Source organism: Pseudomonas sp. JH-2 (genome assembly GCF_036231725.1).
Classification (GTDB): Bacteria; Pseudomonadota; Gammaproteobacteria; order Pseudomonadales; family Pseudomonadaceae; genus Pseudomonas; species Pseudomonas delhiensis.
On sequence record NZ_JAZAQP010000014.1, the window covers coordinates 47553 to 100906 of the forward strand.

Below are 53354 nucleotides of genomic sequence, written 5' to 3' on the forward strand. Positions count from 1 at the left end.
CCGCGATAGCCGGATGTCCCGGCGCGGTTCGCGGATGAGATCCGCTCCTACGCAACCCCACCCACGCCATTCCCATGTAGGAGCGCGCCCTGCGCGCGAATCGCGGGCAGGGCCCGCTCCTACAGGTTTGGGGCATGTTATTTCGCCTGTAGGAGCGGACTTTGTCCGCGATAGCCGGGTGTCCCGGCGCGGTTCGCGGATGAGATCCGTTCAGGTTGCCGCACAGCGCGCCCCTCAGATCTCCACCTGCGTCCCCAGCTCGATCACCCGGTTCAGCGGCAGGTTGAAGTAGCGCAGGTTGCCGTTGGCGTTCTTCAGCAGGAAGGCGAACAAGCCTTCGCGCCAGCGCGCCATGCCGATGCGCCTGGACGGGATCACCGTCTCGCGGCTGAGGAAATAGGTGGTGCGCATCGGGCTGAAGTCCAGCTCGTTGAGGTGGCAGTACTTCAGCGCCGCCGGGATGTCCGGGTCCTCCATGAAGCCGAAGTGCAGCAGCACGCGGAAGAAGCCCTCGCCGTAGGCATCCACCTCGAAGCGGCGGTCGGTGGCGACCCGCGGGCTGTCTTCGTTGACCACCGTGAGCAGCACCACCTGCTCGTGCAGCACCTGGTTGTGCAGCAGGTTGTGCAACAGCGCGTGCGGCACGGCGTCGGAACGCGCGGTGAGGAACACCGCGGTGCCCTGTACCCGGTGCGGCGGCTGCGAGCGGATGCTGGCGATGAACAGCGGCAGCGGCAGCGAGCCTTCGTCGAGGCGCTCCACCAGCAACTGGCGGCCGCGCTTCCAGGTGGTCATCAGGATGAACAGGGCGATACCGGCGATCACCGGGAAGGCGCCGCCCTGCACCACCTTCGGCAGATTGGCGGAGAAGAACAGCACGTCCACCAGCAGCATCATGCAGAAGAACGGAATGGCCAGCCACAGCGGCCACTTCCAGTGCAGCCAGAGCACCACGCCCATCAGCAGGGTGGTCACCAGCATGGTCCCGGTCACCGCCACGCCATAGGCCGAGGCCAGCGCCGCGGAGGACTCGAAGCCCAGCACCAGCAGCACCACACCGACCATCAGCGCCCAGTTCACCCCGGCGATGTAGACCTGCCCCTGCTCCTGGCTGGAGGTGTGCTGCACGAACATGCGCGGCACGAAGCCCAGCTGGATGGCCTGGCGGGTCAGCGAGAAGGCCCCGGAAATCACCGCCTGGGAGGCGATCACCGTGGCCACGGTGGACAACGCCACCATCGGCAGCAGCGCCCAGGACGGCGCCAGCAGGTAGAAGGGGTTGCGCGCGGCTTCCGGGTTGTAGAGGATCATCGCGCCCTGGCCGAAGTAGTTCAGCACCAGGCCCGGCAGCACCAGGGCGAACCAGGCGCGGGAAATCGGCTTGCGGCCGAAGTGGCCCATGTCCGCGTACAGCGCCTCGGCGCCGGTCAGCGCCAGCACGGTGGCGCCGAGGATGGCCACGCCGATGCCCGGATGGACCACGAAGAAATTCACCGCCCAGTACGGGTTCATGGCGTTGAGCACCACCGGGTGCTGGTAGATGCCGTACAGGCCCAGCGCGCCGAGCACCACGAACCAGATCACCATCACCGGGCCGAACAGGATGCCGATGCGCGCCGTGCCATGGCGCTGGATGAGGAACAGGCCGACCAGCACCACCAGCGCCAGCGGCACCACCCAGTGCTCCAGGCCGTCGAAGGCGATCTCCAGGCCCTCGATCGCCGAGAGCACCGAGATCGCCGGGGTAATCATGCTGTCGCCGTAGAACAGCGAGGCGCCGAACAGGCCCAGCACCACCAGCACCGCGCTCAACCTGGGGTAGTCGTGGGCGGCGCGGCGCGCCAGCGCGGTCAGCGCCATCACCCCGCCCTCGCCCTGGTTGTCGGCGCGCAGGACGAAGATCACGTACTTGATCGAGACCACCCACACCAGCGACCAGAAGATCAGCGAAAGGATGCCGAGGATGGCGTCGTGCCCCACCTGCACGCCATAGCCGCCGACGAAGACTTCCTTGAGCGTATACAGCGGGCTGGTACCGATGTCGCCGTAGCAGACGCCCACCGCGGCCACCATCATGCCCAGGGCGGAGCTTGAATGGTTTTCCTGCTGCTCCGCGGTTCCAGCGCTGGCGTTGGACATGTAACAAAATTCCTCTAGGAAAAATTCGGCGCATCCTGCGCCGACGGACTCGGCGATGCAAGCGCCGCGAAAGCTCGATCTGAATGACTATAGAGGGTGTTCGGCGGCCTTACCCTGTGCCTGGCGGCGCTTTCGCGGGGCGCTGCGGCAGCTTGTCTCACGGAGGCTGGTCAAGCGCGCGGGCTGCCGCTAGAATTGCGCACTTTTTGATCAGAGGCGCCGCCAGCGCGCCCTTAGAGGTTAGCCGCCCATGTCCACCGCAACGCCCAAAGTCGGATTTGTCAGCCTCGGATGCCCATAGGATGGTCAAAATAAACTTTTGAGGCGGACACAAAAAAAGGCCCGTCGCTACCGGGAAACCCAGCAGCGACGGGCCGTTCAGCACTACTTGTCGGCGGCGACCAGCCGATCCACTTCGCGTTGCACCAGTGCCTGATACTCCGGCGGGCTAAGCGCGTCGATCTCGTCCTTCACCCAATCGCCCCACCGCCCCTTCCGCTTCGAGCGTTCACCGAACAGCTTTCCAGCCTCGACTTTCGCACGCTCCAGGTTCTGCTGCCAAAACTCGAACAGCCGGGATTTCTCGTCCTCCTGCGCCTGGCGCTCATCGGCCGGTCGGTTCGCTAGATTCCAGCTCATTGGGTGCCTCCTGAATTCAAAGGCACGCATTCTACTTCGATAGGACCGCGCTTTCGCACCGCTTGTCTCCATCACAAAATACTGTATATAAATACAGCTATCATCCAATCCCATGGATCACCATTTACTTATGGAGAGCGAGATGGAAACCAACATTGTGGAAATTGAGAAGGCCCTTTTTGAAAGACGCCGCGCGATCTTCAATGCCATTTGGCATCCAGACGTCACGCTGACATTCACGCCCGAGCACTGCAAGAAGGCAAGGGATATGCTCGACTGGAGCGTCGAAGCACTGGCTTTCAGATCAGGCGTATCCACCAGGGCAATACGGGAGCTGGAGTCTTCGGGCCAGCCAATGCGTCGAATCACCATGCAGGCGCTGGCATACGCCTTTGAGAGCGAAGCACTTGTTTTCCTTCCCGGCCACCCTCCCTTGATCGGAGACAACTGCCGCGGCGCGACTGCTGATCCGCGCCTAAGCCCTGACTACCATCTCATCGAGTGAAACGGTGGAACCATGACGGTACGGATAGTTGTCTGTGGCGGCCGCGACTATGCGGACCACAACCATGTCAGGGTTGTGCTAGAGCACGTACAGGACCGCCGGGGCATCGACGCTATCATTCAGACAGGGGGCTGGGGTGCTGAGCACTGGGCGAGGTATTGGGCGAAAGGAAGACGCTGCGAGGTGATCACGGCCCAGAATGTTCTGGATATGTTCGACCTGCAGCCCGACGGCGTCGTGGCCTGGCCAGGGAAGACAAGGACTGCGGCCGTGCTGGCCGCCGCGAGAAAGGCCGGCGTCCCGGTCTACCAAGCACCACCACCTGGCACCCTCCCAGATAGATACCGGATCCTGCCCGTGGGCCGTTGACCGTCTACCCTTCCAAAAACTGGAGGGCGATCTGGCCGCACCGGGCGATTGCCCCGATCAACGGCTGGTTCGAGTGGGTGCCCGCGCGCGACATGCGCGGCGCCCCGGGCGCTAGAACAGCCCTCCCAGCGCCGCCGGCTCCCAGTTCATGATCACCAACTCCCCCGTCACCTCGGCCAGGCTCTGCCGCTGGTTCGTGTTGCTGTAGCGAATGTCCAGCCGCTCGACGTGGAACCCCTCGAACACGCGCCGGATGTCGGGGTGGTCGTTGATGCTGACCATCACCCGCCCCTTGCACCGCCGCATGAAGCTGGCCATCCGCTCGTACTCCTCGAAGGGGAAGGCGACGCCATAGCCCTCGGTCTGCCAGTACGGCGGATCCATGTAGAAGAACGTGTGCGGCCGGTCGTAGCGCTCGGCGCATTCCAGCCAGGGCAGGTTCTCGACGTAGGTGCCGGCCAGGCGCTGCCAGGCCGCCGACAGGCTTTCCTCGATGCGCAGCAGGTTGATGGCCGGGCCGGTGGTGGCCGTACCGAACGTCTGCCCGCTGACCTTCCCGCCGAAGGCGTGGTGCTGCAGGTAATAGAAGCGGGCGGCGCGCTGGATGTCGGTCAGCGTCTCCGGCCTGGTCAGCTTCTGCCACTCGAACACCTGGCGGCTGGAGATCGCCCATTTGAACTGGCGGATGAACTCCTCCAGGTGGTGCTTCACCACCCGATAGAGACAGACGATGTCGCCGTTGAGGTCGTTGAGCACCTCGGTCGGGGCCGGGACCGGCCGGAGAAAGTACAGCGCCGCGCCGCCGGCGAACACCTCAACGTAGCACTCGTGCGGCGGGAACAGGGGGATCAGGCGGTCGGCCAGGCGGCGCTTGCCGCCCATCCAGGGGAAAATCGGGTTGCTCATGGTGCAAGCCTTTACTGTATGGATAAACAGGTGATAGGCTCGCCGCGCTTCGTGCACGAGGCGGGAGCCATGGCTGGGCTTGCAGGGATAGTCTGCGGGCTTGGCGGCCGGCGGGGTGTTCCAGCACCCCGCCGGCCGCTCCTTCACTTCGGACGCTGGGCGTCCTGGCGCTGTATGCACTCCAGCACCTGGTTGGCGCAGTTCAGCAGCGCGGCCTCGGTGTCATCCAGGGCCTGCCGCCACTGGTCGTTCACCAGCACCGCCGGCCGCGCCGGCAGGACGCACGCCACCAGCGGGCAGAACTGCCGGGCTACGGTAGGCGGCGGGATCGGTTGTTTCGGGGCGAGCGTACAGCCGGCCAAGGCCAGCAGGCACAAGCCCGCGCAGATACTCATCGACAGCTTGATCATTGCGACGTAACTCCTCGAGGGCCGCACCCTGGGCCCTGGCGTTGCTGGAAACGGTCTGAGCCAGCGCGCGCATACGCTGGTCAATTTCGGTGATCTGGCCGATCTGGCGTTGCTGCTCGGCCAGCACGCCGGCCTGCAGGCTGACCAGCTGCTGTGCGTCACCGGCGGCCTTCTCCGCGGCATCAGCGCGCTGGGCCTGGAGATCGATGCGCGGGGCCAACCCCCACCAGACTAGGCCTGCACCGAGCGCAACCAGCAGGGCCACGCCCAGCGCCCAGGCGCCAACCCGCCACGCCACACCGCTCATGTCAGCACCGCCCTTGCCGTCGCCCACAGATCGAGGCGCTCTGCCTGGCCATTCAATCCGCCGTTAATGCGGCGGGTGATGTCGTTGAAACGACCGGCGTCTGCCAACTCGTTGAGCCCATGACTGGCCCACCACCACGCTGCCGAAAGGGCAGCGAACTCCGGCTGCTCCAACAGTTCGGGCTCGCTTTCCAGGGGCTGGCCGATGCCGCTGCCGGCGGCCCGGTAGTTCGCGCGGCCGGTAACCTGCAGCAGGCCGCGGCCGCGATAGGCCCAACCGTCGCCACTGGCCTCGTCGCCATTCCCGTTCCGGCCGGCGTAGGTGTTGTTGGCAATCGCCTGCGGATGTCGCGCTAGTTTCATCGCCAGGGCGTTTGGCTTCCCGTCGACGCCGGCATAGCGTTTCGGCCAAACCCTGGCCAGGCCGGCGGCATCGTAGTTCAGGTTCTCGACCAGGCGGGTGAGTTGGCTGCTTTCATGGCCGACCTGCGCCAGGAACGCGCTCATGCGCACGCTCGATGTGATGCCGTAACGGATCATCGCCCGGTTCAGTGCAGGAACAAAAACGCCGGCTCTTGGGCCGGCGTTCGGGAGGATGCGCAGCAGCTGCGCGTCGGTGATAGGCATTGGACCTCCTTAGGCTTCTGCCGGCGGCTCTACGGCACCGGACAGCGATTGCTGCTTGATCTGCATGGCCACCACTGCCAGCACCACGAGGACGGCATATGCGACCTGGTAGGCATTGCCGGGCAGCACCCCTTGCAGGGCGGGAAGGTTCTGCCGCAACAGCTCGATCACCGGAATCATGGTGATGATCCAGGTGCTGAAACGGCGGTACCACAATTTCCATTGCGGAATCAGTTGCATTTCATTTTCTCCGGGCATGAAAAAGCCCGCCGAAGCGGGCTTGTTGGTTGGCAAAAGCTGGTTACTCGTAGTCGAGATCCGCTGCTCGGCAGACAATGACGGTAGCCATCTCACCATCGAGCAACACGCGAATCCGCGGCTCATTCCCCATAAACGAATCGATTTCAATGACGGTCCCGTAAGGCTCCTTCCACGGGTAGGTGTCATGCACCATCCGCAGCGGAACCTAGACACGCAGACCGACCCGTACGTCCTTGAGCTCCATATCCCCTCCTCACGCGAAAAGGGGATGCTATTCGGCCAAGTCGAGCGGGCCAAGCATCATTGCGAAACGTCTACGACCTTCAGTTGCTTCGGCTGCTTCTTCCGTTTGCCAGCAGCCTTGGCCTTCCCTTTCCTTCCTCCGTTGCACTCGACCGTTGTAGTCCACCCGCCAGCGGTGAAGACCTGCTCGACGGAGTCGACCAGGTAGCTACCATCCAGCCCCTCCTTGAAGCCCGAGGCATTGATCGTGATTTCAGCGAACAGTCCAGTACGACCAGGCATCTCCAAGCGCACACCGGCGGTGGAGCGATTGAATGCTGCCAGCCTAGCCTTGGCCGCTTGCTCCGCGGCGCTCTTGTTCGGGTGGATATGACGGTCGGTATGGATCGGCGGCAGGCCCGAGGGAGCGTCATCGTTGCCCAGCTCGACGACGACCAACGAACCGCTCGCAGCGTCTTGGTACTTCGACTTGACCGAGGAATGGACAGCCCGGTCATCAAGCCTGAACTGGAAACGCGATACGTCCGAACGACTGATCGTGACCGGCGGAAACGACTTGCCACTGGCACTTTCTCCCCCCTCACGAGGCAGCACCAACAGCTTGCCGTCGGCTACCTTCGCCGTGCAGTCGAACTGCCGGGCCAGGCGCGTGACGAAGTGGTAGTCAGACTCTTTGATCTGATCCGCCCTTGGCACGACCGTGATCACCGGGCATTCCGCCTTCCAGCCATTCCGGGCGGCGACGTCACTGACGATTCGCGACAAGCTGACGTTTTCCCAGCTGCCACTCCGAACACTCTTACCACTGCCGCGCATATCACTGGCCCGGCCACGGACAACGATGACGTCCGGGGGACCGGCGAACTCCACCGCATCGACCATGTAAACGCCCTGCTTGGCGAGGGCCTGGCCATAGCCCAGGTGCACCTCGATCTTCGCCCCACGGCGCGGCAGCGAAACCGAGCTGTCGCGGTCGTCAATTCGCAACTCGAACTCGTCGGACTCCAGCCCGACCTTGTCCAAGGTACGCAGCATCAGCAGGCGGTCATTAATCAGCGCCGTGATATCCGCCCCATCGGCCACGATACGAAATGCAGGATTCATGCACTTGCTCCAGAAATGAAAAACCCGCACAGGGCGGGTTCAATACGCGTAGCGAGTATTGCTATTTGCGGATGTCGATCAGCTCCAGGCGATCAGGCTGCACCTGAATAACGCTTTGGCAAACCGGACAGGCTATAACATCGTCTTTCTTGGGATCGATGTGCAGCCCTTTGGTGCAGGCAGGACAATCGCCCTCGGTTACTACCTCGCGGAAGCCAAATACCTTCCACAGCATCAACCCGACGATACCCACCGACATAAACCAGCCAATGAGCGGAACGAACGCCACAGCCACTGCCGCCACCCCTCCCCAAAACAGCCAGTCCAAGCGATACATAGCCTCGCTCCACCAGCTCCGCTTAACCTTCCTCAATGCTGTTGCTGCCATAGCACTTCCGACCTGTGCGTTATCGACAAGAACAATAGTATCGGCCACATCCAGCAAGGGCAACGTGCCATTAGGCCCACAGTTGTACCTCCTCGCTGGACGCCGCTGGCAGGTCCGGCATCAGGATCTGCACGCCGGCAGGCAGAGGCTGGGGCCGGTCTGCAAGCCCCGGATTAGCCTCCAGCACTGACTCGACGGTGCCGTTGAGGTGGCCGTAGACCTGGTAGCACAAGGTATCGAGCAGATCACCGTCAGACGTTCTGTAGATCTTCGCCATATCGGACGAACTCCAAGGTGAAGGATTGCTTGCGCGGGATGCCGCCATGCAGGAGAGCGGCCTGCTCTTCCTCGATGCGCGTCAGGCACCACACGCCAAGATCCCGGCCATACCCGGTGACCATGTTCAGCGCCTCTCGGCGCGCACCGATCTCGCGTAAGGTGTCGAGCTGCCCAAGACCACCTCGCCAATGCGGGAAGATCGCACCGCGCAAGGTGATGCGCTCGTCGCCCAGCCCGGGCGACTGCTGCGCCGGCCTGCGCGTAAGGCGCTCTTGCGACGCCCAGCGGAACTCACTCTGCCGGGTCAGCTGATCGAACGCCGAGGTGTCCAGATTGAAGCAATACTGCGGACTGCCCGGCGTCAGGGGCTGAAGGATCAGCAGGTGGGGAAACGGCTTAACCGCACCTGGCGATGTGCTCAGCGGATCTCGTTGCTGCTCGGTCGGCAAGATATCGGCCAAGGCAGGGCTGACAGAGCCTCCCAGCTTGTTCACGGCGACCATCGCCCTACTCGTCTGCTGCTTCAACTCGGCCATGCGGTCATCGATGCCACTCACCACTCGCGTGGCGGTGCTGTAGACCGACACCACACGACCGACCTTCGCCTGCGCCATACCGATTCCACGCATGGCACGCCGCAGCTTGTCGCCAACGCCGGCAGGCACACCGGGCAGCCCCTCCAACTCTGAGGCTGCGCCGGTGATCTCGCTGATGGCCCCGTTCACCGGCCCCATCACCCCGTCCAGACTCTTACGGCCGGCCTCGCCTGCCTGGGCCAGATAGCGCAGGCCGCCCTGTAGTTGCTCCATGTAGGCCACTATCGCTCACCCTCCTAAACATTAGGGATATCGAAGAGACCAGAGCGCTGCTGGCTCACCCGGTAGTCGTCGAACAGTTGTCGCAGGTGCGGGAACAGGTCGTCGGCAAGGCGGCGCGGATCCTTCACGTCGCCCTGGACGGTGATCGAGAGCCGCGGGGCGAAGGTCATCGACTGGCTGACCGGCGCCTTCTGCTCGGGCTCCGCCGGCGGCGCCGGCTTCGGTGCCGCATCGGCGGCCGTCCGCTCCGGCTTATCTTCGCCGAACAGCGCCAAGCCCAGGGTGCCCCCCAAGCTGCTGCCGCCCATCCCACCCAGGATCCCGCCGATCAGACCACCGGCGGCCGTTCCGATGATGGGGATGACCGAGCCCAGCGCTGCACCGGCGGCGGCGCCCGCCAGCGTCCCGGCAAGGGTGCCCGCTGCCGAGCCATAACCCTCGGCCTTCTCGTCCCGCGTTTCCGCGTTCTGGTAGGTGTCGTAGGCCTGCAGGCCAGAGGCCAGGACGGCCATCGGCAGCGTGCCCTTGACCGCGCCCGCCATACCGGCCAGCCGCCCGATGCGCCCACCACCTCGGCGGCCACCTGCGCCAGGCCCAACATCCAGCCCACCACCACCCAGCGGCCAGTTGGTGACGAACACCCGCTGCACGCCAGCGCCGCCGGCTCCACCGGCCAGAACATCGCCGAGCGCTCCACCGATGCCACCAGCACCACCACGCGCCCCCCGACCAGGCAGGCCGCTGCGCGCCAGGTCCAGCAAGCCGCGGCCGACACTGAACGTGGCCACCGCCGACTTGATGGCGACAAGCGCACCGGCGACCGAGACCAGGCCGACCACAACGCCCTTGGCGGAATCACTGAGCCGTGTAACCCCCTGGCCAATAGCCTTGGCCTTGTCCGCCACCCAGTCGGTGAACGGTGCGATGGCATCCCCGATGCTACGTAGGGCATCGTCCCAGGCCTGGCCGACCTCGGCCCAGCGCTGCCGGGATGCTTCCCTGCGCTCTCGCAGGTTCTTTTCCAGGATGCCGGTGGCGTTCCTCGATTCCGTTTTCAGCTGCTGGTAGAGGTCGCGGTTCTGCATGTAGGCTGTCAACGCAGCCTTCACCTGCATGTCGCTGAACAGATCGCCGGTCTTCAGCGACTCTTCCAGCGCATTGGTCATGGCCTTGACCTTCTGCGGATCCGACTCCTTGCTGATCGACTGCAGCCCCTTGGCCATCTCCTGGGCCTTCGACGGATCCACGGCCTCGATGTACTTGCGCGCAAGCTCGAAGCTGGCCTCGACGGGCGACAGGCCATTGGCGATGGCCTTGTTCATCGAGCCCTGATAGTCGATCCCAGCCTTGGAGTATGCCTTGACTGTATCGCCCGAGCTGATCTTGCCGAACCAGTTCTTCAGGTTGTTCGCCGCCTCGTCGGACGAGCCGGCCGTCTTCATCTGCACCTGGAGCATGGCGCCCAATTGGGTGACCGCATCCAGGCCATACACCCCCTGCTTGGCCATTTCGGCCAGCAGCGAGGGGAACCATTTCGCCATGTCGCTGGCCTCGAACGAGCCAGCCTGGCCTTGGTAGGCAATGGCTTCCAGCGCCCGCTGCATCTCGGCCGGGTCGCTGATCCGTGCGTTCTGCTGCAGGGCATTGATCATGCGTCCGGTATCGTCCGCGCCGGCGCCCTGCCCCACCACGAACCTGCTGGCCACCGGCGCGTAGTTCACCGCGGCACCCAGGTCCATGCCCGCACCGACCAGCTGGTTGATCAGCCCGGCCACGTCGTTACGTCCCAGCCCCGTATCGCGCGACGTACTGATGATCTGCCGCGACATGTCGCGCTCTTCCGGGGCACCGGCGACACCCGCCTTGATCGCGATGTCACGGACGATGGCGTTGTAGTTCGCCGACACCGCCGCCGGCACCACCATGGCTGCGCCGAGTTTCGCGGCATCCCCCGCCGCCGACTTGCCCAGGGCCACGCCAGCATTGATGCGATTCATGCCGCTGGCCCGCAACTCCAGACTGCGCGTGGTCGCCCCCATGCGACGATAGGCAGCATCGAGGTTGCGCACCTCGACGCCCTGCTTGCGCAGGGCATCCAGGTTGCCATTGAGCTTACGCAGCACGCCATCAGCCGCGGCATCGCCCACCCGGTGCAACTGCTGGTACTCACGCTGCAGGCGCTGGGTTTCGCCGATCAGGCCCTGCAACGCACGGGCTTGCTGGCCTTTCTTCTGCAAGGCATCGATGCGCGACGACACGTTGCCGAAGGCCTTGCCGACCGTCGCGCTGACTGCGCCGCCTAGCACCAGGCCAATCGCCAGGTTCTTGCTCATGATGTGTTCCTCAGCCGACGCCACACCGCAACGCAGCGTCGGCCCTTATCAGTCGCAGCCCAGCCACCAAAGCAGATCCGCACAGGTCATGCGATCTATCTCCGATGGTTGGAAGCCGTACCGGGCCGCCAGCGCCCGGGCCAGGTCACGCATCCGCCCCGGCGCTGCTCCCATCGTCCTCGACCAGACGAAAGTAGGCGGTCTGCAGACGCTGGTAGTCCACCAGCTTCAGGGCCTCCAGGTCCTTCTGGCCGATCTCCACCAGCGAGGCGAACAGTTGCAGTTCCCGGTCGGTCTCGTCGCCACCGGCCGCTCGATGGGCGATGCGAATGTCGCGCACGGTAGGGGCACGCATGCGCAGGCGGTCGACTTGGATGCCGTTGCACTCCACCGGACGGCTCAGTTGGATCACCGCCGCATCGGCGTCGACGGTCAGCCAGGCGGGCATTTTCTGAACATTGCTCATCGTCTATCTCCTCACAGGCCCAGGTCAGCGCGCACCGAGGCGAGCTGGTCCACCCCATCGATGACGCGCACGCCGTTGACGGGATCGATCTCGTAGATGACTCGCCCGCCGACTTCCAGCTTGTAGTAGCTGACGCCAACGGAGAATTTGAAGGCAGCCTTCTCCCCGGGCTGCCAATCGCCGGGGTCAACCTCCTTGAGCATGCCGCGCAAGGTGGCCACCACCGCGGTGGTAGCCCCCTTCTGGCCCTTGAACGAACCACGGAAGCTGCCGCTGAACGCGGTCTGGTCGGCCAGGCCGAAGTAGACCAGCGCCTCGCGGCGAACGCCGTTGGTGCTGAAGGAGGCCTCCAGCTTCTCCAGGCCCATGTCCATGTCGATGGGGGCATCCATACCGCCGGCGCGGTAGTCGTCGGTCTTCACGGTCAGCTTGGGCAGCGTCAGCGTCGGCACGTCACCGGCGAAGCTGATGCCGTCGACGAACAGGTTGGTGTTGAACAGGATCTGCGGAACCATGCGGGCTACTCCTTACGCGTCCAGAACTTCGGTCAACCACTGGTCGGTCACCTCGACCTGGAAGATCGGGTTCTCGGCCGGGATGACGTCGGTGAAGCGGATGTTCCAGTACACCTTGCCTTGGGCCAGTTGACTGGTGGTGTTGAGGGTGGGATCGGCGTAGACCTCGAAGTCGATCACGGCACCTTGGTTCTTCAGGTCGCGCATGAAAGCCTGCAGGCCCTCGGTGACGTCCTTGACGTAGGTCTTGGTGATGCCGCGATCCACCGCCCACTTGTGCCCGACCAGGATGGCGTCCATCACCATGTCCAGCGTCCGCACGCGCGTCACGAAGGTCCATTTCGCATCACTCGACAGCGTGCGGTTGCCCCACAGGCGGTAGCCGCCATCGCGAATGATGGTGGTGATGAACGCGTTGTTGAGCAGGTTCGCGCGGCAGGTCTCGTCGCCGTCCAGGAACTCCACCGGCCGCGAGGTGCCGGTGATGCCGACGAACTCCTTGTTCGACGGCGAACTCCAGAAGCCGTACTGGCTGTCGGTCCAGGCGAACAGGCCGGCCACCCAGGCGGAGGCCGGGGCATCCACCGTGGCGCTGGTCTCGGTGTCCCACATCTGCACGCCGGGATCGACCAGGAAGATACGCTTGCTGCCGAAATTACCGGCGTAGGCGATGGCGTCCTCGTCGGTGGTATTCGGGCCATCGACGATGGCGATGGCGCGCAGCTTGGCCGCCAGGGCGTCCATGGCGGTGGCCACCGCCTCGGTCGCCGAGTGCTTCGGCGCAACCAGCAGGCGCGGCTGGGCGTTGAACCTGGGCTTGCCATCGAGCAACGCCTGCAGGCCGGTGCGCGCACCGTCTACAGTGACACCGCCGATGATTGCGGACACCTGCTCGGCAGGCGTCCCGGCAAGAGCCACCCCCACGGCAACGATCACCGCGCTGGTGCGGGTGTAGATCGCCTTGCAGGCCTTGTAGATCGCCGAGTCGATTCCGAAGGCTGCAGCAGCTTCGCGTTCGTTGGTGATCAGCGTGGCGGCGTTCGGCTGAGCTGTCGCCGTACCCCCTGGGGTGAAGGTATCCACCAGGCCGATGATCGAGGAAGACGGCAACGAAATCGTCCGGGCGCCGACATCGACGCTGGTGACCGTAACGCCGTGAAAGAAACTCATGGGCATTTCTCCTGACATGAAAAAGCCCGCACAGGGCGGGCTAGTGGCTGAACTACGGGGCGGCGCCAGTCTCGGCACCGGATCTAGAGGAACGTAATCACTGCACCAAGGTGTTGTCCGAAGTGCCGAGCAGCGCGGCGACGTCCGGGTTCTGAGCGAGGAACTCGGTCAGCTTGGCCACGGGATCGGGCGCGACGGTCGGTTCCGGGCGGTTCACCAGATCCCAGTCGGCGCCGTTGAAGCGTGGCCAGCGGTCCTCGGGCACCTCGGCCGGCGGCGCCACCAGGGTGCAACGCGCCGGCAGCAGGTAGACGCCCGGCTCGAGCGGGGACTCGTCCGCCTCGGTGGTGCCGACCAGTAGGCCGGCGGTGTCGAACTGGTACGCGAGCATGGGCCCTCCTAGTACTTGATGCAGACCAGCAGCGCCACGTTGCGCGGCCGGGTCTCCGCGCTGCCGGTGCTGCCGACGGTGATGCTGTGGCTGTGGGTGCCGCTGGAGGCGATGGACAGGTTGTGGCTGTGGGCGCCCCCGCTGCCTACGGACACGCCGTGGGTGTGATCCCCTGCTGCCGAGACGCTGACGTTGTGCGTGTGCTGACCGGCGGTCGAGGTGGTGTTCGTCGATCCCGACTGCATGACGGAGTTGGGGCCCGATGCACCCTGGCCAATACCTGGCGAACCCATCGCGGCATGGCTGTGGTTCCCCTGGGCGTCGGTCGACGCAGCATGCGAATGGTTGCCAGCGGTGGCGGTACTCGCCGAGTGGTTGTGTGCGCCATCGGTGGTAGCCGTACCCGTGTGGGTGTGGCTGCCGCCATCGGCCGCAGTTGCGGTGTGGTTGTGGCTCTGCACCGCACCGGCCTGCGAGCTGCCCAGCGCGCGGCCGCCGTCGACGCCGCGGCCATCGTCCCAGCCGCGGATGAACTCGCCGCGCAGGTCCGGCAGGTTGAAGGTGTTGAAGCCATCGCCGGCGCCGTAGGTGGTGCCAATGGCTGCGAACAGATCGGCATAGGCGGTGCGGCTGACGGCGGCGCCGTTGGCCTTGAGCCAGCCAGTGGGCGCCGCGCTGCGCGCGAAGGATGCCACCAGGCCGGCGGGCGCCATGGTCCGCGTTTCCGACTTGCTGAAGACGTCGAGGTTCGTCCGGCCCGCGGCCTTGTCGATCACGTCCGCCAGGTTGTTCCCACGCTCCAGCGGAGCCGGCGCGCTGCCGGCCGGCTCGTTGTTCACCAGGGTGATTCGGGTGTTCGCGGCGTAGCTCTTCCCCAGCTTGAGCCGGGTGGGGATATTCGCGTCAGGCTGCCACTCGTCGGCGCCGGTCCCCTTATCCAGGCGCAGGCCGGCCACGTAGACCGCCAGGCCGTAGGTGGTGGTGACGGTGAGGTCGACGGTGGTCTGGCTCGCCGCCAGCAGCTGCTTCTCGGCCACGGTATCGACCGTGACGTTGATGCCTGCCATGTCCTTCCATTCGTAGTCGCCGTCGGCGTTGCTCGCCTTGCCCAGGAACTGGGTAACGGTGCCTCCCGGGATGATCTGCGCGGCCTTCACATTGGTCAGCACCCACTGCTGGGAGGCCAGAGCGATGGCCGGGTCGACCTGCAAGGTGATGATCTGGGCATTGCTGACCAGGAAGTCGACGCGCACCACGACGTCGGAGAAGGCACCCTCGTCGGCGGTTGGCTTGTATGTGTCCGGCAGGGTGCCAACCACGAACATGGCGCCGTGGCTGTCGAAGACGGCGACCTCGCGCATGGTGAAGCCGCCGACGTTCGCGGGGACCACCAGCTCGGCGGTGAAGCGCTTCGGGTCGGTGGGCGACTGGTAGACGCGGTTGACCGCCGCCCGGTAGCGCTCCCGCACCAGCTGGGTGTCGGTCTCCTGCGGGTCAGTCGGGTTGCCGTTGCCATCGCCGACGGCCATGGTGGGCAGGTTGATCAGCGCCCCAGCGGCTTCTGCCTGAGCCATGGCCGTCAGGCCGTAGAGGGTGTGGATCGTCTTGAACAGCATGGGGAATCCCTCGTTAGTCTTCGGTCAGGCCCAGACGCGCCAGGGCGTGACGGGCTCGGCTTCGATGACGCCCTCGGGCCAGTCGATAAGAGCCTCGGATCGGACGTTGGCGTAGTAGCCGGTGCGCGGCTGTGGGGCTTCGCCTTCGGCCGCTGGTGGGTCGTACCAGGTGCCGATGATGTCGATGGCCACCCCATCTGCGGGGGTCAGGTGGCCGTCCGTGTCCTGGGCGGCGCCGGAGGCGATGAGGGTGGTGCGCATGGCGGCCTCGTCGGCCACCCGGATGAAGTAGTCGATCATGCGGTCATGGCCTGTAGTTCGGCGTTGGAGAGGCGGCGGGGAACGTAGCGGATGCGACGCAAATGGCCGTTGAAATAGGCGGAAGTCACGGACGCGCGCCCCATCGCCAGTTGGCTTACCACTGGCACCTGGCTGGTCACGTCCTCCGTCCCCAGTAGGCCATCTACCGCCGCTTGTACGCTGTCCGTAGCCCATGCACCGGCCGCTTTACGCACCACTCCAGCAACAACTGGAGCGCCAACGGCAATCGACGCCTGCTGGGTGGCCGCGACGAAGATGTCGAAAAGTGGCTTGCTTGAGTCCGATCGTTGCCTGATGAGGTTGGTACCGCTGCCTTGGAGCACCCAGACTGGCGCGTTGTAGGTGGTCCCAATGACGGACCATTCGACGAACATTGTGCCTGCTGTTGCATTGAGCCATGGGCTAAGCATATTCACGCTCGCCAAGTCCGCTGCTCGGGTTACCTGCGAGCCAGTGGTGGGGATGTAGCTGGTGGGAAAACTACCAACTTCAATCTGAGGCTGCCCATAGGTCAATGTTCCAGTGGTGGCATTATTACGCGTAATGCTCCCATCAGTATTCCATGCAGGGTAACAGCGCATACCGGCATAAGTAGTATCACCGTCCATCTGGACAGCCATCCAGACACGCCAAGAAGTTCCATGATCGAATACTCCAGCAGCAATTACACCGGAAGTTGACGTAGCAGTTATTACCCCTGTATTGGGATTGAAGATAACAGAGCGGCCTATGATAGTTGGCCCGTACGCAATACCAATGGCGCCGAAGTGTGGAGCACCCACAGTCTTCTTCACTGATACCGATGCACAAAGAATGGTGTTGGGTGTGGTAGCGACGTTCTGATACCAAAAGTCATCGTTATTTGAGCTATCGATCAGATCGATGAAGTTTGCCAACCCCATATTGAACGCGGAGGCAGTACGAGTCAGCCCTCCATTGAGAGAACCATAGGTGAGCATGTTCTCGCTGTTGGTGTAGAGGTTGGTTCTTTGCTCCTCTATCAGCAAACCGCGCAATACCCGCGTGACCGGGTCGTAGTCGAAGCGGGGCTGGTTGGCAGCGACCATTTCGTACAGGCCCTGCGCGTTGAAGCGGCCTCCTGCACTGTTGCGCGTGTGCGTGATCAGGTCAGCATATGCCTTGGATACTTGAGCCATGGCGAGCCCTCAGAAGGTGGACAAGGCGACGCGGCGCCAGGTGTTGGTGGCGACAGCGACGTAGAGGTAGGAGGTGCTGAGTGCGACGTCGCCAGGGGTTCCTGCCGAGGTGCTGGTCGCCGGCACCGAGACGAGCCGCAGGTCCTGGCTCTTGATGAAGACCAGCGGGCTTTCCGCAACCGAGTACGCGCCGGCGAGGAAGTCAAGCACCAAGGATTCGCCCGGCGGGGTGAGCGTCTTGTACCAGGCCGACCGGCCGCCACGGGTCTCGTCGGCCAGCACGCGCACGATGACGCCACTGGCCAGATTCCAGACGTCGGCCATGGCATCGGCGTAGGTGCCGTAGTTCTTCTGCAGCTTGGCCAGGTCGGCGGCGTCCTGGGCCACCTGGCTGTATGCCTGCGATACCGCAGCGGCACTCTGCGCAGCGCTGACGCTCTCGGCGACGTCGTTGCACTGGATGCGCACGGTGTAGCTGCGCCCGGGCACGCTGACGGTGAGGTCGTAGGTCCCATTCGGCGCGGCGAACTGCAGCAGGCCATCGGCCGTGGCTGCGAAGGGGTTCGCCAGATCGGCGCCGGTGGCGTCCTTCAGGCCGCTGGCCAGGGTGGTGCTCCCGGGCAGGAATAGCGCAGCCGTGGCCCCGGGCAGGATGTCGCCGTTGGCGTTCTGTGCGAAGTAGTTCTTGAGCTCCATGGCTGTCCTCAGACCGTGACGGTGCCGTAGACCGGCAGGGCGAATTCGTTGATGACCAGGCGCGGCTTCTGGTAGCCGCTGACGCTGAGGTCGCTACCGAGGGTGGTCACCGTAGCGACCGTCAGCTCGGCCTGGCTGGTGACGGTGAGCAGCACCGTCTCGAGCTGCGAGCGCAGGTTCTTGGTGTTGGCCACCACCTCGAGCACTTTGGCCAGGTCGGCCTTGGTCAGGGCGCCCTGGTCAACGTCCAGCAGCAGGCGGAAGGTGTAGGGCTGGCCGGCGGGTGTCTGGTTGAACCACTCCTGCACGCGCACCGGCAGGCCGAGGGCACCCAGCGCCCGGCGCACTGCGCCGATGGTGCCCTTGATGCGCTGCACGGCCAGCGCCTGCTTCACGGTGTCGCGCTTCTGGCGCTCCGACCAGGCGTCGGACCAGTCGTCAACGGACCAGGCCCAGGCCAGCCAGGGCAGCAGGTTCAGCGGGCAGGTTTCCGGGTTCCACAGACTGCGCAGGATCACCGGCAGGTCGGTGGCCTGCACGCCGGCCTGTGCCGCGGCGCGCTCCAAATCGGTGGAGTTCAGTGGCAGCAGATCAGACATCGGTACTCCCCGCCACGCTAAGCGTGATTCCAGTGCAGTAGGCGGCCTCACCGGTGCCTATCACCAGATTGTTGGCAGGGCTGGAGAGGTTCACCCGCTGAACTCCAGGCTGATGCAGCGCGGCATAGACGCCCGAGAGGGTCACATCGCGCCCCATCCCATGCTGGCTCTTCGCATAAGCCTCAGCCGCCGCCAGAGCCGCGGCGCGGACCACCGCGGAATCGGGACCAGGCAGCATCACCAACTCGGCCACGATGCTGTAGTTGACGATACTGGCCGACTGGACGGTGACCTTGTCGGTCATCGGCCGGACCTCGTCGACGTTCAGCGCGGCGGAAACAGCCGTGAGCAATGACTCCGAGGCCGTGCCGTTACCAGTACGGGACAGCACGTACACGGTGACGGAGCCAGGCAAGGGGCTGACCGCGCTGATGTCAGCAACATCGGCGTCCGCGCCTAGGCCATGGAAGATGTACGACTGCTCACTACCGGCGGTGGTGTAGCCCTCCGGCGAGAGCTGAATACGTCGGCGGAAGTCCTCATCGGACTCGTAGACAGGCCCGCGCGGCGGCACGGCCTGGCTGTCCCCTGCGTCGATCAGGATCCGCTGGACGTTGTAGTTCGCACCGAGCTGGTCGAGATCTCCGCCCTGGGCGAAGGCCAGCATCACCGCACGCGCCGCATCGTTGATCCGAGCGCGCAGCAGCAACTCCCGATAGGCAGCCACCTCCAGCAGCTTGGTCACCGGATCGGACTCCAGCGCCGCCGTCCAGGCATCTCCCATGGCCTCACGGAAGGCCGCCAGCAGATCCTGGTAGATGTCCTCGAAATCGAGGTCATCGATCACCGCCGGAGCCGGAAGCTGAGAGAGGTCAATGATGCTCATGCCGATACCTCAACCGTTAGATCATCACCGAGGTACTGGCCTCGCAGGAGGAACACGATGCGGCCACCAACGACCGACTTGACCTGGACCGACTGCAACGAGATGCGTGGCTCCCAGCGGCGCAGCGCTCGCGCGGCCTCCGCCTGGACGGCGCTTTTCCAGCCTTCGTTCACGGGAAGGTCAACCATGCGGCGCAGGCGGCTGCCATACTCCGGGCGCATCCGCCGGCTGCCCAGTGGGGTGCTCAAGATGTCCTCGATGGACTGTTTCAGGTGGGCCAGCCCGGACAGAGGCTGACCAGTCCGGCGGTCCATTCCGATCATTGCGGTTACTCCAGCGGCTCGAAGTCCGCATGCTGGGCCAGGTACTCGCGCAGCGCCTCGCTGGTAGCCGCCACCTGGCTGCGCTCAACTCTGGCGACCTCCCCGCTTGGCAGCACCAGAACACGGGAGAGGAAGCATTTATCGCGGTAGACAACGGCCCCATCCGCGCTAGGTTCGCCCTTCGGGGCAGGGTTAGTCTTGGCCATGGTTCCTCCAGAAGTGACAAGGCCCGCTGTCGGCGGGCCCTGTTGGTGTGTACTGAATCAGTGGGTGTGGTGGTTGCTGTTGCCGGTGGTGTCCATGATCGAGCCGGTGCTGGTGATGTTGCCCTGCACCGCCAGGTTGCCCTGGATGGCTACCTCGCCCTGCAGGGTGATCTGCCCAGCCTGGACTGTGACGCCGGAGTCGTCGACCAGCACCTGCACGCCGCCGACCTTCACCGTGACGCTGCCGCTGGGCAGCTCGATGCTGTAGCTGTGTGCCGCCCAGTCATAGACCAGCGAACCGCCATCATCGAAACGCCACACCTGGACGTGGTCGCGGCTGTCCGCCGGCGCCCCGGCCGAGCCGAACAGGCCGGGCACGAAGGTGCCGACCTCAGCCACACCGGACGGACTGAACAGCACCCCCTGTTCGCCCAGCGACGGCGCCCGCCAGTGGCGGGCCTTGCCCGCGGCGAGGTCATGCCAGCGCACCCAGGCGCTGGTCCACTCGCCATCGCTCACCCGCACACGGGCCGCAGCGAGGTCCACCGCAACCACCACGCAAGGCATGATCAGCGCTGCGATCATGCGGTCATGCTCTGCCTGGGCGTAGCTCACTGCAGATCCTCCGGCGGCAGGTATCGTTCCTCGTTGCCTGGCCCGGTGTCCGGGTCGAAACCAACCAGCAGCGTGCCGGGCGGCTCGTCTGGCCACGGCCACTCTTCGGCGCCCAGGTAGACCTGCTGCGTCCACTCGACCAGCCAGACCTCGTATCCATCCAGCTCCGGCTTGGTCCAGTCCCGGCCGGACTGGGTGAACGCCGCCGGCTCCACCGGCAGCCCCCAGGTCTGACCGCGCAGCAGCACCGCCAACTGGGTGGCCAGCTGCACCGCCTGCCCGTGGCAGCCTAGGCGCTCCGGCGGCATGATGATGCGCGCCTCCATGCGCAGTTCCAGGGCTGTTTCACCGGTGCCCGGGTCCTGGCCCGGCTCGAACTCGGCGACCTCCAGGAACAGCGCCGGCAGCGCGATCCGGTCACGGATGTCCGGGAACACCTCCACCGTTTCCAGGCCGGGCAGTTCCGCCCGCAGCACCGCCTCGATTGCCCGGTACAGCTGGTCGAGGCTGAACTCTGGCTCAACCATGTATCACCCCCGTGCAGCCTTGATCAGTTCGAAGTTGAGTTCCTGCAGCAGCACCTCGACCAGGCGCTGATCAGCGCGGCGCGTCCACTCATCGAAGAGCGGGCGAACGTCCTCCAGCAACACCTTGGCCTTGGCCAGCGGGAACCGGCCATACATCTCCCAATCCATGCTGCCGTGCTGCTGCCCCCTGGAAGAGGTCAGCTCCGAAGCCGGATAGTCCTCGGCCCTGAAGTGCTTGCTGCCGGTACGGATCCAGATGTCGGCCTGGCCACCGTAGACACGCCGGTAGAACGCCCCCGCGTATCGCCGGCCCGCCACGCTCACGCCGGTGTTGGTCTGCCGGGGCCGGCCGATCCGGCTGGCCTCGATAGGGTTGATGCCGAACCAGAGCTTGCCCTGGCCAGCACCGCCCTTGGCCGGGTAGCTGCGCAGCCGCTGCCGCACCGCGCGCATGGCGATGCGCTCCTGCTTGCTCACCGCCCGCGCAATGTGCGTCCGCAACCAGCCCAGGACCTTGTTGATGGCCCGACGCTGGGCTTTCGCGGCAGCCGACGGCACCAGGTCGGCGAAGCGCTCGAAGCGCTTCGCATCGTCCTTGCTGACCTGCAGGGTGATCATTCCCCCGTCGGCCGTGGCCTTGTAGAAGCTGCCGACACTCATGGCCGAGGCCTCAACAGAAGCGCAACCAGGCCGGTTCCATCCGGCTCCTTGCGCACCACGTCATAGTCGCCGCCATCCGGCGCCGGCAGTTGCACGGTGATCACCTGCCCTTCCTGGACTAGGTCGGCGTCCGCGGGGCGAACCACGAAACGAGGCTCACGCAACTGGGTGTTGAGCCGGCCGACCTGGGGATCCCGCCAGGGCGCGGCAAACATCCCGCGCACCGGCTGCTCCAGATCAGGGAACAGGGCTGTATCCCCCAGGACGCCGAAGATCACGTCGTCCATCCCCGCGACCAACGCCCGGAAGTCCATCACTTCACCAGTCTGATGATGGCGCGCGGTCGGGTGCAAATGTGCAGCGGGTTCGATTGCGCCTCACCCGCGATACCCTTGTCGAAGGGCATGCGCTCTTGCTTGGCGTAGTAGGGCAGACCCAGGGTGTTGACGGTCTCCATGTAGTTCGCCGGGGCAAACACACTCAGGAACAGCTCGGGCACCCCTTCCGGCACCAGGCGGGCCTCGTCGCTCGGGATGAACGGCAGCGAGCCCACCTTGCCGCGGTAGCGCTCCCAGGTGATCCCTCCGAAGTCAAAGGCTTCCCGCGCGTCACCGCGCAGCTGTGCGGCCTGCTGGCTATTCAGGTAGGTCTCCTTGACCGATTTCTGGACAATCAGTTCGTTCCAGAAGTCCTTGCCGCAGAATGCACGAGCGCCGTGGCTGGTCACGTTGCCCAGGGCATCTTCTTGCATATCCAGGGCCTCGCCGGCCTTCAGACGGACCTCGGTTGCTGCGTTATCCAGCTCCATCTGCAGCACCTGCTCTTCGATCTCGAAGCGCTGGTACAGGTCGAGCAGGATGCTGGTGCCGTCGGCATCCAGGATGACGCCCCGGATGGCCCCCATGCGCTGGAACTCGTGAGTCGCATCCAGCTGGCGGCGCATCTTGGCGAGGCGCTTCGCCACGACATCTTGCACAGCTTCCAGCTCGGTCAGCTCGCCGAAGGCGCGGATGCCCTGGATCTCGTCGGCCATGATGCTGAAGGTCTGCGGCAGGTGGACGGCGTTGAACGGAATCAGGTTCCGCTTGCTACCAGTCACCACCAGACCAGCGGTGCCGCGGTCCTTGGCCGGCACCAGAGACAGGGTGTCGCCGTCCTTCTCGATCTGCTGGGTGACGGTGGTACTACCCTCTTCCTCGAACAGCCCGAGGGCGGCGAGGCGTCCAGGCACCATCGGGGATTCATTGATGGCAGCAGTCAGCCCGGCAACGCCGAAGGCCTCGTCTTCGAAGATGTTGATTTCAGCCATGTAAGCACTCTCCAGAAATGCGAAGCCCCGCATCAGCGGGGCTCCTAGGGTTCAGTCCGTGGCGCCGATCAGTACGGCGTGCCGGCGCGGACGATGATGTTGCGGGCCTTGAAGTCAGCGCGGGCCGCATCGTTCAGGCCAGTCAGGCCCACGTCGATGACCTCGGCCAGACGCGCAACGACCACGGCGGCCTGTGGCGCGGTGGAAGCCGGCTTGGGCGCGTAGAGGATTGCCACCGCCACCTCACTGCCGTCGTCGGCGGCATCGTTGTAGGGAACGTACTGGCCGCTGGCGGTGACGATGCCGAGCACCTGGCCGGCGGGCAGCGCAACTGCGGTGGCTGCCAGCGTCACCTGGTCGCGCGAGATGCTGCCGGAGCCCTCCGAAAGGAGGAATTCGCCGGCATGGATGCCTTCTTTCTTGATGGTCATTACGCTTCTCCTTTCGAAGCCTTGGATTTACCGGTATTGGCAGCCCGGCGCTCGGCATAGACCTTCGTCGGGCTGGCCGCCTTGGGCTTGGGTGCCGGCGGCGCCGCGGGTTCGAGCGGCGGGGTGTTATTGATCTCGCCGAAGCCGTTGCCCACCAGCTTATCGAATAGCCGGGCTCGGACCGCTTCAACGCCCAGCCCCGCTTTCACGTAGTCCACCGCGAGCTCGGGCAGGCGGGCACTGACACACAGGTCGCGTACCGCCTTGGCCCGGTTGATCGCAGCATCGACGCTGGCTTCGTCCTTCAGATCCGCAGACACGGTCAGGGCCTCCACTAGGTTGCTGATTCCGGCGTCAGCACAACCGCGCACAATGCGGTTCACCAGAGCGCCGGCAGTGGGTTGATTGGTCGGCGCGGGCGGAGTGTCCGGCGGCGCCGGAGCCACATCAGACAGCGTCTGTTCTTCGAGTTGGGCCAGCAGCGCCAACGGGGCTCGGTGATAGCGCCGCAGCGCACCGCCATCGCCCAACTGAGCCTTAACCGTCACGCCGTCGATCACCTCATCGCAGAAGCCGAGTTCCTTCGCTTCGCTGGCCGTCAGCCAGGTCTCGTCCTTGATCAGGCGCCGCAGCTCGGCATCATCGATGTCCGGCGCCTTGCGCTTGTACGACGCAACAATGGCCTCCAGCGTCTGGTCCAGCACATCGGCCAGCTTGCGGAAGTCATCGGCCGCGCCGCTGGCCCCCCAGGTCCAGGGGTTGTGGATCATCAGCATGGCGTTGGAAGCCATGACGACGCGGTGGGCGCCGCAGGCAGCTACGCTACCCGCGCTGGCCGCCAGCGCGTCCACGCGAGCCGTGCAACGCTCGCCCAGGCGATTGAGGGCGTTGTGGATCGCCAGTCCTTCGAAGAGATCGCCACCGATGGTGTTGAAGGCCACCAACACTTCGGAAATGCCATCATCCACCGCCTTCAGGTCCTGGATGAACTGGTTGGCGGTGATACCCCAACCGCCGATCTCACCGTAGACGTAGACCTCGATGGTCGGCGTGGCAGCATCCTCTACCGCGGCCTTGATGCTGTACCAGGTCTTGTCTTTCACCTCGGGCGCCACCGGCACCTTGTTGAAAATCTGTAGGCCGAGCGAGAGCGCCAAGGCGCGCAGCTTGGTGATTCCGATCATGGGGTTTTACCCTCCTCCTCGTCGGTCAATGCATCCGCATCGCCGATGCTGTAATGCAGACCCAGCTCCCGCGCCCGGGCCTGGTCTGCCGCGTTCTGTTCGTCGATGGTCTCGGCGTCGTAGCCCTTGCGCAGTACCACCTCGCTGCGCGAAGTGAAGCCCGCTTTGACTTCCAGGATCTTGCCCTGGACGTCCTGCACCGGATGGATGTACTCCCAGCCCTGCGGAACCCAGCGAGTGCGCAGATACTCTCGGCGGCGCCGGGCGTAGTCAGGCACATCGAGCGCCCCCGACAGAAAGGCCATGTCCAACCAGGCAGCCCGCACCGGGCGGCAGAACTGGTGGATGTAGACGCCGAACTGCAGTTGCTCCAGGCGCCGACGGAACTCGTTGAGTACCACGCGGATCACCCGGTCGTTGACGTCGCGTAGATCCCCGGTGAACAGTTCGTAGGGAGTACCAGATCCCATCGCGGCTGCCTGTAGCTGCTGCCGCATGAAGTCGGGGTAGGTGTTGCCAGCGTCTGGCGGGTCGGTGAACTCCACCGTCTCACCTGGCAGTAACTCCTGCATGGTGCCCGGCTCCAGCCCGACCATGGGCGTGAAACCGTCCCCATCCATTCGAACGGGGGCGCCGGTGACCGGATCCATAACCGGCGGGCCGGCCTGCTGCTCCTGCCGGACGATGAACCCCGCGAACAGGTTCGAGACTTCCTGGCGAAACAGCACCGCGTCGTCGTAGTTGTCCAGCGACTTGAGCCGCAGGAGGATCCTCGACAGCCGCGGGACACCGCGCAGCTGCCCAGCTTCCAGTGGCTCGAAAACGTGCAGCACCTCGCTCGCAGGCACCCTCACCAACTGGTTGTAGCCGCTGCCGACCAAGGTGCTGTCGCCGGGATGGCGGCGGTACATCCAGTACGCCACCCGCTTTCCCAGGCCATTGAACTCGATGCCCGCGCGAATCAGGTTACCGTTGCGCGCCACCTCGTTCTTCTCCACCGGGACGAACTCCGGCGCGAGCAACTGCAGCTGCAGCGGCACGGCCAGGCCATCCTCCAGGCGCCTCGGCCGGAACCGGATGAAGCACTCACCCGACTCTTCGACCATGCGCGCCATCAGCGCCTGCTGGCCGTATAGATCGGTACGCTCATCCGCATCCGATTCGTCGGTCCAGTCTGCCCAAAGCAGTTGCAGTGCTCGGCGCAACTGCTTGTCCTGGGTATCGGGCATCGGGACGATGCCGGTGCCGATCAGGTTGCTGACACGGGTATCAATGGCACCGCCCGCATACGGGTCGTTGCGCACCGCAGCGCGAGAGCGCTTGCGCAGCATCGGCAAGGCCGGGAGCGACAAGGTATTGATCGAGCCCGGCGGCGCATCCCAGTTGGCCGCCCTGCGGCCTGTGCCGGCCCCCTCGTAGCTGTTCTTGATCCGATCCGGGAGCAGGAAGCCCTTCCCGCTCAGGTGTGGAAAGCGGCCTGCCATCAAACCCCCTTGCCGGCGTGGTAGAGACGCACCACGCGCGAGCGCCGGCTGGTCTGCGCGGCTTCCTGGGCGGCCTGGGCCGCGTATTGCTCTTCCAGCAGCCGCAAGCTGGCCAACTGGGCACGGTCCACCTGGCGGCCCTCGAAGCGGATCGACTGCCCCGTTTCGAGAACGGCCTTGATCGCCACCCGGACATCGTCCAGGCGCTGCTGTGCAGTACTCATGTTGACCTCACTTATCGACGGTTCAAGTACCCGCTACGCGAGGTACGGCGCCCACTGGGCGGGGATTGCGGGGCAACGGCCCGCGCGGGTGCAGGCTGAGACCTGGCCGGTGCCGCGGGCCGAGCCTGGGCTGGCACCTGGTCGGGGCCTTCAGGCTCCGCAGGTACAGCAGCAGGCTCAGAGAACAGGCTGCCCTGGCTCACCGCCGCCCGCAGGCTGCTCCATTGCGGCTCGTGATAACGATGCAGGCCGAGGAACTGGGCGGCGGCCAGGTTGTACACCATCAGGTCGAGCGCCTCGTTGCGCTCGGACTTGGCCTTCACCCATTCGACGCGGCGGAAGCCCTTCACGTAACGGACCACCTTGCGCTCCGCCACGCACTGGTCGAAGAAGTCTTCCGGCAGATCCTGCGAGAAGTGCAGTGCGCCGGGACCGTCCTCGATCTGGTAGCGGTTGTAGATCCAGTCCTTGGCGGTGTCGGTGCCGATCATCCAAAGCTCGGCGCCATCCTTCTCGGTGTTGCCACGCCAGGTGACATCCACCTTCGAGGGGCGTTGCGCCAGTACCGGCCGGCCGCGTTTACTCGAACCCTTCACCGCCAGCACGTTGCGCCAGCGGCGCAGCCTGGTGAACTGGTAGACCTCGTCGGTGTGGTGGCCGCCGGAGTCGATGCAGGTCGCGCAGATCGACATTTCGACGCCGCTGACATGCCGGTACCGCGTCTTCAGCCGCTCATCGAGCAGCGCCCAGGTGCGCTCGTCTGCAGGGTCGCCGGAGATCACCTGAAAGTCGACGATCCAGCGCTCCATGCCAGGGCCCCAGCCCATCACCAGCAGCTCAAGACGGTTGTGCTGGGTATCCACCGCAGCGGTGAGAATCAGCGCACCGGCCGGAACGACACCCAGCGGAAGGCCCTCGGCCAGGGCGCGCTTCATCAGCTCCTTCGCCTTGGTCATTTCCTCGGCGCTGTCCCACACCTTGGCCAGGCGGGTGTTGTAGAACACCTGCATGGAGCCGGGGTCACCCTTCTCCTGCAGTTTCTTCGCCTCGTCGTACTCCTTGGCCATGTCCGACCAGCTCAGCCAACCGGGCGGCGCATACAAGGCGTTGAGGGTGAAGCTGACAGTTTCGCCATCGCCCACGGCGTGGGCACGCCACTCGCCGGCAGCCAGCATCGCTGCCTTGTGATGCTCATCGATCAGCGCACAACCAGGCGTGCAGCACTGGTACTGCACGAAGCGATAGTCGTTGGTGTACTTCAGTCCCTCCCACTCCAGGACCTGCATGGTTCCGCAGTGGGGGCACGGCACGTAGTAGTGCCGCTGATCACCCTGCTCGAACAGATCGAAGATCCGCGAGACACCTTTCACGGTCGGCGAACTGGAGTAGTAGAACTTCGCCCGGCGACCGAAGGTGCTGCCGCGCGCTTCCGCCAGCTTGACCGGATCGCCCTCGTTGTCGATGTCCAGTTCCCAGCGGTCGACCTCGTCGCCGTAGATGTAGCGCGCCGCCAGCTCCGCCAGGTTGGATGCCGAGCCGGCGGTCACGCAGTACAGCGCGCCCCCCTCGAACTCCTTGGTGTCGATGGTGTTTCGGGCATCGCGCGAGCGGGACCTGGCGACGCGCCCCTTCAGCACCGGCACGGCCTTGATGGTCTTGTCGATCCGACCGGACACCCGCTTGCTCAACTTCTCACTGGGCAGCAACGCCAGGATGTTGGCCGGCGCACGGTGGATGCAGCCACCAAACCAGTTGAGCGCCACCTGGGTCTTCATCAACTGCGAGGCGATCATGGTGACGATCCGCTTCGACGGGTGAGGCGGCGACAGGCAGCGCTGGACCTCCCGGGCATAGGGCGTGCGGTCGGTGCGGTACTTCCCGGGCTCAGCGGCACCAGTGTCCGCCGGGATCATCTGGAACTCGTCGGCCCATTCGTCGATCCACAGCTCGGGGTCGGGCTTCAGTCCCCTGCGGTACGCCGCCAGGTACACGGCGGCACCGTCGGCATACGGTTGTTCCATGGCTCAGTTCGGCTCCTTGCCTCCCTGCTCGATTTCCGCATCGAGCTGCAGGCAGCGGTCGGCATCTTCCAGGGCTTGGCGCAGCGCTTGCGTCAGGCGGCGCTCGATCTCCCACACGTCGGTCAGGGTGACCAGTTCGCCGGCGAGCTTCGGCGGGATGCCCATCAGCAGGTCGCGCAGCGCCCGCGCAGCGGTAAACGCCGCGGAATCGACCAAGCCGCGCTCCACCAGCTCGCCACGGCTCTTCCGGTGCTCGTCCTCGGCCAGCAGGGCAAGGGCGTATTCGCGGCGAGCCCGGGCCTTCTGGTAGTCGGGAGCAGCACCTGGCGCAGCCGGAAGGGCGGCAGTGGCCGGGCTGGGATCCGCAGTCGCCGTGACGTGGGCATACACGCCCTTCTCCACCCGTTCCTGGTGGTGCCGCTCGGCTACCCCGGCCTTGCTGGGATCGGCGCTCGCCGCCAGCAGTTGGTCGGTAGCCTCGGCATCCACCTTGCCGTCTGCCGTAACCACAAGGCGGCCTTGCTTGGCCAGTTTGGAAACGTAGGGGCGCGACCAGCCGCGACTGTCCGCATACTCAGCCTTGCTCAACAGCGCCATGGGGAAGACCTGTTAACCGCAATGAACTCAATGGGTTAACTCGGTTAACCCCTGTTAACTAACCTCCAGGGCCAGCCACTAGCGCGAAATCGCGAGTCCGCGCACCCGTACTCCGGCCGGTCCTCTAGGGGCCCCCGCCCCCCGGGGGACAGGGCCCGGCGCCGGGTCACGGCCCGTCGGCGTCGGCTCGGCCGGTCGTGGCCGAGGGGGCAGCGCACACCCCCAGCCTCTTCGCGGCCCAGCGTTCGTACAGCCCGACGGCCACCTCGGCGCCGGCCGCGGCGGTCAGGCTGCCGAGTGCGCCCGCGACCAACACCGCCGCCCCGGCTGCCTGCGCCAGGAACATCACCGCTACACCGCAGACCACCGACGCACCGGAGCGCAGGGCCAGCCGGCGGATCAGGATCCAACCGGTCAGCCCGGCCTTGTCCGCGCGCCACATCTCGCCGCTGACGCCGCCCGCTGCTGCGAGCAGGATCAGAACCCACACCGGCATCTCAGCCAGGGCCTGCTGTTCGTTCGGCATGTCGCCACCTCGAAGAAGACGCCCCTCGCCGGGGCAGAGCCGGCGGCTATCAGCCTGCCGGGGATAGGTGCCGGCGACCGCCGGCTTGGCGCCGCTGACCTGGGTGGGGAACCCACAGCGCCAGAAAACGAAAACCCCGGCACGGGGCCGGGGTTCGGGTGACTGCTGAAGCGCCTTATCGCTCGCGCACTTCAACTAGCATGCGGACTTTTTACATGCGAATTCTCATGGCAGCAAGTGAAACTTAACGCCAAACGGCAATATGTGGGTGACATGCTGGAAATGTACTGGCGAAAAACGGAAACATCACAACTCGGCATTAAGAGCCTTTGTCTATGAACCACTGATCCACCTATTTCCCTATGTATACGCGAGAAAAAAAGAATAATAAAAGATACGCTGCGCGAATGCGTAAGCGCGTGCGTGTGCTCGCGCATTACATAGGGAAATAGGTGGATCAGTGGTTCAGGCACAGTTAAAGCCTCGCCCGCTTGATCGGGCGGTATGCCCAAGGGCGCCGCCCATCAGCCCCCGGCGCGCGACGGAACCGCTCATAGCCTAACTGAGACATCACCTTGCCGACCGCCATCTGCGAGGGTTTGTGTCCAACCAAGTCTAGGCGCCCGAGCCCCCTGATCACATCATCTGAGGCGATATCTTCAGGCCACCCGGACTTATCCATCCACGCACGAATGCGATTCGTCAAATCGTTCTGATACTCATCTTGGCTCAAGGGTTCCTCCTAAAGTAAATACCATCAGTTGATTGCCGGGCCGGATCGGCCCGGCAGTGCGCAGATATTACGCAGCCTTTCTCAACAATAGAAGTTCGGCAATTGACGCATGTGCGACATTCAGCCTTCGATAGTATTGCGGCCTACTACACCGACAGTGTTCCCACTTCATGGAATCAGGACTGTCGTAGTCGGTGTAATGGACACGCACCAAGTGCTCCAGATCAGGCGGCAGGCGCTTGTTCACGATCAGCTCAATGTCCGCCGTTCGATCCCAATAACACGTCGATCCGCGCGATCCGCGGATCAGCTCGCCCTTGGTCGCCATCAGAGTGGCAATCATGTTCTGGCCACGCCCCGGCAAGTCCACCCGAGCGCCTTCCGGCGGATGCAGCTCGGCCGCCCATTGCTTCAACATCTCATCAATGGCCTTGATCAAAATGCATCCTCCATTTCGGCAGGCTGCGCAGTACGCCGCCAGTTCTCTGGCCTGAAATAGGCCCACTGACGCCGCCCCGATGCTTTCGAAGGAGACATGAGCTTCCGGCGCCATTGCAGGCGGTTCATGATGTGCCCCACACGCATCTGCTCGGGCTTACCCCAATGCCCGAAATCAAGGTTGAGCGCGCCACCAAGAATCTGGTCGCTGGTGACCGTCTCGCCCACGTAGTCCTCCAGCCAGGGCAGGATCTTGTATTCCCAGGCGTCGACGGTGTAGCGGGCGTCCTGCTCCTCCTCGAATAGCTCTCGCTCATCCCGGGTCACCCACCAGATATCGCCGGCGCCGTAGCAGAACGCCGCCTCGGCCCATAGCTGGTCGCGGATCTCGCGCAGAGCGTCCAGCTCCACCTTCGTGCACCGCACCGGCCAGTAACGCCGGTTGCCGGTGGTGTCCTTCAGGTACTCTTCCTGGTTGGTAGTGCCGGCGAACACACACTGGCGTGGCACGTCCGCAGTCCGGCGGCCGTAGCTCTCTCGGAAGGTGTCAACCGAGGCCGAGAAGAACTGCTTCGCCTTGGTCGAGTCGGCCTTGTTGAATGCGTCGAGCTCGCCGAGCTCGATCAGCCACTTGCCGCGAATCATCTGGAACGCTTCCTTGTCGCCGAGGGTGAAGGGCGTGTCCATGAACCACTCCCCGCCCAGCACAGCCAGGGCGGTCGACTTGCCTTCCCCCTGCAGGCCTTCGAGGATCAGCACGTTGTCGACCTTCGCCCCGGGCTTCATCACCCGGGCCACGGCGCCGATCATCCAGCGCTTGGCCACCTTCATGCTGTAGGGCGACAGCGGCACCCCCATGATCAGGTGCAGCCACGACTCCAGGCGCGGGGTGTGGTCCCAGATCAAGCCATCCAGGTACTGGCGCACCGGGTGGAAGCTGTTCTTGCTGGCGGTGACGCTGACGCCCTCTAGCACGGTGCCAGTCTTCACCAGCAGGCCGTACTGCTGCGCGAGCCACTCGGCGGTCAGCATGTCGTCGAGGTCTGTCCATTCCCCGGGCTCTCCACCGTAGGGCGGCGTCCGCAGCTTCACCGTCTTGCTGCTGAACTGGTCGAAGCCGAGCACACCGGCCCAGCGCTCATCGTTGCCAAGGATCAGGCTGACGTTGATCATGTGCCCGGATAGCCCGCCGCTCTGCGACCGGCGCAGTAGCAGCCGCCAGCCCTCATCGGCGGCGGGCTTCACAACCGCCATCACCTGGCGTCGCACCGCATCCAGGCCTTCGCTGACGTGCAGGTCGTTCCAGTCGGTCCACTTGTCCTCGCGTTCCACGCTGAACACTGGTACCACGAACTGACCACCGAGGATCACCGAGGCGTTTTCCGCCTTCTCCACACCGGGGTTCCAGGGCGTCAGCTTATCGGCCTTGGTGGTCTTCCAGTCGTCGTCGGCACAGAAGATCAGCGGGCGGCCCGGGTATTCATCACGCATGGCCTTGCCGACCGGCAGCAGGTTGCCAGCGTCGAAGGCGACGCACACGGTGAGCGAGGTCGCCATGTGCAGGCTGACACCCGTTGCATAGCCCTCGGCGATCAGGATCGGCTCGCCGGGCTCGGGGTGCGGCCCGATCAAGCAATAGGCGCCCTCCTTCTGCATACCGAAGGGCCAGTACTGCTTGTCGCGCCCAGTATCGGCCTGCCGCTCGGGGTGAATGACCTGCAGGCCGACCACGCCGGCCTTAGCCGTCTTCATCGGCACCAACAGTTCGCCCTTGCGGCCATACCGTACGTTGATGCCGACGATCTGCTTGCGGTCCAGGTACGGACTACGCCCCTTGTCCGGCAGCCGCTCCCACATCGCGGAAGCACGCCGCGCAGCGAGGCGCGCCGCTTTCTCCGCGCGCTCCGCCGCCCGACGCTTGGCATCTTCCTGGCGGGCCCGCATCAGCTCGCGCTCTTCGGGCGTCATTTTGACGCCCCTCACCTTCAGCTTGTGCGACTCGTCCGAACGCCAGTCGCCGAAGGCGCCGAAATACAGTTGGTCACCCTTCTCCGTCGTGTACGGGTGCAGTACGTACCAGCCGGTCTGCTCCCCCACGCTGTCGCCAGCAGCCTTGCAGCGAGTCAGCTTGCCGAACACCCAGGTTGGATTGCGCTTGCTGAACGGCTCCAGGCCATGGTCGTTCAGCTGCGCGAGAACGTCGTCCAGTGCCTGATCAGCCATTAGCGCGCCTCCTCTGTTCCGACAGGGCCTGGCACCAGGTACACAGCGTGCAGCCCGGGGCAGCCAACTGACGCGCGACCGGGATCGGATCGCCGCAATCCAGGCATTCGTCCAGCGATGCCCCCCCCTCGACCGGCTTGCGCGCGGCGAGGTAGGCATCCATCCGCTCCAACACCAGGTCGTTGGCCTTGTCCGCGATATCAGCCACGGGCCACCTCCGCTTCCTGTTCCAGCAGGCGCTCAAGAGCCAGCAATGCTCCCTGGACACGGCGCAGTAGCAGCTTCTGCTCGGCCAGCTCGTGCTGATCGATCATGCCGTCGTTGGCCAAGTGCTCGGCAATGGTCTGCGTCAACCTCGATTGGCGCTGCAGCGTCTCGCTGATCGCCTTCAGGATGGCGGCCGCGGAGTCGAATTCCTGGCCGCACTCGCGACGGATCTCGTCTGCCACGCCGCGCAGGTCCACCCAAGCGGCGTCGCCATAGGCCTCGATCATGGAGTCGATGATGCGCGGATCTCGCGTGGAGGCGGTCACCTCCTCGATCTCCTCCGGGTTCGGCTGGTGGGTGGGGTGGGTGGGGCTCAGCTTGTGCTGCAGTGTCGTGGCGTTGCGCCCGTAGATGGCGGCGAGGGCCTTGGCGCCGCCAGGATAGTCCCGCGCGGCATGGTAGAGAGAGAGGTTGAGAGGAAGGATTTCGCGCTGTGCGCGGTCGACGCACGAGGCAGGTGCTCGGCTCATATGGCATTAACCCCAAAAGTCTGCCAGTGACCGAGCCGCATCCTGTGGTTATAGTTGCGGCATGGTCACCGTCAGGTGGTCATGAAGCGGACGGCCGCTCTGTGGTGGAAAAGCCGTCCGCGCCCCCAGGCAGGACTGGCGATCCGTCGCCTACCCTGCCGAAACAGCCTGCTGATCTGTGGTGGAGAGGCAGGCAACCCAAGGCGTCCGCGCCTTGGTTCGGGGAAGCGAGGCGGGCCGGCGTGTAGTACGTGGTGTGCTCCCACCGGCTGGCCTTGCAACCCCACCCTGCATGCCGTGGTGTTGCATGCAAGGAGTCAACGATACCTAGGCAGCAGCCCGCGGATGGGTTTCAGGCTGGGGAAACAGCCGCGGCAAGTCAGGGCGAAGCTCCCAAGCCTGCACTTGGCCAGCGACGGCGGCGACGACGTCCGGGACGCGCTCGACCGGTACGCGGCCAGCACGCAGCCACTTCCAGACATGGGGCTGTTTGACGCCGCAGCGACGGGCCAGCTCAGACTGATTGTCGTCGCAGAGGGATAGGACCTTTTCTAGCGCCTGCCGGCATTGGTCCGCATCGGATAGGGTGGTAGTCATGGTGGTTTGCTCTGTGGTGGAGAACGTCCTGCAAAGGCTACAACCTTTGGAATAGAAAGGTCAACACCCAAAGATAAAAGCGCACCTATAACCAAGGTATTAGAATGGACGCATGAAATACCTACCTCACGAACTACTCCCCACCCTCGCCGACCGCCTCCGCTACGCAATGGAGCAACTCGACATGGGCCAATCAGCAGTCGCAAGGGCGGCTGGCTGCTCACAAACCACCATCTTCAAGATTCTCGAAGGACAAACCACAGAGAGCCGAAAGACCGGAGCCATCGCCCGGGGAATGGGTATCTCGGTTGCGTGGCTGGAGAGCGGCGAAATGCCGGCATCCGTCACTGTCTTGCACAGACCAAGCAAAGCACCGGGTAAACCATCAAGTGTCGAGTTGGAACCTATAGCTCCCTGGGATAGCAGCACTCCGCTTGATGACGACGAAGTCGAAATACCCCTTTACAAGCAGGTAGAGATTGCCGCCGGGCATGGCCGTACCGCCGTTCAGGCCGAACCAGGGCGGGTGCTGCGATTCTCCTACGCCACCCTTCGAGCTTGCGGCGTCTCGCCAGCCAACGCCATGTGCGCAACAGTGACCGGCAAAAGCCAGGAACCGCTTATCCTCCACGGTGCAACCATTGGAATCGACCGGGGAATGACGCGAATTCTGCCCGAACACCTCTACGCACTTGAGCAGGAGGGCGAACTTCGAGTGAAGTTCCTTGAGCAGCTCAACGGCGGCGGAATCAGGCTCATCAGCTACAACGACGATGACTATCCAAGCGAGACCTACACCTTCGAGCAGTACATGGAGAAGCAAATGCGGGTTCTTGGACGTGTTTTCTGGTGGTCAATCGTCCGACCACTCAACGCGCCCCCCATCCCTAGGCGCTCCGCCACCCAACCTACACCATAGGTTGTTGATATTGCCTAAAACCTAAGTTAGAGTTGCCTCGACTCTCCACCACAGAGCGAGGCAACCATGTCCGTTTCCGCCACTGTTCACGTTCACCCGAACGTCGATACCACGCGCATCTTCGAGGTGCGCCGCCTAGCCGCCGCTTCCGGCTGCCAGTTCGTCTCCGGCCGCAGCAAGCGCCCCCTGAACTTCGCCGTAATCGAAACCGGCGCCGCTCAGATCGCTTTCCTTGACCACCTCGGCGACCGCCGCTTTTTCGTGCTCGACGATCAACCTCCGTTCGGGGGTGACGCGGCATGAGCAACCAATTCACCCTCTCTGATAGCTCCCTCCGCAGCCTGGCCGCCCAGCTGCAGCTCAACGGGAAATTCAACCACTCCTGCCGTTCCGCCTACGGCCGCCGCTTCCTCCAACTGACCATGCAGGTCGAGCAGAGCGCCGGCGAGGCCGCGGTGCTGGTCGAGATGGGCGGCGAACGCCACCGCATCACCATCAGCCATCGCGAGCCCCGCGGCGACGTCACCCTGTCCGACTTCATCGAGGCCATCGCCAACGGACGTATCGACTCGGCCGAACCTGCCCCGGCTCGCACCATTCCAGCCCTCCCCCAACTCGATTCCCTGGTAGATACCGCCCAACAGCAGGCGCTGCGCGACCTGGTGCGCAAGGGTGGGTTCCTGGATGTGCACGTCGGCCTGGAACACCCGGTGAAGGTCGCGGTGCACCGCACCTACAACACTCAGGGCATCACGGCCCTGCTGAGCCTGGGCGAGAGTCAGCCGCGCACCAGCGCCTGGACGCTTCACCAGGCCCCGGCGAAGTGCTTCCAAGCGCTGCTGGAATCCGTCGAACACCTGGCCGCCTCGGGCATGCCCAAGGCGCCCCGGGCGGCGTAGGGGGCCAGCATGCGAGACCTTTCCCTGCAGGAAGCCGCCAAGGAACTCGGCCTGACGCGCACCGTCCTCATCCGGCGCATGCGCGAGGCAGGCCTGCTCAACGGCAAGCTGCCAGCCCACCCGCTGCGCGACCGCCTGTACCTGCGCGAGCACGAGGGCAACTGGCAACACCCGGAGCTTGGCCAGCAATACAGCTACTCCACCCGCGTGCGCCCGGCAGGCATCGCCTGGCTGCGCGAAAAGCTCGGCATCCCGCGCCCCATGCCACCGGTCCAGCAGGACCGCCGCGATGTCGGCTGACCTGGGAACCCGCCCCCGCCATTACGCCCGCCAGATCGTCGCCCTGCGCTCGAAGGAGGAGCGCAGGGCCGCCCTGGAGAACGTGCCGGCCGAGTGGCGCGACCTGGTCCGAACCCACGTAGAGATCGCCTGGAACCACCAGAAAGGAGGCAAGGCATGAACAAGCAACCTGATTCAACCCCGAGCATCGAGAAAACCCTGATCAAGCACGTACTGCGCTACTGCAAGAGAGCACGTGAAGCACAAGGCTCGAACGGAGTGGAAACGAATGCCTGGCAGGCCTTCGGCGCGCTGTACCTGGCCAACGAAAGCCAATCCATCAGCTCCGATCTGTTCGGTCGGCTACACGACCTCACCAACTCCGCCCAGCACGAGAGAGCCATGGAGCTGATCTATGGCGCACCGGCCTACACCGGGGGCGAACGGGCCAAAGCCTGGCGCGATGCCAACTGGACGGCGGCATGAGTCAGCGCCCCGACCAGCAGCCCGAGCTGCGCCTGCTGCCGGCGCCCAGGAGGGAGACGGTGGATCTCGTCTACCGGACCTTCGGCGACGTACTGATCCCCATCGAAACATTGCGCGAACGGTACTTCCGCAACCTCAACAAGGACAACTTCGCGAAGGCGCTCAAGGCGGGCGGCATCGGCCTCCCGGTCACCACCCTGAGCGACAGCGCGAAGGCGCCCCAGTTCATCGAAGCCCACCACCTCGCGGCCTTCATCGAACAGCGAGCCTACCTCGCGGATGAGGATCTGGCGCGCCGGACGCAGCCGAAAAGCTGAGGACACCACATGCCACAGCAACAAACTCGCCCGAGCCTCGAGCGCCTGAAGAAACAGGCCAAAGCCATCAAGAAAGCTACCGGATGCAGCCACTGCCAGGCACTGGAGGAACTGGCCAAGGTGCACGGCTTCAGGACCTGGGCCGCCCTGACGGCCAAGCATAAAGAGCAACACCGCGTCGCCTAAGACACCTCGCCGCCACCACCGGCGAAACCACCACTAGGAGCACACCACCATGTTGACCAACCACCAGATCACCGCCCTGGTACTGGGCATCCTTCTGCCGATGATCCTGCTGCTCGGCGCCACCTACATCCGCGGGCTCCACAAGGGCCAACTGCTGGCCGCGGCCGCGGAATACACCAACGGCTACGAGGCCGGGAAGGAGGAGCAGGCCGAGCTGGTCGCCGCCCTGCAGGAAGACATCGGCACGCTCAACAGCCGGATGAGACTTATGTCCGCGATACTGGCCCACACGAAGGAGGGCCATGAGCTGAGCCAGAAACACCTGGCCGGCGCACTCGAATACTGCGCCGCTCTCCAGGATGAGGCCGAGCAGCTGATGGCGCGTGCGCTGAACGGCGACGACCTCACCCACCTGGGCAAGGCCCTTGCCTTGCTGGCCAGCGAGGCGAAGCGGATCCAGAAGACCGGCAGCAACAAGGTCAACCGCGCTCTGCTCATCCACCAACATCTCTCCGCACTCCACGCCCGCGCCACCGCTTCCGACTGGCGTCACCCTGATACCGAGCTGATCGAGTGGCTGGAAGTGGCTGCCTCCGTCCATGCAGACGAAGAGCACGGCGAGCTGCGCTTCCCGCTGTTCGCGAACCGGACTGGCTATGCCCACGTCCGCGACATGATCCGCGATGCCCAACAGCAGGACGAGGCGACACAGCGGAACCACCAGGCAAGCCTGGAGGCCGTAGCATGAGCTGGATACTCACCAACAGCGGCCAGCGCTTCGACATCCTCGAACCGAACAGCAGCATGGTCCAGCCGCAGGACATCGCGCACAGCCTGGCCATGCAGTGCCGTTTCAACGGGCACTGCGGCACCTTCTACAGCGTGGCCCAGCACTGCATCATCGTCGCCAGCCTCGTGCCGGCGGAGCACAAGCTGCAGGCCCTGCTGCACGACGCTACCGAAGCCTACATCGGCGACATCGTGCGCCCCGTGAAACAAGCCGTGCCCGAGCTGCGCCAGATCGAGCAGCGCATCTGGCACGCCATCTGCGCCCGATTCGACATCGATCCGGTGCTGCCGGCCTGCATCCACGACGCCGACATGATCGCGCTCGCAACCGAACGCCGCGACCTCATGCCCGAGCACCAGGACGGCTGGGACTGCCTCGCCGGCACCCAGCCCATGCAGCAGTTCATCAGGGCCTGGTCGGCCGAGGAGGCCCGCCTGCGCTACTGGCAGGACCTGCTGCAGCTGCTCTCTAGCACCCACCGTGCGAGGGCTGCAGCATGAACAAGATCCTGAACCTCCTCCTGCCGCGCTTCCTCACCGAAGAGGTCGCACTGCACGACAATGGCGACCACCTGGTGATCGTCTGCCCCATGACCGAGGTGAAACCCGGCGAGCGCTTCCACGCTGTCGCCACCATGCGCGTGTTCAACCTGTTCGGACGCACCCTGCTCCCGCGCATGGTTAGCGGTCCCTGGCCCTGGCCGAGCATTCCAGACATCGAGCCGTCGGAGCTGCCGCCGTGCCCGTTCTGCGAGGGCCCGCCATCCATCACTGTGCAGAGTTTCGAACTCCGCGGCCCCGTCTATCGGCAAGCCTTCTACGGATGCGCCGGCGTCGACATCGACGCCTATGTCTTCTGCCATGCGTGCGGCGCCCAAGGCCCCCAGTACGAGAACGTCATCTTCCACGAGGTCGACTATCTGAGCGCCGAGGTAGAGGCCGCCAGGCTCTGGATAGAGCGCAGCGCGAAGCACCGCGACCTGTACGACGGCAGCGCGGCGGATGGATTGACCATCTACCCACGCAGGGGAAATCGCGCATGAGACTCTTCGACATCGCCATTCGCTTCGACGCCGAAGCCCTCGCGGCCCACGCTGACACCGCCTGCAACGACCTCCCCGGAGTAATGCTGGCCTGGGGCCCCACAACTGTGCTGCTGGGCTCCTCGCCGTGCTGCACGTTCCACACCGTCCCGGCTCGCCGCGTAGCGGCCCTCCGCCATGGCGGCGGCATGGCACCCGCCACCCTGAGCACCCAAGCTGCGGCCGCGCGACAGCGCGGCGGCGGCCCGCTCCGGCGCACCCTGCTGGCACAGGCTATCGCAGGCCGCCCTTCGACGCCCGAGGGTGGCGATATAAAAAGCCTCTGCTGCGCAGCAGCAGGCATCATCCCCTCCCCGCTTCAAGCCCGCGCAGGGCGCGTATACCCCACCACAAGCGTGCGCCGGGGCGCAGAAGATGCTGCATCGCTTCGCTTCCCACTTGCGCCGCACGCGCAGCCTGTCGAGGGGTATAAGCACCTGCGGCAGGCTGCGCACCAGGTAGCCGGGGGGGATGCATGACCGCCTTCCGCCGACACGACCTTGCCCAGGCCGTCTACGAAGCCCAGCTGCCGCTCGACCTCCGCCAGCACCTGAACATCGATCTGTTCGCCGGCGGCGGCGGGGCCTCCGACGCGATGGAGGAAGCCACGGGCGAGTGCGTCGACATCGCCATCAACCACGACGATGACGCTGTGAGCATGCACATCGTCAACCATCCGCAGACCACCCACTACCGGGAGGACATCCGCAAGGTCGAGCCCCGGCACGCGACAAGGGGCCGGCCGGTGGGCAGGCTCCACGCGAGCCCGGAGTGCACGCATCACAGCCAGGCCCGCGGCGGCCAACCGCGCAGCAAGGAAAGCCGGTCACTGTCGTGGATGGTGATCAAGTGGGTGGGGCAGACGCTGCCGCTGATGCTCACCATGGAGAACGTGATGCAGGTCCTCCAGTGGGGCCCGCTGATCGCCAAGCGCTGCCCGCAGACCGGTCGCGTGGTCACCCTGGACATGGTGCGCGATCCCTCGACCGGCAGGATGAAGCACCGCGTAGCGGAGCCGGGCGAGCGCGTCCCCGTCCAGCGCCAGTACCTGGTGCCCGATCCCAAACACAAGGGCCGCACCTGGGCGCGCTTCCTGCACCTGCTGCGCGACATGGGCTACCAGTACCACTACGACAAGCTGGTGGCCGCCGACTTCGGCGCCGCCACCACCCGCGAGCGCCTGTTCTTCATTGCCCGCCGCGACGGGGTGCCGCTCAACTGGCCGGAGGCAACCCACGCCAAGAAACCTGGCCCTGACCAGCAGCCATGGGTGCCTGTCGCCCATCACATCGACTGGAGCCTGCCCTGCCCGTCGATCTTCCTCGACAAGGAAGGCGGGCTGGCTGCAGGCGTGCGCCGGCCGCTGGTGGACAAGACCATGGAGCGGCTGCGCAAGGGCATCTGGAAGTTCGTGCTGGAGCACGCCGACCCGTTCATCGTCAGCGTCAACCACGGGGGCGCCGAGTTCCGCGGGCAGTCCGTGCGCGAGCCCGCCGCCACCATCACCGGCAGCCAGGGCTTCGCGGTCGCACAGCCCATCCTCGCGCCGTTCATCACCGAGCACGCGAACGCCAGCAACCAGCGGAACATGCCGGCGAATGAGCCAGCGCGCACCATCTGCAGCGAGGTGAAGGGCGGACACTTCGCCGTCGTCGCCCCGGTGCTGGTCGGCGCCGGCGGCCCTTCCTACGGCGGCAAGCCCACCAGTTGCGAGCAGCCGGCCGGCGCGATCCTCACCGAGAACCACCGCGCGCTCGGCGTCGCGTACCTGGCTCAACACAACGGGGGATACAACGCCACGCTCGGCCGTCACCCGACGGCGCCGGCCACCGCGCTGACCACTACCGGCAGCCAGCAGAACGTCGTTACCGCCAGCCTGGTCACGCTGCGCAATGGGTGTGTCGGCCGAGATTTGCGCGACGGCGCCCCTGCGATCACCGCCGGCGCCGACGACCTGGCGCTGATGGAGTGCACCCTGTCGCCAGAGGATGAGGCCGGTGCACTGCGCGTGGCCGCGTTCCTGATGGGCTACTACGGATCGGACAACACCTACGACCCGCGAGATCCGGCGGCAACCATCACGACCCGAGACCGCCTCGCCCTGGTGACCGTGACGATCAATGGTTACCCCAGGGTGATCACCGACATCGGCATGCGCATGCTCACCCCGCGCGAGCTGTACCTGATCCAGGGCTTCCGCCCGACCTACAAGATCGACATCGGGCATGACGGCCGCAGGTTCAGCAACAAGGCCAAGGTGCGGATGTGCGGCAACTCGGTATCGCCGAAGCCCTACTACGCCCTGCTCAAGGTCAACCCCCTATTCCCCGAAGAAACCATGCAGGAGGCAGCATGACCGCTTTCCGCGAACTCACGCTTGCGCAGGCCAGGCCACTTCCCTGGTACGGCGCCAACCTGGTGCTGGGCCAGCAACACAACATCGTCAGCGTCTCCGGCGGTAAGGACAGCACGGCCACCCTGCTGGTGGCCATGGCCCACCAGGTGCCGAACCTCCGCGGCGTCTTCGCCGATACCGGCAACGAGCACGAGCTGACACTGGAGTATGTCGACTATCTGGAGCAAGCCACGGGGGTGACCATCGAGCGTCGGCGCGCGGACTTCTCCCGGCAGATCGCCGGCAAGCGCCGCTACATCGAAACCAAGTGGCGCGACCAAGGCGTGGCCGAGAGCATCATCGAGGCCGCCCTGCAGGTGCTCCAGCCCACCGGCATCCCGTTCCTCGACCTCTGCCTCTGGAAGGGACGCTTCCCCTCGCGCAAGGCCCAGTTCTGCACCGAGGAGCTGAAGCGCAACGTCATCATCGAGCAGGTGATGCTCCCACTGCTCGACGGCCAAAACATGGTGCTGTCGTGGCAGGGCGTGCGCCGCGAGGAGTCCGAGGCACGGCGCTACCTGCCAGAGTGCGACGAGGTGGGCGGCGGGCTGTTCAACTACCGGCCGATCCTTACCTGGCCGGTGGACGCCGTGTTCGAGGCCCATCGCTATGCCGGCGTGAAGCCCAACCCCCTCTACAGCCAGGGCATGGGGCGCGTCGGGTGCATGCCGTGCATCAACTGCCGCAAGGGCGAACTGCGTGAGATCGCCCTGCGCTTTCCCGAGCACATCGACCGCATCGAGCAGTGGGAACACCTGGTGCGTACCGCCTCGAAGCGCGGAGCCTCGACGTTCTTCGCGGCAGCAAGCGCCAAGCACCAGGGAGGCAACATCACGGACCTCAGTCCGGCCGAGACATTCCGTATTGCCAACATCCGCCAGGCCGTCGAGTGGTCCCGCACCACCCGCGGCGGCATCCAGTACGACCTGATGGCAGAGGCCGACGACGCCTCGGCCTGCTCCAGCGCCTATGGCCTCTGCGAGGGCGACTGGGAACCCGTCAAGGTCAAGGAGCTTGCAGCATGAGCCTATCCATCTGCCCTCTGACCTTGGCCGAGGCGAACACCTTCGTTGCAACGCACCACCGGCACCACGGCCCGGTCCAGGGCCACAAGTTCAGCCTGGGCCTGACTGACGGTAACCACATCGTCGGGGTGGCCATCGTCGGCCGCCCCGTAGCGCGCCACCTCGACGACGGCCTCACGCTGGAGGTGACTCGCTGCTGCACGGATGGCGCCCGTAACGGCTGCTCCAAACTCTACGGCTCCGCGTGGCGCGCCGCCCGCGCCCTAGGTTACCGCCGCCTCATCACCTACACCCTTGCCAGCGAGCACGGCGCGAGTCTGCGCGGTAGCGGCTGGCGGCTACTCGGCGCAGCAGGGGGCGGCAGTTGGAACTGCCCCAGCCGCCCGCGAGTGGAGCGGCAACACCAAGGACAAAAGCAACTATGGGAGGCAACGGCATGACCACCAACACCCAACAACTGGCCACGCTGCTTGACCAGGTGATGGCGAACCTACTGGGCGCCGAGTGCCGCCAATGGCTCAGCGATGCCCGCAAAGACATCTCTCACGCAAGCACCGCCCTGAGCAAAGCAACCCGCATCTTGGCAGATCTGCTCCAGCAGGAGCCCATCGCCACCGTGCTCCCACCCGATCCACTCGATGAACGCGACGGCCCGTATCTTCACCTCGCCGCCTGGGAGCGGCTGCGCGCGCTCCCGGCCGGCAGCAAGCTCTACGCCTCCCCGTTGATCCAGCCAGGCCAGGCCCCGGCCGGCATGGCACTCATCAGGCTCGACCACCTGCAGGCAACACGCCGCGCCCTGGAGGACTGCCGCCGGCTCATCTCGCATATTGGCGGGTTCGACGCCGACTACTGCGCAGACGCAGAGGCGCGCCTGAAAGAGATCGACGAGGCCCTGGCAGCAGCCGGCAGCGACCAACACCCAGACGACGCAGCCGTGGACCGCTTCGCCGTGGCGCTGAAGACCAAGATGGCGCGCTCGCGCGCCAAGGGCCGCGGCGGCTGGGACAATGCCCAGGTGTGCTCGGTCGAGGATCTGGCCCGCATGCTGATCGAGCACCTGGGCAAGGGCAACTCCGGCACCTTCGAAGACGTGGCGACCTTCGCCATGATGCTGCACCAGCGCGGCGCCAATCCGGCAGTACTAGCCGAGGCGATCCAGGCGCGGGATGCCGCGGCGAAGAGGGAAGGCTGGGCCGACATGAAACGCATCGCCAAGCGTGAGATTGAGCAACTGTGCACCATGCTCAGAACGAACCCGCCCGCTGAACTGCGCGCAACCATTGACGTGGCCAATGATCGATTAGAAATCCCCGTGATCAGATGGCCAAAACCGGAGCACCCCTTCCCGGCATTCACCAAGCCATCGCTGCTCAAGGACTGCGACGTGCAATACAGCGCATCATCGCAACCCTCCCCGGCGCCGGAGCTGGACGATCAGGAGTACGACCGCAACGCTGAGCGCCTGACTCTACAAGCGTTTGGTCCCGGTGCAGGGATAAACCCGGAAGCGACATCCATCGATGACATCTTCATCGACGAAGCCCCAGCGCCGAAGCTGGAGCGGCCTGAGGTAGCGTTCTGGCGTGACAGAATACTGGCGGCTCACCCAGGCAGCGATCCGCGCTACTGGCCAGATGCATTGCTGGTTCAGCACATGACCGCTGAGATTGCCGACCTCCGCGCCGCCCAAGCTCGCCCCTCCGTAGACCTTGAGCACATCGGCTCCCTGATATCCGTGTTCCGCAACGCCACTCGGGACGATGCGAATAACGGTGGGCGCGAATACTTCGAGAGCGCCAGAAACGCCGAGCGCGAACTGCGCGAAGCTGTTGAGCGCATCGTCGGCGCGCTGCGGGATGAACTGGACTCCGAGCGCGACCTGGTGAAAGTCCTTCAGGAGCAGAACGACGCGCTTCGCTCTACAGCAGAGGACGCCCAGGCTGGGCAGGTGCCGGAGGGGTGGAAGCCGGTTCCGATTGAGCCGACTGAAGACCTACTCGAAGCAATACACCGCGGCGGTTATGTCGGCGATGACGAGGAACTGCGTTGGTTTTACAAATCCATACTCGACGCCTCCCCGGTCGCCCAGGCTCCTGAAATCCAGGTCCGCAAGCTGGGCATCTACGGCAAAGCCTACGACCTGCCGGAGACGAAGCGCGCCTACACCTACGCCGAGCAGCCGGACAATCTGGGCGCCAGCCGCCTGGGGCGCGCACTGTCCGAAACTGTGCAGGTCACGTTCGGCGACCATATCGACGGCGGCCTGGCGCTGCTGCGCGCACTGGAGGGCGCGGGCTTCGGTGTGTTCGAACTGGCTGATGCGCCGCAGCCGGCAGGAGGTGATCATGCGTAACGCCCTGCACTACACCATCGGTGCCGCCCTGTTCGCTCTGGCCGGCGCCGGCCTCTACATCCTCGCGCCGGTTCTGCCGGCGCTCATCGCCTGGGAATGGGGGTGCCACCTGTGAAAAACATGTACCCGAACCCCGAGCTGCAGAACGCGATCATCAGCGCGAATGCCAGTAGCGGATTCATCGCTACCACCCGCGACGGCAAACCCCTACGCATGGCCTTGGTCGACGACGACGGCAACATCGTCGAGGCCGGCAACGACGTGCGGTGGGCAGCCTGGAGCATCTGCTCCACTGCCCTGCATAACTTGTGGGAATGTCAGGGCCACCTGGTGATCCACAGCAGCCCGCCGGGCGATCCCGAAGTAATCCGCCGGCTGGCCCTCAAGGCCGCGGCATAAGCCAGTCCCCACCCTCCTGCCACTTCCCCGTCCGCCGGTCGATGCGCAGCCAGCGCGTCTGACCGGCCCGGGACTTCATCATCAGGTCGATATGGCGGTTGCGTCGACTCGGAACGACACCGCGCATGAACACCACCAACGCCTCGAAAGTGTCCAGCATGAGCTGCCGGGCTTGCTCTCTTGCCCTGACATTGGTCATGACCGAACAGGCCTCCGCCAACTCCGCCCACTTCGCCGCATCAGCAGGTGGAAGCGCAGCCGATCTGGCCACAAGCGCAACCTCAAGATCTCGGACCTCCTTCCGGCGCTCCTCCAGTTCGGCCTCCAACTCGCGGGCCTTGCGCACGAACGCCATGGGCGCGGCACCACTTTCATCTGCCATAACCGCTTCAGTGATGCGGTTCAGCTGTCTTTCCGTCTCGTCGACCTGACGTTGTGCCGCCTGCAGGCGCGGGCGTAGATCCTCTCCCTGCTCCGATGGTTCAAGGAGGCGCTGCAGGTTCATCTGCTCGGAGCAATATGCCAGCACCGCACGCTCCACCGGAGCAGATGAACAACTCCCTCCCGCGACGCACCCATCGTTCTTACTGTAGGAGGTGCACATCAACCTCCGGTGGCCATCTGCCAGGGTTCCGTCAGGACGAACACGGCTCATCATGTTCTGGCCGACGATGGCGGTCCCGCAGTAGCCGCACATCGTGATCCCGATCCCCGTGATGACACCAGGAATTTCGCCTTTACCGCGCCGACGGTGCCGCTGCCCAGTGAGCGCTTGAAGCGAGGCAAACTCCTCATCCGACAGCAGCCGTGGATAGTAGTCCTCCAGCAGGAACTCTTCTCCATCCGCCTCTATTTGCTTGGCACCACGCAGCGACTGAAGGAAGACCAGCCGATAAATCTGCTGCGCACTGATCCCCCACGGCGACAGTACGTGCCCCTCCTCGAGGAGTATCCGGTAGGCCCGCACCGCCCCAAGCCCTTGCTGATACAACTCCAGCGCTCTGCGCACTGCGGTGACGCGCTCCTTGATCAGTTGCCACTCTTGGCCATCCCATTCCAGCCAATGCGGATCCCGGCCATTCATCACCCGCCCGCGATAAGTACCGGCAATCCACCCCTGACACTGACGCCGAATCGCAGCCTTGATCCGCTTCGACTTCGTATCGGACTCTTCGTGCGCGCGAATCATGACCAGAAGGGAATACACCAAGTCCATGGGCTGAGCCTTCAGACCCGCCCGGTTGTACTCGCGACCGTCGCTGGCGGTGACCACAGTGATGCCGGCATTGATGATCTGAGCGAGCTGCGCCTGGGCCTGCAGGGGCTCCGCTCGGCTGAGCCGGTCCAACCCCTCAACGATCAGGACAGAGCCGGGCGGGATACGCCCATCGTCCACTGCCCTCAGGAACGTCCCCAGCGCTCCCTGCTTAACGTGCCGTTCATGGTAGGCGGATAGCCCTTCATCCTTCAGCGTCAGGCTGGCATCGAGCACCATGCCGTGCTTTGCTGCCCAGGCAGCAGCATAGGCAAGCTGACGGTCGGCGCTGCTCCCTGTCGCTTGCCGGGGATCAGAAAACCTCAAATAGCTGTATACTTTCGCGCCATTTTTTCCCATACCGTGATCCTGAGGCACCTGACACATAATGAATACTGAAAACGAGCGTAAGACTCCTAGTATAGGTTGGGTGTCGCTGGGGTGCCCCAAGGCCACGGTCGACTCCGAACGCATCCTCACCCAGCTGCGCATGGAGGGCTACGAGATCGTGCCCACCTACGAGGACGCCGACGTCGTTGTGGTGAACACCTGCGGCTTCATCGACAGCGCCAAGGCCGAATCCCTGGACGCCATCGGCGAGGCCATCGCCGAGAACGGCAAGGTCATCGTCACCGGCTGCATGGGCGTTTCCGAGGACAGCATCCGTGACGTGCACCCCAGCGTACTGGCGGTCACCGGCCCGCAGCAGTACGAGCAGGTGGTCAGCGCCGTGCACGAGGTGATCCCGCCGAAGGCCGAGCACAACCCGCTGATCGACCTGGTGCCGCCGCAGGGCATCAAGCTCACCCCGCGCCACTACGCCTACCTGAAGATTTCCGAGGGCTGCAACCACAGCTGCAGCTTCTGCATCATCCCGTCGATGCGCGGCAAGCTGGTCAGCCGCCCGGTGGGCGACGTGCTCAGCGAGGCCCAGCGCCTGGTCAAGGCCGGCGTCAAGGAACTGCTGGTGATCTCCCAGGACACCAGCGCCTACGGCGTGGACCTGAAGTACAAGCTGGACTTCTGGGACGGCCAGCCGGTGAAGACGCGCATGCTGGAGCTATGCGAGGCGCTGTCGGGCATGGGCGTGTGGGTGCGCCTGCACTACGTCTACCCCTACCCCAACGTCGACGACGTCATCCCGCTGATGGCGCAGGGCAAGCTGCTGCCCTACCTGGACATCCCCTTCCAGCACGCCAGCCCGAAGGTGCTCAAGTCCATGAAGCGCCCGGCGTTCGAGGACAAGACCCTGGCGCGCATCAAGAAATGGCGCGAGACCTGCCCCGAGCTGACCATCCGTTCCACCTTCATCGTCGGCTTCCCCGGCGAGACCGAGGAAGACTTCCAGTACCTGCTCGACTGGCTGACCGAAGCCCAGCTCGACCGCGTCGGCTGCTTCCAGTACTCCCCGGTGGAAGGCGCCCCGGCCAACGACCTGGGCCTGGAGCCGGTGCCCGATGACGTCAAGCAGGAGCGCTGGGAGCGCTTCATGGCGCACCAGCAGGCGATTTCCGCCGCGCGCCTGCAGCTGAAGATCGGCAAGGAAATCGACGTGCTGATCGACGAGGTGGACGCCGAAGGCGCGGTGGGCCGTTCCTGGGCCGACGCCCCGGAGATCGACGGCGCCGTCTATATCGACAGCTTCGACGTGAAGCCGGGCGACAAGGTGCGCGTGCGCATCACCGACGCCGACGAGTACGATCTCTGGGCCGAGCTGGCCTGAGGCACCGAAAGCCCCGCCCCGCAGGCTGTGTGAAAAACCGAGCGGCTCTTCGAAGAGCGCGTTCCTACGTGAAATCTGAAGAGGCTTGGCTATTCAGCCAATCCAGAATCCACGTAGAAACGCGAAATCCAGGTTGTTTTTTAACCAGCGGGACCGATCCTGAGGTTTTCACACAGCCTGCCCGGCGGGGCTTTCACTTTTCCAACCGAGGAAAACCAGCGCATGCTGAACAACGACATCCTGCGCAGCCTGCGCTACAGCCTCGACATCGCCGACCGCGAGGTCGCCACCATCGCCGGCCTGGCCGGCCTTGTGCTGGACGAGGCCGAAGTCGCCGCGCTGCTGGCCCGCGAGGACGAACCCGGCTACCGCGACTGCCCGGACGAAGTGCTGGCGCGCTTCCTCGACGGCCTGATCATCCACCGCCGCGGCCGCGACGACAGCCGTCCGCTGCCGCCGCTGGAACTGCCGCTGACCAACAACCTGGTGCTGAAGAAGCTGCGCGTGGCCTTCGAGCTGCGCGACCACGACCTGCTGGCGATCCTCGACGACGCCGGGCTGGTGATGACCAAGGCCGAACTCAATGCGCTGTTCCGTGCCCCCGGCCACAGCAACTACCGCCCCTGCGGCGACCAGTTGCTGCGCAACTGCCTCAAGGGCCTGGCCCGGCGCGGGAAGCGCTGAACCGGGAACGCGCCCGTGCTGATGCGCCTGGCCGCCGACGCCGTGGTACTGCTGCACCTGGCCTTCATCCTCTTCGTCGTGCTCGGCGGCCCGCTGGTGCTGCGCTGGCCGCGCCTGGCCTGGCTGCACCTGCCGGCCGCGGCCTGGGGCGTGACCGTGGAGTGGCTGCAACTGGTCTGCCCGCTGACGCCGCTGGAAAACCGCCTGCGCCGCGCCGCCGGCGAACAGGGCTACGGCGGCGGCTTCGTCGAGCACTACCTGATCCCGCTGATCTACCCGCCCGGCCTGACGCCCGCCGTGCAGTTGCTGCTGGGCACGCTGGTCGCCTCGCTCACCCTGGCCTGCTACGGCTGGCTGCTGCTGCGCAGGCTGCGCCGATGACCCGGCATTCTCCCGCTCGATAGTGCTGCGCCCGGCGCCGCCGGCGCATTAGGGTGCCAGAACCATCCAGCAGCGAGGATTTCCCATGCATCCCTACTTCAGCCTGGCCGGGCGTACCGCGCTGGTCACCGGCGGCACCCGCGGCATCGGCCGGATGATCGCCCGGGGCCTGCTCGAAGCCGGCGCCCGCGTGTTCATCTGCGCCCGCGACGGCGAGGCCTGTGCCACCACCGCCGCCGAGCTGTCGAGCTACGGCGAGTGCCACGCCCTGGCCGCCAACCTGGCCAGCGAGGAAGGCGCCCGCGCCCTGGCCGAAGCCCTGCAGGCCCGCATCGAGCGCCTGGACATCCTGGTCAACAATGCCGGCACCACCTGGGGCGCGCCGCTGGAAAGCTACCCTGCCGCGGGCTGGGAGAAGGTCATGCAGCTCAACGTCACCGCCGTGTTCAGCTGCATCCAGCAGTTGCTGCCGCTGCTGCGCAAGGCCGGCAGCGCGGACAACCCGGCGCGCGTCATCAACATCGGCTCGGTGGCCGGGCTCAGCGCCTTCGGCGAGCAGGCCTACGCCTACGGCCCGAGCAAGGCCGCGCTGCACCAGTTGTCGCGCATGCTGGCCCGCGAGCTGGTGGGCCAGCACATCAACGTCAACGTGATCGCGCCGGGGCGCTTCCCCAGCAGGATGACCCGGCACATCGCCAATGATCCCGAGGCGCTCGCCGGCGACACCGCGCACATTCCCATGAAGCGCTGGGGCCGCGAGGAAGAGATGTCCGCCCTGGCCATCGCCCTGGCGAGCAGCGCCGGCGCCTACATGACCGGCAACATCATCCCCATCGACGGCGGCTTCCACCTCTGATCGGGTAACATGGCGGCCCCTGCTCCACGCGCGTGCCGCCATGTCCTACTCCGTCGCCCCCATCGGCCACATCCGCTCCTGCTTCAAGGAGAAGTTCGCCATCCCGCGCCAGCCGCAGCTGGCCCCGGCGGCGCGCGGCGTGCTGGAGCTGCTGCCGCCGTTCGACGGCGGCGAGGCGGTGGAAGGCCTGGAGCAGGTCAGCCACGTGTGGCTGCTGTTCCTCTTCCACCAGGCCCTGGAAGACAAGCCGCGGCTCAAGGTGCGCCCGCCGCGCCTGGGTGGCAACCGCTCCCTGGGCGTGTTCGCCACCCGCGCCACGCACCGCCCCAACGGCATCGGCCAGTCGGTGGTGCGCCTGGAGAAGGTCGAGCCCGGGCGCCTCTGGCTGTCCGGCATCGACCTGCTGGACGGCACCCCGGTGCTCGACATCAAGCCCTACGTGCCCTACGCCGACGCCGTGGCCGACGCGCACAACGCCATCGCCGAGGCGCCGCCGGCGCCGATCCCGGTGCAGTGGAGCGACGCCGCCCTGGCCCAGGCCCGCGAGCAGGCCCTGCGCCTGGGCGAGCCGGTGGTCGAGCTAATCGAGCAGTGCCTGGCCCAGGACCCGCGCCCGGCCTACCAGCAACCCACGCCCGAACGCCGCTACGGCGCGCGCCTGTGGGACCTGGACGTGCATTGGCACTACCCCGAAGCGGGGATGATCCGGGTGCTGGACGTGCAAGCCTGCCCGTAGGACTTACCGGCCACGCCGGACGCCCCGGCGGCATGAACGGTTATGCGCCCTACGCTCTACGGATATAGGGTGCACCTTGTAGGAGCGCGCCCTGCGCGCGATTCGCGGGCAGGGCCCGCTCCTACAGCCCACCCGGCATTTCCCGTATCCGCCATGAACGAAAAAGCCCGCCGGGTGGCGGGCTTTTTCAGCGGATCGTGCTTACTTCTCGACGAAGGCGCGCTCGATCAGGTAGTCGCCCGGCTCGCCCATGCGCGGGGAGATCTGCAGGCCGAAGCCGTTGAGCACTTCGCTGGTCTCGTCCAGCATGCTCGGGCTGCCGCAGATCATGGCGCGGTCGTCCTGCGGGTTCATCGGCGGCAGGCCGATGTCGGCGAACAGCTTGCCGCTGCGCATCAGGTCGGTCTGGCGGCCCATGTTGCGGAACTCTTCACGGGTGACCAGGGGGTAGTAGATCAGTTTCTCTTTCACCATGTCGCCGAAGTACTCGTGCTCCGGCAGGACCTTGGTGATGAAGTCGGCGTAGGCCAGCTCGCTGACCCAGCGCACGCCGTGGACCAGGATGACCTTCTCGAACTTCTCGTAGACTTCCGGGTCCTGGATCACGCTCAGGAACGGCGCCATGCCGGTGCCGGTGCTCAGCAGGTACAGGTGCTTGCCGGGCTTGAGGTCGTCCAGCACCAGGGTGCCGGTGGGCTTGCGGCTGACCATCAGCTCGTCGCCTTCCTTCAGGTGCTGCAGGCGCGAGGTCAGCGGGCCGTCCGGGACCTTGATACTGAAGAACTCCAGGTGCTCCTCGTAGTTCGGGCTGGCGATGGAGTAGGCGCGCATCAGCGGGCGACCGTTGACCTCCAGGCCGATCATCACGAACTGGCCGGTCTTGAAGCGCAGGCCCGGGTTACGGGTGGTCTTGAAGCTGAAGAGGGTGTCGTTCCAGTGGTGGACGCTGAGAACGCGCTCGGTGTACAGGTTGCTCATCAAGGACTCCTAGAGATTCGTGGCGCACCCCAGCAGATCCCGGACGTAGCGCGATTGCGCGACATTTTATAGGGGGCGAGAATATCCGCAAAATAAATTATCTGGATATTGCTAATCCAAAACGCAGATAAGGGACGCCTGGCGGCCAGCGCGCGCCAGATTACTCCCGCGCACCGCCCCGCCAGGGGCGACCGAATGTCGCGCCTCTCGCCCGCCACGGAGCCCCCCGAACCGATGAAATTCACCCTGCGCCAGATGGAAGTCTTCGTCGCCGTGGCCCAGCAGGAAAGCGTCTCGCGCGCCGCCGAAGCGCTGTCGCTGTCGCAGTCGGCCACCAGCACCGCGCTGGGCGAGCTGGAGCGGCAGTTCGACTGCAAGCTGTTCGACCGCGCCGGCAAGCGCCTGACCTTGAACGCCCTGGGCCGCCAGTTGCTGCCCCAGGCGGTGGCGCTGCTGGACCGCGGCAGCGAGATCGAGACGCTGCTCAACGGCAAGAGCGCCTTCGGCTCCCTGGACCTGGGCGCCACCCTGACCATCGGCAACTACCTGGCCACCCTGCTGATCGGCACCTTCATGCAGCGCCAGCCGGACTGCCGGGTGCGCCTGCACGTGCACAACACCGCCCACGTGGTGCAGCGCATCGCCCACTACGAGCTGGACCTGGGCCTGATCGAGGGCGACTGCCAGCACCCGGACATCGAGGTGCAGCCATGGATGGAGGACGAGCTGGTGGTGTTCTGCGCGCCGCAGCACCCCTTGGCCGGCGCCGGGCCGGCGGACCTGCAGCGCCTGAGCAGCGAGGCCTGGATCCTCCGCGAGCAGGGCTCGGGCACCCGCCTGACCTTCGACCAGGCCATGCGCCACCACCTCGAGCCGCTGAACATCCGCCTGGAGCTGGAGCACACCGAGGCGATCAAGCGCGCCGTGGAATCCGGCCTGGGCATCGGCTGCATCTCGCGCCTGGCCCTGCGCGACGCCTTCCGCCGCGGCAGCCTGGTGCCGGTGGAAACCCCGCAGCTGGACCTGCGCCGGCAGTTCTACTTCATCTGGCACCGGCAGAAGTACCAGACCGCGACCATGCGCGAATTCCTCGACCTGTGCCGCAGCGAGACGGCGGGCATCAGCCGTAGCGACGAGATCGTGCTGCCGGTGATTCCCTGAGGCGTCTCTTGTAGAAAAGCCTGCCCTGCGATTGGATCGATCAGAGCGTAGGGCGGATAACGTTCGACGTTATCCGCCGTTTGACCTTGGTTTCAGGCGCGTACCGGGTTTGGCCACGGAGCGCCTGTTTCAGGGCACTCCGGGCTCGACCAAGGAGCCGGGCATGAGATCGGTGTAGCGGCGTATAACCGCGAACGGTTATACGCCCTACGCGACGGCTCCCATGGACTCAACCCAGCAGGATCACCGCCCAGGTCACGGTGATGATGGTCAGCGCGACGAACTGCGCGGCGCTGCCCATGTCCTTGGCGTTCTTCGACAGCGGGTGGCGTTCCAGGGAGACGCGGTCGACCACCGCCTCCACCGCCGAGTTGAGCAGCTCGACGATCAGCGCCAGCAGGCACACGGCAATCATCAGCGCGCGCTCGCCGCGGGTGACGTCGCAGAAGAACGCCAGCGGGACGAGGAT

The 53354-nt window shown here is 65.2% G+C and carries 68 protein-coding genes (1 of these 68 only partly in view); 25 read left to right on the plus strand and 43 right to left on the minus strand.

Annotated features, from left to right (window positions below; all coding sequences use genetic code 11):
* Positions 1 to 234 precede the first annotated feature (234 nt).
* Positions 235 to 2139, minus strand: coding sequence for a potassium transporter Kup (locus VV867_RS12295; RefSeq protein WP_109932199.1), 1905 nt, complete (start codon positions 2137 to 2139; stop codon positions 235 to 237).
* A 384-nt stretch (positions 2140 to 2523) separates the two neighbouring features.
* Complete coding sequence (locus tag VV867_RS12300; RefSeq protein WP_328566518.1) at positions 2524 to 2778, minus strand: hypothetical protein; 255 nt, start codon at positions 2776 to 2778, stop codon at positions 2524 to 2526.
* Between the two features lie 142 nt (positions 2779 to 2920).
* Between VV867_RS12300 and VV867_RS12305 the strand changes: the two genes are divergently transcribed.
* Entirely contained in the window at positions 2921 to 3283 is a 363-nt protein-coding gene (locus VV867_RS12305; protein WP_328566519.1) for a helix-turn-helix domain-containing protein, read from the plus strand.
* A gap of 12 nt (positions 3284 to 3295) precedes the next feature.
* Positions 3296 to 3652, plus strand: coding sequence for an SLOG family protein (locus tag VV867_RS31165; RefSeq protein ID WP_442965017.1), 357 nt, complete (start codon positions 3296 to 3298; stop codon positions 3650 to 3652).
* A gap of 111 nt (positions 3653 to 3763) precedes the next feature.
* On the opposite strand, the gene VV867_RS12310 is transcribed toward VV867_RS31165, so the two are convergent.
* From VV867_RS12310 to VV867_RS31170, 38 genes are all read right to left on the minus strand, one after another.
* Positions 3764 to 4558, minus strand: a complete 795-nt coding sequence (locus VV867_RS12310; protein ID WP_328566520.1) for a DNA adenine methylase — start codon at positions 4556 to 4558, stop codon at positions 3764 to 3766.
* A gap of 143 nt (positions 4559 to 4701) precedes the next feature.
* Complete coding sequence (gene lysC / locus VV867_RS12315) at positions 4702 to 5151, minus strand: Rz1-like lysis system protein LysC (RefSeq protein ID WP_328566521.1); 450 nt, start codon at positions 5149 to 5151, stop codon at positions 4702 to 4704.
* 120 nt (positions 5152 to 5271) lie between these two features.
* On the minus strand, positions 5272 to 5901 hold the full coding sequence (locus VV867_RS12320) for a glycoside hydrolase family 19 protein (protein ID WP_328566522.1): 630 nt from the start codon (positions 5899 to 5901) through the stop codon (positions 5272 to 5274).
* A 9-nt stretch (positions 5902 to 5910) separates the two neighbouring features.
* Positions 5911 to 6141, minus strand: a complete 231-nt coding sequence (locus tag VV867_RS12325; RefSeq protein ID WP_328566523.1) for a DUF7940 domain-containing protein — start codon at positions 6139 to 6141, stop codon at positions 5911 to 5913.
* 321 nt (positions 6142 to 6462) lie between these two features.
* On the minus strand, positions 6463 to 7509 hold the full coding sequence (locus VV867_RS12330) for a phage late control D family protein (RefSeq protein WP_328566524.1): 1047 nt from the start codon (positions 7507 to 7509) through the stop codon (positions 6463 to 6465).
* Positions 7510 to 7570: 61 nt separating this feature from the next.
* Complete coding sequence (locus VV867_RS12335) at positions 7571 to 7846, minus strand: hypothetical protein (protein WP_328566525.1); 276 nt, start codon at positions 7844 to 7846, stop codon at positions 7571 to 7573.
* 121 nt (positions 7847 to 7967) lie between these two features.
* Positions 7968 to 8174: a tail protein X gene (locus tag VV867_RS12340; RefSeq protein ID WP_328566526.1), complete on the minus strand. Its 207-nt coding sequence runs from the start codon at positions 8172 to 8174 to the stop codon at positions 7968 to 7970.
* Positions 8149 to 8994, minus strand: a complete 846-nt coding sequence (locus tag VV867_RS12345) for a phage tail protein (protein WP_328566527.1) — start codon at positions 8992 to 8994, stop codon at positions 8149 to 8151. The genes VV867_RS12340 and VV867_RS12345 overlap by 26 nt, the downstream gene beginning before the upstream one ends.
* A gap of 14 nt (positions 8995 to 9008) precedes the next feature.
* On the minus strand, positions 9009 to 11327 hold the full coding sequence (locus tag VV867_RS12350) for a phage tail tape measure protein (RefSeq protein ID WP_328566528.1): 2319 nt from the start codon (positions 11325 to 11327) through the stop codon (positions 9009 to 9011).
* Positions 11328 to 11472: 145 nt separating this feature from the next.
* Positions 11473 to 11793, minus strand: coding sequence for a phage tail assembly protein (locus VV867_RS12355; protein ID WP_328566529.1), 321 nt, complete (start codon positions 11791 to 11793; stop codon positions 11473 to 11475).
* 11 nt (positions 11794 to 11804) lie between these two features.
* On the minus strand, positions 11805 to 12308 hold the full coding sequence (locus VV867_RS12360; protein ID WP_328566530.1) for a phage major tail tube protein: 504 nt from the start codon (positions 12306 to 12308) through the stop codon (positions 11805 to 11807).
* A gap of 12 nt (positions 12309 to 12320) precedes the next feature.
* Positions 12321 to 13478, minus strand: coding sequence for a phage tail sheath family protein (locus tag VV867_RS12365; RefSeq protein ID WP_328566531.1), 1158 nt, complete (start codon positions 13476 to 13478; stop codon positions 12321 to 12323).
* Positions 13479 to 13575: 97 nt separating this feature from the next.
* A complete protein-coding gene (locus VV867_RS12370) occupies positions 13576 to 13869 on the minus strand; it encodes a phage tail protein (RefSeq protein ID WP_328566532.1) in 294 nt (97 codons plus the stop codon).
* A gap of 8 nt (positions 13870 to 13877) precedes the next feature.
* Complete coding sequence (locus tag VV867_RS12375) at positions 13878 to 15485, minus strand: phage tail-collar fiber domain-containing protein (protein ID WP_328566533.1); 1608 nt, start codon at positions 15483 to 15485, stop codon at positions 13878 to 13880.
* A 24-nt stretch (positions 15486 to 15509) separates the two neighbouring features.
* Positions 15510 to 15785: a hypothetical protein gene (locus VV867_RS12380; protein WP_328566534.1), complete on the minus strand. Its 276-nt coding sequence runs from the start codon at positions 15783 to 15785 to the stop codon at positions 15510 to 15512.
* Positions 15782 to 16963, minus strand: coding sequence for a phage head spike fiber domain-containing protein (locus VV867_RS12385; protein WP_328566535.1), 1182 nt, complete (start codon positions 16961 to 16963; stop codon positions 15782 to 15784). Before VV867_RS12385 ends, VV867_RS12380 begins: the two co-directional genes overlap by 4 nt.
* Positions 16964 to 16972: 9 nt before the next feature.
* Positions 16973 to 17659, minus strand: coding sequence for a hypothetical protein (locus VV867_RS12390; protein ID WP_328566536.1), 687 nt, complete (start codon positions 17657 to 17659; stop codon positions 16973 to 16975).
* An 8-nt stretch (positions 17660 to 17667) separates the two neighbouring features.
* Complete coding sequence (locus VV867_RS12395; protein ID WP_328566537.1) at positions 17668 to 18258, minus strand: phage tail protein I; 591 nt, start codon at positions 18256 to 18258, stop codon at positions 17668 to 17670.
* Positions 18251 to 19144, minus strand: a complete 894-nt coding sequence (locus VV867_RS12400) for a baseplate assembly protein (RefSeq protein WP_328566538.1) — start codon at positions 19142 to 19144, stop codon at positions 18251 to 18253. Before VV867_RS12400 ends, VV867_RS12395 begins: the two co-directional genes overlap by 8 nt.
* Positions 19141 to 19467 (minus strand): GPW/gp25 family protein, encoded by a 327-nt coding sequence (locus VV867_RS12405; protein ID WP_328566539.1) that lies wholly within the window; start codon positions 19465 to 19467, stop codon positions 19141 to 19143. The genes VV867_RS12400 and VV867_RS12405 overlap by 4 nt, the downstream gene beginning before the upstream one ends.
* 5 nt (positions 19468 to 19472) lie before the next feature.
* Complete coding sequence (locus VV867_RS12410) at positions 19473 to 19673, minus strand: hypothetical protein (protein WP_328566540.1); 201 nt, start codon at positions 19671 to 19673, stop codon at positions 19473 to 19475.
* Positions 19674 to 19730: 57 nt separating this feature from the next.
* Positions 19731 to 20288 (minus strand): phage baseplate assembly protein V, encoded by a 558-nt coding sequence (locus tag VV867_RS12415; protein ID WP_328566541.1) that lies wholly within the window; start codon positions 20286 to 20288, stop codon positions 19731 to 19733.
* Complete coding sequence (locus VV867_RS12420; RefSeq protein WP_328566542.1) at positions 20285 to 20815, minus strand: hypothetical protein; 531 nt, start codon at positions 20813 to 20815, stop codon at positions 20285 to 20287. Before VV867_RS12420 ends, VV867_RS12415 begins: the two co-directional genes overlap by 4 nt.
* Before the next feature lie 3 nt (positions 20816 to 20818).
* Positions 20819 to 21475 carry a hypothetical protein gene (locus VV867_RS12425; protein WP_328566543.1) on the minus strand — a complete coding sequence of 219 codons (657 nt, stop codon included), beginning with the start codon at positions 21473 to 21475 and terminating at the stop codon, positions 20819 to 20821.
* Positions 21472 to 21789, minus strand: a complete 318-nt coding sequence (locus VV867_RS12430; protein WP_442965018.1) for a head-tail joining protein — start codon at positions 21787 to 21789, stop codon at positions 21472 to 21474. The genes VV867_RS12425 and VV867_RS12430 overlap by 4 nt, the downstream gene beginning before the upstream one ends.
* Positions 21789 to 22784, minus strand: coding sequence for a major capsid protein (locus VV867_RS12435; protein ID WP_328566545.1), 996 nt, complete (start codon positions 22782 to 22784; stop codon positions 21789 to 21791). Before VV867_RS12435 ends, VV867_RS12430 begins: the two co-directional genes overlap by 1 nt.
* A 68-nt stretch (positions 22785 to 22852) precedes the next feature.
* On the minus strand, positions 22853 to 23215 hold the full coding sequence (locus tag VV867_RS12440; RefSeq protein WP_328566546.1) for a head decoration protein: 363 nt from the start codon (positions 23213 to 23215) through the stop codon (positions 22853 to 22855).
* On the minus strand, positions 23215 to 24399 hold the full coding sequence (locus VV867_RS12445) for a head maturation protease, ClpP-related (protein ID WP_328566547.1): 1185 nt from the start codon (positions 24397 to 24399) through the stop codon (positions 23215 to 23217). Before VV867_RS12445 ends, VV867_RS12440 begins: the two co-directional genes overlap by 1 nt.
* Positions 24396 to 25883: a phage portal protein gene (locus tag VV867_RS12450; RefSeq protein ID WP_328566548.1), complete on the minus strand. Its 1488-nt coding sequence runs from the start codon at positions 25881 to 25883 to the stop codon at positions 24396 to 24398. The genes VV867_RS12445 and VV867_RS12450 overlap by 4 nt, the downstream gene beginning before the upstream one ends.
* Complete coding sequence (locus VV867_RS12455) at positions 25883 to 26107, minus strand: hypothetical protein (protein ID WP_328566549.1); 225 nt, start codon at positions 26105 to 26107, stop codon at positions 25883 to 25885. Before VV867_RS12455 ends, VV867_RS12450 begins: the two co-directional genes overlap by 1 nt.
* A gap of 11 nt (positions 26108 to 26118) precedes the next feature.
* Positions 26119 to 28128, minus strand: coding sequence for a phage terminase large subunit family protein (locus tag VV867_RS12460; RefSeq protein WP_328566550.1), 2010 nt, complete (start codon positions 28126 to 28128; stop codon positions 26119 to 26121).
* 3 nt (positions 28129 to 28131) lie between these two features.
* Positions 28132 to 28725: a terminase small subunit gene (locus VV867_RS12465; RefSeq protein WP_328566551.1), complete on the minus strand. Its 594-nt coding sequence runs from the start codon at positions 28723 to 28725 to the stop codon at positions 28132 to 28134.
* Between the two features lie 166 nt (positions 28726 to 28891).
* Positions 28892 to 29251 (minus strand): phage holin family protein, encoded by a 360-nt coding sequence (locus VV867_RS12470; RefSeq protein WP_328566552.1) that lies wholly within the window; start codon positions 29249 to 29251, stop codon positions 28892 to 28894.
* A gap of 800 nt (positions 29252 to 30051) precedes the next feature.
* Positions 30052 to 30423: a PA0613 family protein gene (locus tag VV867_RS12475; protein WP_328566553.1), complete on the minus strand. Its 372-nt coding sequence runs from the start codon at positions 30421 to 30423 to the stop codon at positions 30052 to 30054.
* The gene (locus tag VV867_RS12480) at positions 30420 to 32645 is read right to left on the minus strand and encodes a VapE domain-containing protein (RefSeq protein ID WP_328566554.1); all 2226 of its coding nucleotides are present in this window, start codon (positions 32643 to 32645) and stop codon (positions 30420 to 30422) included. Before VV867_RS12480 ends, VV867_RS12475 begins: the two co-directional genes overlap by 4 nt.
* Entirely contained in the window at positions 32638 to 32853 is a 216-nt protein-coding gene (locus VV867_RS12485; RefSeq protein WP_328566555.1) for a TraR/DksA C4-type zinc finger protein, read from the minus strand. Before VV867_RS12485 ends, VV867_RS12480 begins: the two co-directional genes overlap by 8 nt.
* On the minus strand, positions 32846 to 33382 hold the full coding sequence (locus VV867_RS12490; RefSeq protein WP_328566556.1) for a phage regulatory CII family protein: 537 nt from the start codon (positions 33380 to 33382) through the stop codon (positions 32846 to 32848). The genes VV867_RS12485 and VV867_RS12490 overlap by 8 nt, the downstream gene beginning before the upstream one ends.
* Before the next feature lie 327 nt (positions 33383 to 33709).
* Positions 33710 to 33979 (minus strand): transcriptional regulator, encoded by a 270-nt coding sequence (locus VV867_RS31170; protein ID WP_442965019.1) that lies wholly within the window; start codon positions 33977 to 33979, stop codon positions 33710 to 33712.
* 112 nt (positions 33980 to 34091) lie between these two features.
* Here VV867_RS31170 and VV867_RS12495 point away from each other — a divergent pair, with 112 nt between their 5' ends.
* From VV867_RS12495 to VV867_RS12575, 17 genes are all read left to right on the plus strand, one after another.
* Positions 34092 to 34898 (plus strand): XRE family transcriptional regulator, encoded by an 807-nt coding sequence (locus VV867_RS12495; RefSeq protein WP_328566557.1) that lies wholly within the window; start codon positions 34092 to 34094, stop codon positions 34896 to 34898.
* A gap of 66 nt (positions 34899 to 34964) precedes the next feature.
* Complete coding sequence (locus VV867_RS12500; RefSeq protein ID WP_328566558.1) at positions 34965 to 35201, plus strand: hypothetical protein; 237 nt, start codon at positions 34965 to 34967, stop codon at positions 35199 to 35201.
* Positions 35198 to 35797: a hypothetical protein gene (locus VV867_RS12505; protein WP_328566559.1), complete on the plus strand. Its 600-nt coding sequence runs from the start codon at positions 35198 to 35200 to the stop codon at positions 35795 to 35797. Before VV867_RS12500 ends, VV867_RS12505 begins: the two co-directional genes overlap by 4 nt.
* 9 nt (positions 35798 to 35806) lie before the next feature.
* A complete protein-coding gene (locus VV867_RS12510) occupies positions 35807 to 36097 on the plus strand; it encodes a phage antirepressor KilAC domain-containing protein (protein WP_328566560.1) in 291 nt (96 codons plus the stop codon).
* Positions 36087 to 36257 carry a hypothetical protein gene (locus VV867_RS12515; RefSeq protein WP_328566561.1) on the plus strand — a complete coding sequence of 57 codons (171 nt, stop codon included), beginning with the start codon at positions 36087 to 36089 and terminating at the stop codon, positions 36255 to 36257. The genes VV867_RS12510 and VV867_RS12515 overlap by 11 nt, the downstream gene beginning before the upstream one ends.
* A complete protein-coding gene (locus tag VV867_RS12520; RefSeq protein ID WP_328566562.1) occupies positions 36254 to 36562 on the plus strand; it encodes a hypothetical protein in 309 nt (102 codons plus the stop codon). Before VV867_RS12515 ends, VV867_RS12520 begins: the two co-directional genes overlap by 4 nt.
* Positions 36559 to 36879: a pyocin activator PrtN family protein gene (locus VV867_RS12525; protein WP_328566563.1), complete on the plus strand. Its 321-nt coding sequence runs from the start codon at positions 36559 to 36561 to the stop codon at positions 36877 to 36879. Before VV867_RS12520 ends, VV867_RS12525 begins: the two co-directional genes overlap by 4 nt.
* A gap of 9 nt (positions 36880 to 36888) precedes the next feature.
* Entirely contained in the window at positions 36889 to 37065 is a 177-nt protein-coding gene (locus tag VV867_RS12530; protein WP_328566564.1) for a glyoxalase superfamily protein, read from the plus strand.
* 49 nt (positions 37066 to 37114) lie between these two features.
* Entirely contained in the window at positions 37115 to 37813 is a 699-nt protein-coding gene (locus VV867_RS12535) for a hypothetical protein (protein WP_328566565.1), read from the plus strand.
* On the plus strand, positions 37810 to 38355 hold the full coding sequence (locus VV867_RS12540; RefSeq protein WP_328566566.1) for a phosphohydrolase: 546 nt from the start codon (positions 37810 to 37812) through the stop codon (positions 38353 to 38355). Before VV867_RS12535 ends, VV867_RS12540 begins: the two co-directional genes overlap by 4 nt.
* Entirely contained in the window at positions 38352 to 38897 is a 546-nt protein-coding gene (locus VV867_RS12545; protein WP_328566567.1) for a Lar family restriction alleviation protein, read from the plus strand. The genes VV867_RS12540 and VV867_RS12545 overlap by 4 nt, the downstream gene beginning before the upstream one ends.
* A 514-nt stretch (positions 38898 to 39411) precedes the next feature.
* Positions 39412 to 41292 (plus strand): DNA cytosine methyltransferase, encoded by a 1881-nt coding sequence (locus VV867_RS12550; RefSeq protein WP_328566568.1) that lies wholly within the window; start codon positions 39412 to 39414, stop codon positions 41290 to 41292.
* On the plus strand, positions 41289 to 42356 hold the full coding sequence (locus VV867_RS12555) for a phosphoadenosine phosphosulfate reductase family protein (RefSeq protein ID WP_328566569.1): 1068 nt from the start codon (positions 41289 to 41291) through the stop codon (positions 42354 to 42356). The genes VV867_RS12550 and VV867_RS12555 overlap by 4 nt, the downstream gene beginning before the upstream one ends.
* Complete coding sequence (locus tag VV867_RS12560; protein WP_328566570.1) at positions 42353 to 42796, plus strand: XF1762 family protein; 444 nt, start codon at positions 42353 to 42355, stop codon at positions 42794 to 42796. Before VV867_RS12555 ends, VV867_RS12560 begins: the two co-directional genes overlap by 4 nt.
* Positions 42793 to 44712 carry a hypothetical protein gene (locus tag VV867_RS12565; RefSeq protein WP_328566571.1) on the plus strand — a complete coding sequence of 640 codons (1920 nt, stop codon included), beginning with the start codon at positions 42793 to 42795 and terminating at the stop codon, positions 44710 to 44712. Before VV867_RS12560 ends, VV867_RS12565 begins: the two co-directional genes overlap by 4 nt.
* Positions 44705 to 44827: a hypothetical protein gene (locus VV867_RS12570; RefSeq protein ID WP_328566572.1), complete on the plus strand. Its 123-nt coding sequence runs from the start codon at positions 44705 to 44707 to the stop codon at positions 44825 to 44827. The genes VV867_RS12565 and VV867_RS12570 overlap by 8 nt, the downstream gene beginning before the upstream one ends.
* Before the next feature lie 5 nt (positions 44828 to 44832).
* On the plus strand, positions 44833 to 45111 hold the full coding sequence (locus VV867_RS12575; protein ID WP_328566590.1) for a hypothetical protein: 279 nt from the start codon (positions 44833 to 44835) through the stop codon (positions 45109 to 45111).
* On the opposite strand, the gene VV867_RS12580 is transcribed toward VV867_RS12575, so the two are convergent.
* Positions 45095 to 46726, minus strand: coding sequence for a recombinase family protein (locus tag VV867_RS12580; RefSeq protein WP_328566573.1), 1632 nt, complete (start codon positions 46724 to 46726; stop codon positions 45095 to 45097). The two genes, VV867_RS12575 and VV867_RS12580, sit on opposite strands and share 17 nt — an antisense overlap.
* Before the next feature lie 28 nt (positions 46727 to 46754).
* Here VV867_RS12580 and rimO point away from each other — a divergent pair, with 28 nt between their 5' ends.
* From rimO to tsaA, 5 genes are all read left to right on the plus strand, one after another.
* Entirely contained in the window at positions 46755 to 48089 is a 1335-nt protein-coding gene (gene rimO, locus VV867_RS12585; protein ID WP_328566574.1) for a 30S ribosomal protein S12 methylthiotransferase RimO, read from the plus strand.
* A 222-nt stretch (positions 48090 to 48311) separates the two neighbouring features.
* Positions 48312 to 48773 carry a DUF1456 family protein gene (locus tag VV867_RS12590; RefSeq protein WP_328566575.1) on the plus strand — a complete coding sequence of 154 codons (462 nt, stop codon included), beginning with the start codon at positions 48312 to 48314 and terminating at the stop codon, positions 48771 to 48773.
* 15 nt (positions 48774 to 48788) lie between these two features.
* Complete coding sequence (locus VV867_RS12595) at positions 48789 to 49154, plus strand: DUF2784 domain-containing protein (RefSeq protein WP_328566576.1); 366 nt, start codon at positions 48789 to 48791, stop codon at positions 49152 to 49154.
* Between the two features lie 85 nt (positions 49155 to 49239).
* Positions 49240 to 50010, plus strand: a complete 771-nt coding sequence (locus VV867_RS12600) for an SDR family oxidoreductase (protein ID WP_109937123.1) — start codon at positions 49240 to 49242, stop codon at positions 50008 to 50010.
* A 40-nt stretch (positions 50011 to 50050) separates the two neighbouring features.
* Complete coding sequence (gene tsaA, locus VV867_RS12605) at positions 50051 to 50746, plus strand: tRNA (N6-threonylcarbamoyladenosine(37)-N6)-methyltransferase TrmO (protein ID WP_328566577.1); 696 nt, start codon at positions 50051 to 50053, stop codon at positions 50744 to 50746.
* A 201-nt stretch (positions 50747 to 50947) separates the two neighbouring features.
* Here the strand turns inward: tsaA and fpr are convergent, their stop codons facing one another.
* Positions 50948 to 51724 (minus strand): ferredoxin-NADP reductase, encoded by a 777-nt coding sequence (gene fpr, locus VV867_RS12610; RefSeq protein WP_089394557.1) that lies wholly within the window; start codon positions 51722 to 51724, stop codon positions 50948 to 50950.
* A gap of 234 nt (positions 51725 to 51958) precedes the next feature.
* On the opposite strand from fpr, the gene VV867_RS12615 reads away from it, so the two are divergent.
* The gene (locus tag VV867_RS12615; protein WP_109937121.1) at positions 51959 to 52885 is read left to right on the plus strand and encodes a LysR family transcriptional regulator; all 927 of its coding nucleotides are present in this window, start codon (positions 51959 to 51961) and stop codon (positions 52883 to 52885) included.
* A gap of 229 nt (positions 52886 to 53114) precedes the next feature.
* Here the strand turns inward: VV867_RS12615 and VV867_RS12620 are convergent, their stop codons facing one another.
* A protein-coding gene (locus tag VV867_RS12620) for a diacylglycerol kinase (protein ID WP_089394559.1) crosses the window boundary here: on the minus strand, positions 53115 to 53354 show its 3' portion. The gene runs 132 nt beyond the window's last position; the window shows 240 of its 372 coding nt (coding positions 133-372); the start codon falls outside the window, past its right edge; its stop codon occupies positions 53115 to 53117.

What these genes read in the sequence shown, in the direction of transcription:
- VV867_RS12565 (WP_328566571.1), top strand. Translation starts at nt 42,793, where the DNA reads ATGACCACCAACACCCAACAACTGGCCACGCTGCTTGACCAGGTGATG.
- VV867_RS12305 (WP_328566519.1), top strand. Translation starts at nt 2,921, where the DNA reads ATGGAAACCAACATTGTGGAAATTGAGAAGGCCCTTTTTGAAAGACGC.
- VV867_RS12545 (WP_328566567.1), top strand. Translation starts at nt 38,352, where the DNA reads ATGAACAAGATCCTGAACCTCCTCCTGCCGCGCTTCCTCACCGAAGAG.
- VV867_RS12470 (WP_328566552.1), bottom strand. Translation starts at nt 29,251, where the DNA reads ATGCCGAACGAACAGCAGGCCCTGGCTGAGATGCCGGTGTGGGTTCTG.
- VV867_RS12455 (WP_328566549.1), bottom strand. Translation starts at nt 26,107, where the DNA reads ATGAGTACTGCACAGCAGCGCCTGGACGATGTCCGGGTGGCGATCAAG.
- VV867_RS12400 (WP_328566538.1), bottom strand. Translation starts at nt 19,144, where the DNA reads ATGAGCATCATTGACCTCTCTCAGCTTCCGGCTCCGGCGGTGATCGAT.
- VV867_RS12520 (WP_328566562.1), top strand. Translation starts at nt 36,254, where the DNA reads ATGAACAAGCAACCTGATTCAACCCCGAGCATCGAGAAAACCCTGATC.
- VV867_RS12365 (WP_328566531.1), bottom strand. Translation starts at nt 13,478, where the DNA reads ATGAGTTTCTTTCACGGCGTTACGGTCACCAGCGTCGATGTCGGCGCC.
- VV867_RS12500 (WP_328566558.1), top strand. Translation starts at nt 34,965, where the DNA reads ATGTCCGTTTCCGCCACTGTTCACGTTCACCCGAACGTCGATACCACG.
- VV867_RS12355 (WP_328566529.1), bottom strand. Translation starts at nt 11,793, where the DNA reads ATGAGCAATGTTCAGAAAATGCCCGCCTGGCTGACCGTCGACGCCGAT.
- VV867_RS12505 (WP_328566559.1), top strand. Translation starts at nt 35,198, where the DNA reads ATGAGCAACCAATTCACCCTCTCTGATAGCTCCCTCCGCAGCCTGGCC.
- VV867_RS12340 (WP_328566526.1), bottom strand. Translation starts at nt 8,174, where the DNA reads ATGGCGAAGATCTACAGAACGTCTGACGGTGATCTGCTCGATACCTTG.
- VV867_RS12570 (WP_328566572.1), top strand. Translation starts at nt 44,705, where the DNA reads ATGCGTAACGCCCTGCACTACACCATCGGTGCCGCCCTGTTCGCTCTG.
- VV867_RS12320 (WP_328566522.1), bottom strand. Translation starts at nt 5,901, where the DNA reads ATGCCTATCACCGACGCGCAGCTGCTGCGCATCCTCCCGAACGCCGGC.
- VV867_RS12325 (WP_328566523.1), bottom strand. Translation starts at nt 6,141, where the DNA reads ATGCAACTGATTCCGCAATGGAAATTGTGGTACCGCCGTTTCAGCACC.
- VV867_RS12510 (WP_328566560.1), top strand. Translation starts at nt 35,807, where the DNA reads ATGCGAGACCTTTCCCTGCAGGAAGCCGCCAAGGAACTCGGCCTGACG.
- VV867_RS12410 (WP_328566540.1), bottom strand. Translation starts at nt 19,673, where the DNA reads ATGGCCAAGACTAACCCTGCCCCGAAGGGCGAACCTAGCGCGGATGGG.
- VV867_RS12530 (WP_328566564.1), top strand. Translation starts at nt 36,889, where the DNA reads ATGCCACAGCAACAAACTCGCCCGAGCCTCGAGCGCCTGAAGAAACAG.
- VV867_RS31165 (WP_442965017.1), top strand. Translation starts at nt 3,296, where the DNA reads ATGACGGTACGGATAGTTGTCTGTGGCGGCCGCGACTATGCGGACCAC.
- VV867_RS12360 (WP_328566530.1), bottom strand. Translation starts at nt 12,308, where the DNA reads ATGGTTCCGCAGATCCTGTTCAACACCAACCTGTTCGTCGACGGCATC.
- VV867_RS12435 (WP_328566545.1), bottom strand. Translation starts at nt 22,784, where the DNA reads ATGGCTGAAATCAACATCTTCGAAGACGAGGCCTTCGGCGTTGCCGGG.
- VV867_RS12405 (WP_328566539.1), bottom strand. Translation starts at nt 19,467, where the DNA reads ATGATCGGAATGGACCGCCGGACTGGTCAGCCTCTGTCCGGGCTGGCC.
- fpr (WP_089394557.1), bottom strand. Translation starts at nt 51,724, where the DNA reads ATGAGCAACCTGTACACCGAGCGCGTTCTCAGCGTCCACCACTGGAAC.
- VV867_RS12430 (WP_442965018.1), bottom strand. Translation starts at nt 21,789, where the DNA reads ATGGACTTCCGGGCGTTGGTCGCGGGGATGGACGACGTGATCTTCGGC.
- lysC (WP_328566521.1), bottom strand. Translation starts at nt 5,151, where the DNA reads ATGCCGCGGAGAAGGCCGCCGGTGACGCACAGCAGCTGGTCAGCCTGC.
- VV867_RS12480 (WP_328566554.1), bottom strand. Translation starts at nt 32,645, where the DNA reads ATGGCTGATCAGGCACTGGACGACGTTCTCGCGCAGCTGAACGACCAT.
- VV867_RS12600 (WP_109937123.1), top strand. Translation starts at nt 49,240, where the DNA reads ATGCATCCCTACTTCAGCCTGGCCGGGCGTACCGCGCTGGTCACCGGC.
- VV867_RS12515 (WP_328566561.1), top strand. Translation starts at nt 36,087, where the DNA reads ATGTCGGCTGACCTGGGAACCCGCCCCCGCCATTACGCCCGCCAGATC.
- VV867_RS12580 (WP_328566573.1), bottom strand. Translation starts at nt 46,726, where the DNA reads ATGGGAAAAAATGGCGCGAAAGTATACAGCTATTTGAGGTTTTCTGAT.
- VV867_RS12300 (WP_328566518.1), bottom strand. Translation starts at nt 2,778, where the DNA reads ATGAGCTGGAATCTAGCGAACCGACCGGCCGATGAGCGCCAGGCGCAG.
- VV867_RS12490 (WP_328566556.1), bottom strand. Translation starts at nt 33,382, where the DNA reads ATGAGCCGAGCACCTGCCTCGTGCGTCGACCGCGCACAGCGCGAAATC.
- VV867_RS12380 (WP_328566534.1), bottom strand. Translation starts at nt 15,785, where the DNA reads ATGATCGACTACTTCATCCGGGTGGCCGACGAGGCCGCCATGCGCACC.
- VV867_RS12445 (WP_328566547.1), bottom strand. Translation starts at nt 24,399, where the DNA reads ATGATCGGAATCACCAAGCTGCGCGCCTTGGCGCTCTCGCTCGGCCTA.
- VV867_RS12495 (WP_328566557.1), top strand. Translation starts at nt 34,092, where the DNA reads ATGAAATACCTACCTCACGAACTACTCCCCACCCTCGCCGACCGCCTC.
- VV867_RS31170 (WP_442965019.1), bottom strand. Translation starts at nt 33,979, where the DNA reads ATGACTACCACCCTATCCGATGCGGACCAATGCCGGCAGGCGCTAGAA.
- VV867_RS12330 (WP_328566524.1), bottom strand. Translation starts at nt 7,509, where the DNA reads ATGAATCCTGCATTTCGTATCGTGGCCGATGGGGCGGATATCACGGCG.
- VV867_RS12590 (WP_328566575.1), top strand. Translation starts at nt 48,312, where the DNA reads ATGCTGAACAACGACATCCTGCGCAGCCTGCGCTACAGCCTCGACATC.
- VV867_RS12295 (WP_109932199.1), bottom strand. Translation starts at nt 2,139, where the DNA reads ATGTCCAACGCCAGCGCTGGAACCGCGGAGCAGCAGGAAAACCATTCA.
- tsaA (WP_328566577.1), top strand. Translation starts at nt 50,051, where the DNA reads ATGTCCTACTCCGTCGCCCCCATCGGCCACATCCGCTCCTGCTTCAAG.
- VV867_RS12420 (WP_328566542.1), bottom strand. Translation starts at nt 20,815, where the DNA reads ATGGTTGAGCCAGAGTTCAGCCTCGACCAGCTGTACCGGGCAATCGAG.
- VV867_RS12540 (WP_328566566.1), top strand. Translation starts at nt 37,810, where the DNA reads ATGAGCTGGATACTCACCAACAGCGGCCAGCGCTTCGACATCCTCGAA.
- VV867_RS12465 (WP_328566551.1), bottom strand. Translation starts at nt 28,725, where the DNA reads ATGGCGCTGTTGAGCAAGGCTGAGTATGCGGACAGTCGCGGCTGGTCG.
- VV867_RS12560 (WP_328566570.1), top strand. Translation starts at nt 42,353, where the DNA reads ATGAGCCTATCCATCTGCCCTCTGACCTTGGCCGAGGCGAACACCTTC.
- VV867_RS12425 (WP_328566543.1), bottom strand. Translation starts at nt 21,475, where the DNA reads ATGAGTGTCGGCAGCTTCTACAAGGCCACGGCCGACGGGGGAATGATC.
- VV867_RS12395 (WP_328566537.1), bottom strand. Translation starts at nt 18,258, where the DNA reads ATGTCTGATCTGCTGCCACTGAACTCCACCGATTTGGAGCGCGCCGCG.
- VV867_RS12525 (WP_328566563.1), top strand. Translation starts at nt 36,559, where the DNA reads ATGAGTCAGCGCCCCGACCAGCAGCCCGAGCTGCGCCTGCTGCCGGCG.
- VV867_RS12440 (WP_328566546.1), bottom strand. Translation starts at nt 23,215, where the DNA reads ATGACCATCAAGAAAGAAGGCATCCATGCCGGCGAATTCCTCCTTTCG.
- VV867_RS12575 (WP_328566590.1), top strand. Translation starts at nt 44,833, where the DNA reads ATGTACCCGAACCCCGAGCTGCAGAACGCGATCATCAGCGCGAATGCC.
- VV867_RS12550 (WP_328566568.1), top strand. Translation starts at nt 39,412, where the DNA reads ATGACCGCCTTCCGCCGACACGACCTTGCCCAGGCCGTCTACGAAGCC.
- VV867_RS12460 (WP_328566550.1), bottom strand. Translation starts at nt 28,128, where the DNA reads ATGGAACAACCGTATGCCGACGGTGCCGCCGTGTACCTGGCGGCGTAC.
- VV867_RS12450 (WP_328566548.1), bottom strand. Translation starts at nt 25,883, where the DNA reads ATGGCAGGCCGCTTTCCACACCTGAGCGGGAAGGGCTTCCTGCTCCCG.
- VV867_RS12390 (WP_328566536.1), bottom strand. Translation starts at nt 17,659, where the DNA reads ATGGAGCTCAAGAACTACTTCGCACAGAACGCCAACGGCGACATCCTG.
- VV867_RS12535 (WP_328566565.1), top strand. Translation starts at nt 37,115, where the DNA reads ATGTTGACCAACCACCAGATCACCGCCCTGGTACTGGGCATCCTTCTG.
- VV867_RS12385 (WP_328566535.1), bottom strand. Translation starts at nt 16,963, where the DNA reads ATGGCTCAAGTATCCAAGGCATATGCTGACCTGATCACGCACACGCGC.
- VV867_RS12615 (WP_109937121.1), top strand. Translation starts at nt 51,959, where the DNA reads ATGAAATTCACCCTGCGCCAGATGGAAGTCTTCGTCGCCGTGGCCCAG.
- VV867_RS12310 (WP_328566520.1), bottom strand. Translation starts at nt 4,558, where the DNA reads ATGAGCAACCCGATTTTCCCCTGGATGGGCGGCAAGCGCCGCCTGGCC.
- VV867_RS12370 (WP_328566532.1), bottom strand. Translation starts at nt 13,869, where the DNA reads ATGCTCGCGTACCAGTTCGACACCGCCGGCCTACTGGTCGGCACCACC.
- VV867_RS12335 (WP_328566525.1), bottom strand. Translation starts at nt 7,846, where the DNA reads ATGTATCGCTTGGACTGGCTGTTTTGGGGAGGGGTGGCGGCAGTGGCT.
- rimO (WP_328566574.1), top strand. Translation starts at nt 46,755, where the DNA reads ATGAATACTGAAAACGAGCGTAAGACTCCTAGTATAGGTTGGGTGTCG.
- VV867_RS12555 (WP_328566569.1), top strand. Translation starts at nt 41,289, where the DNA reads ATGACCGCTTTCCGCGAACTCACGCTTGCGCAGGCCAGGCCACTTCCC.
- VV867_RS12350 (WP_328566528.1), bottom strand. Translation starts at nt 11,327, where the DNA reads ATGAGCAAGAACCTGGCGATTGGCCTGGTGCTAGGCGGCGCAGTCAGC.
- VV867_RS12375 (WP_328566533.1), bottom strand. Translation starts at nt 15,485, where the DNA reads ATGCTGTTCAAGACGATCCACACCCTCTACGGCCTGACGGCCATGGCT.